The sequence below is a fragment of the Mesorhizobium sp. KR9-304 genome, from assembly GCF_040049215.1.
GTDB lineage: Bacteria > Pseudomonadota > Alphaproteobacteria > Rhizobiales > Rhizobiaceae > Mesorhizobium_K.
Map to the genome: position 1 here is coordinate 2,275,634 of NZ_JBDZDN010000001.1, position 57,671 is coordinate 2,333,304.

Annotated in this window: 46 protein-coding genes and 1 tRNA gene (1 of these 47 cut by a window edge); 26 read left to right on the forward strand and 21 right to left on the reverse strand. The window is 59.0% G+C overall.

Annotated features, from left to right (window positions below; translation table 11 throughout):
* Window positions 1–149: 149 nt before the first annotated feature.
* From ABLE71_RS10900 to ABLE71_RS10920, 5 genes are all read left to right on the forward strand, one after another.
* Entirely contained in the window at window positions 150–1,013 is an 864-nt protein-coding gene (locus ABLE71_RS10900) for a hypothetical protein (protein WP_348783358.1), read from the forward strand.
* Between the two features lie 314 nt (window positions 1,014–1,327).
* Entirely contained in the window at window positions 1,328–3,118 is a 1,791-nt protein-coding gene (locus ABLE71_RS10905; RefSeq protein WP_348783359.1) for an amidohydrolase family protein, read from the forward strand.
* A 358-nt stretch (window positions 3,119–3,476) separates the two neighbouring features.
* Window positions 3,477–3,665: a hypothetical protein gene (locus ABLE71_RS10910; protein WP_348783360.1), complete on the forward strand. Its 189-nt coding sequence runs from the start codon at window positions 3,477–3,479 to the stop codon at window positions 3,663–3,665.
* 165 nt (window positions 3,666–3,830) lie between these two features.
* Window positions 3,831–4,229: a hypothetical protein gene (locus tag ABLE71_RS10915; RefSeq protein ID WP_348783361.1), complete on the forward strand. Its 399-nt coding sequence runs from the start codon at window positions 3,831–3,833 to the stop codon at window positions 4,227–4,229.
* 229 nt (window positions 4,230–4,458) lie between these two features.
* On the forward strand, window positions 4,459–4,731 hold the full coding sequence (locus tag ABLE71_RS10920) for a hypothetical protein (protein WP_348783362.1): 273 nt from the start codon (window positions 4,459–4,461) through the stop codon (window positions 4,729–4,731).
* A gap of 115 nt (window positions 4,732–4,846) precedes the next feature.
* Here the strand turns inward: ABLE71_RS10920 and ABLE71_RS10925 are convergent, their stop codons facing one another.
* The 6 genes from ABLE71_RS10925 to ABLE71_RS10950 form a co-directional block, all read right to left on the reverse strand.
* A complete protein-coding gene (locus ABLE71_RS10925; RefSeq protein ID WP_348783363.1) occupies window positions 4,847–5,548 on the reverse strand; it encodes an HAD-IIIA family hydrolase in 702 nt (233 codons plus the stop codon).
* A 184-nt stretch (window positions 5,549–5,732) separates the two neighbouring features.
* A complete protein-coding gene (locus tag ABLE71_RS10930; protein ID WP_348783364.1) occupies window positions 5,733–6,929 on the reverse strand; it encodes an AGE family epimerase/isomerase in 1,197 nt (398 codons plus the stop codon).
* A 49-nt stretch (window positions 6,930–6,978) separates the two neighbouring features.
* The gene (locus ABLE71_RS10935; protein ID WP_348783365.1) at window positions 6,979–7,128 is read right to left on the reverse strand and encodes a DUF5989 family protein; all 150 of its coding nucleotides are present in this window, start codon (window positions 7,126–7,128) and stop codon (window positions 6,979–6,981) included.
* 77 nt (window positions 7,129–7,205) lie between these two features.
* Window positions 7,206–8,171, reverse strand: coding sequence for a hypothetical protein (locus ABLE71_RS10940; protein ID WP_348783366.1), 966 nt, complete (start codon window positions 8,169–8,171; stop codon window positions 7,206–7,208).
* 144 nt (window positions 8,172–8,315) lie between these two features.
* Window positions 8,316–8,828 (reverse strand): invasion associated locus B family protein, encoded by a 513-nt coding sequence (locus ABLE71_RS10945; protein ID WP_348783367.1) that lies wholly within the window; start codon window positions 8,826–8,828, stop codon window positions 8,316–8,318.
* A 145-nt stretch (window positions 8,829–8,973) separates the two neighbouring features.
* Window positions 8,974–9,822 carry a glycosyltransferase family A protein gene (locus tag ABLE71_RS10950; RefSeq protein ID WP_348783368.1) on the reverse strand — a complete coding sequence of 283 codons (849 nt, stop codon included), beginning with the start codon at window positions 9,820–9,822 and terminating at the stop codon, window positions 8,974–8,976.
* A 104-nt stretch (window positions 9,823–9,926) separates the two neighbouring features.
* Between ABLE71_RS10950 and ABLE71_RS10955 the strand changes: the two genes are divergently transcribed.
* The 6 genes from ABLE71_RS10955 to ABLE71_RS10980 all read left to right on the forward strand — a co-directional run bounded on the left by ABLE71_RS10955 (window position 9,927) and on the right by ABLE71_RS10980 (window position 22,161).
* Entirely contained in the window at window positions 9,927–11,327 is a 1,401-nt protein-coding gene (locus ABLE71_RS10955; RefSeq protein WP_348783369.1) for a hypothetical protein, read from the forward strand.
* Between the two features lie 69 nt (window positions 11,328–11,396).
* On the forward strand, window positions 11,397–13,226 hold the full coding sequence (locus tag ABLE71_RS10960) for a carbamoyltransferase (protein WP_348783370.1): 1,830 nt from the start codon (window positions 11,397–11,399) through the stop codon (window positions 13,224–13,226).
* Complete coding sequence (locus ABLE71_RS10965; protein ID WP_348783371.1) at window positions 13,223–13,603, forward strand: SxtJ family membrane protein; 381 nt, start codon at window positions 13,223–13,225, stop codon at window positions 13,601–13,603. The genes ABLE71_RS10960 and ABLE71_RS10965 overlap by 4 nt, the downstream gene beginning before the upstream one ends.
* 776 nt (window positions 13,604–14,379) lie before the next feature.
* Window positions 14,380–18,006: an autotransporter domain-containing protein gene (locus tag ABLE71_RS10970; protein WP_348783372.1), complete on the forward strand. Its 3,627-nt coding sequence runs from the start codon at window positions 14,380–14,382 to the stop codon at window positions 18,004–18,006.
* Between the two features lie 228 nt (window positions 18,007–18,234).
* On the forward strand, window positions 18,235–20,037 hold the full coding sequence (locus tag ABLE71_RS10975) for a hypothetical protein (protein ID WP_348783373.1): 1,803 nt from the start codon (window positions 18,235–18,237) through the stop codon (window positions 20,035–20,037).
* A 24-nt stretch (window positions 20,038–20,061) separates the two neighbouring features.
* Window positions 20,062–22,161 (forward strand): tetratricopeptide repeat protein, encoded by a 2,100-nt coding sequence (locus tag ABLE71_RS10980; RefSeq protein ID WP_348783374.1) that lies wholly within the window; start codon window positions 20,062–20,064, stop codon window positions 22,159–22,161.
* Window positions 22,162–22,214: 53 nt separating this feature from the next.
* Here the strand turns inward: ABLE71_RS10980 and ABLE71_RS10985 are convergent, their stop codons facing one another.
* Window positions 22,215–24,530 (reverse strand): iron-containing redox enzyme family protein, encoded by a 2,316-nt coding sequence (locus tag ABLE71_RS10985; protein ID WP_348783375.1) that lies wholly within the window; start codon window positions 24,528–24,530, stop codon window positions 22,215–22,217.
* Between the two features lie 219 nt (window positions 24,531–24,749).
* Window positions 24,750–25,880: an SGNH/GDSL hydrolase family protein gene (locus ABLE71_RS10990; RefSeq protein WP_348783376.1), complete on the reverse strand. Its 1,131-nt coding sequence runs from the start codon at window positions 25,878–25,880 to the stop codon at window positions 24,750–24,752.
* 276 nt (window positions 25,881–26,156) lie between these two features.
* Between ABLE71_RS10990 and rfaE2 the strand changes: the two genes are divergently transcribed.
* Genes rfaE2 through ABLE71_RS11005 form a run of 3 tightly spaced genes read left to right on the forward strand, consistent with a single transcriptional unit; the run spans window position 26,157 to window position 30,538 of the window.
* Window positions 26,157–27,656, forward strand: coding sequence for a D-glycero-beta-D-manno-heptose 1-phosphate adenylyltransferase (rfaE2, locus tag ABLE71_RS10995; RefSeq protein ID WP_348783377.1), 1,500 nt, complete (start codon window positions 26,157–26,159; stop codon window positions 27,654–27,656).
* Complete coding sequence (gene rfaD, locus ABLE71_RS11000) at window positions 27,653–28,576, forward strand: ADP-glyceromanno-heptose 6-epimerase (RefSeq protein WP_348783378.1); 924 nt, start codon at window positions 27,653–27,655, stop codon at window positions 28,574–28,576. Before rfaE2 ends, rfaD begins: the two co-directional genes overlap by 4 nt.
* A gap of 39 nt (window positions 28,577–28,615) precedes the next feature.
* The gene (locus ABLE71_RS11005) at window positions 28,616–30,538 is read left to right on the forward strand and encodes a tetratricopeptide repeat protein (protein ID WP_348783379.1); all 1,923 of its coding nucleotides are present in this window, start codon (window positions 28,616–28,618) and stop codon (window positions 30,536–30,538) included.
* Between the two features lie 12 nt (window positions 30,539–30,550).
* Here the strand turns inward: ABLE71_RS11005 and ABLE71_RS11010 are convergent, their stop codons facing one another.
* The 3 genes from ABLE71_RS11010 to ABLE71_RS11020 all read right to left on the reverse strand — a co-directional run bounded on the left by ABLE71_RS11010 (window position 30,551) and on the right by ABLE71_RS11020 (window position 36,198).
* Window positions 30,551–31,453, reverse strand: coding sequence for a prolyl oligopeptidase family serine peptidase (locus tag ABLE71_RS11010; RefSeq protein ID WP_348783380.1), 903 nt, complete (start codon window positions 31,451–31,453; stop codon window positions 30,551–30,553).
* 427 nt (window positions 31,454–31,880) lie between these two features.
* Window positions 31,881–34,796 carry a FecR family protein gene (locus ABLE71_RS11015; protein ID WP_348783381.1) on the reverse strand — a complete coding sequence of 972 codons (2,916 nt, stop codon included), beginning with the start codon at window positions 34,794–34,796 and terminating at the stop codon, window positions 31,881–31,883.
* A 25-nt stretch (window positions 34,797–34,821) separates the two neighbouring features.
* Window positions 34,822–36,198: a tetratricopeptide repeat protein gene (locus tag ABLE71_RS11020; RefSeq protein ID WP_348783382.1), complete on the reverse strand. Its 1,377-nt coding sequence runs from the start codon at window positions 36,196–36,198 to the stop codon at window positions 34,822–34,824.
* Window positions 36,199–36,687: 489 nt separating this feature from the next.
* On the opposite strand from ABLE71_RS11020, the gene ABLE71_RS11025 reads away from it, so the two are divergent.
* Genes ABLE71_RS11025 through ABLE71_RS11035 form a run of 3 tightly spaced genes read left to right on the forward strand, consistent with a single transcriptional unit; the run spans window position 36,688 to window position 39,258 of the window.
* The gene (locus ABLE71_RS11025; RefSeq protein ID WP_348783383.1) at window positions 36,688–37,101 is read left to right on the forward strand and encodes a DUF3489 domain-containing protein; all 414 of its coding nucleotides are present in this window, start codon (window positions 36,688–36,690) and stop codon (window positions 37,099–37,101) included.
* A 40-nt stretch (window positions 37,102–37,141) separates the two neighbouring features.
* Window positions 37,142–37,579: a DUF2924 domain-containing protein gene (locus ABLE71_RS11030; protein WP_348783384.1), complete on the forward strand. Its 438-nt coding sequence runs from the start codon at window positions 37,142–37,144 to the stop codon at window positions 37,577–37,579.
* Window positions 37,576–39,258, forward strand: coding sequence for a recombinase family protein (locus tag ABLE71_RS11035; protein ID WP_348783385.1), 1,683 nt, complete (start codon window positions 37,576–37,578; stop codon window positions 39,256–39,258). Before ABLE71_RS11030 ends, ABLE71_RS11035 begins: the two co-directional genes overlap by 4 nt.
* A gap of 220 nt (window positions 39,259–39,478) precedes the next feature.
* Here ABLE71_RS11035 and ABLE71_RS11040 read toward each other — a convergent pair.
* Together ABLE71_RS11040 and ABLE71_RS11045 are read right to left on the reverse strand one after the other, a co-directional pair.
* Window positions 39,479–39,555: transfer RNA gene (locus ABLE71_RS11040), tRNA-Arg, on the reverse strand.
* A 120-nt stretch (window positions 39,556–39,675) separates the two neighbouring features.
* Complete coding sequence (locus ABLE71_RS11045) at window positions 39,676–40,839, reverse strand: M20 aminoacylase family protein (protein ID WP_348783386.1); 1,164 nt, start codon at window positions 40,837–40,839, stop codon at window positions 39,676–39,678.
* 195 nt (window positions 40,840–41,034) lie between these two features.
* Between ABLE71_RS11045 and ABLE71_RS11050 the strand changes: the two genes are divergently transcribed.
* Complete coding sequence (locus ABLE71_RS11050; RefSeq protein ID WP_348783387.1) at window positions 41,035–42,342, forward strand: D-alanyl-D-alanine carboxypeptidase family protein; 1,308 nt, start codon at window positions 41,035–41,037, stop codon at window positions 42,340–42,342.
* Window positions 42,339–43,442, forward strand: coding sequence for a GTP-binding protein (locus ABLE71_RS11055; protein ID WP_348783388.1), 1,104 nt, complete (start codon window positions 42,339–42,341; stop codon window positions 43,440–43,442). The genes ABLE71_RS11050 and ABLE71_RS11055 overlap by 4 nt, the downstream gene beginning before the upstream one ends.
* Window positions 43,443–43,653: 211 nt before the next feature.
* Here the strand turns inward: ABLE71_RS11055 and ABLE71_RS11060 are convergent, their stop codons facing one another.
* From ABLE71_RS11060 to ABLE71_RS11080, 5 genes are all read right to left on the reverse strand, one after another.
* Window positions 43,654–43,884, reverse strand: coding sequence for a sulfurtransferase TusA family protein (locus ABLE71_RS11060; RefSeq protein WP_348783389.1), 231 nt, complete (start codon window positions 43,882–43,884; stop codon window positions 43,654–43,656).
* Window positions 43,885–43,953: 69 nt separating this feature from the next.
* Complete coding sequence (locus ABLE71_RS11065; RefSeq protein ID WP_348783390.1) at window positions 43,954–45,243, reverse strand: murein L,D-transpeptidase family protein; 1,290 nt, start codon at window positions 45,241–45,243, stop codon at window positions 43,954–43,956.
* 220 nt (window positions 45,244–45,463) lie between these two features.
* A complete protein-coding gene (locus tag ABLE71_RS11070) occupies window positions 45,464–46,414 on the reverse strand; it encodes an acetyl-CoA carboxylase carboxyltransferase subunit alpha (protein ID WP_348783391.1) in 951 nt (316 codons plus the stop codon).
* Window positions 46,415–46,502: 88 nt separating this feature from the next.
* Window positions 46,503–47,426 carry a site-specific tyrosine recombinase XerD gene (locus tag ABLE71_RS11075; RefSeq protein WP_348783392.1) on the reverse strand — a complete coding sequence of 308 codons (924 nt, stop codon included), beginning with the start codon at window positions 47,424–47,426 and terminating at the stop codon, window positions 46,503–46,505.
* The gene (locus ABLE71_RS11080) at window positions 47,423–47,575 is read right to left on the reverse strand and encodes a histidine kinase (protein WP_348783393.1); all 153 of its coding nucleotides are present in this window, start codon (window positions 47,573–47,575) and stop codon (window positions 47,423–47,425) included. The genes ABLE71_RS11075 and ABLE71_RS11080 overlap by 4 nt, the downstream gene beginning before the upstream one ends.
* Before the next feature lie 127 nt (window positions 47,576–47,702).
* Between ABLE71_RS11080 and ABLE71_RS11085 the strand changes: the two genes are divergently transcribed.
* From ABLE71_RS11085 to ABLE71_RS11095, 3 genes are read left to right on the forward strand one after another with little or no spacing between them, the layout of a single operon-like run.
* Complete coding sequence (locus tag ABLE71_RS11085) at window positions 47,703–48,317, forward strand: shikimate kinase (protein WP_348783394.1); 615 nt, start codon at window positions 47,703–47,705, stop codon at window positions 48,315–48,317.
* Complete coding sequence (gene aroB, locus ABLE71_RS11090; RefSeq protein WP_348783395.1) at window positions 48,314–49,426, forward strand: 3-dehydroquinate synthase; 1,113 nt, start codon at window positions 48,314–48,316, stop codon at window positions 49,424–49,426. The genes ABLE71_RS11085 and aroB overlap by 4 nt, the downstream gene beginning before the upstream one ends.
* On the forward strand, window positions 49,423–50,313 hold the full coding sequence (locus ABLE71_RS11095; protein ID WP_348783396.1) for a transporter associated domain-containing protein: 891 nt from the start codon (window positions 49,423–49,425) through the stop codon (window positions 50,311–50,313). Before aroB ends, ABLE71_RS11095 begins: the two co-directional genes overlap by 4 nt.
* 12 nt (window positions 50,314–50,325) lie before the next feature.
* Here the strand turns inward: ABLE71_RS11095 and ABLE71_RS11100 are convergent, their stop codons facing one another.
* Window positions 50,326–50,628: a BolA family protein gene (locus ABLE71_RS11100; RefSeq protein WP_348783397.1), complete on the reverse strand. Its 303-nt coding sequence runs from the start codon at window positions 50,626–50,628 to the stop codon at window positions 50,326–50,328.
* A 157-nt stretch (window positions 50,629–50,785) separates the two neighbouring features.
* Between ABLE71_RS11100 and ABLE71_RS11105 the strand changes: the two genes are divergently transcribed.
* The 4 genes from ABLE71_RS11105 to ABLE71_RS11120 all read left to right on the forward strand — a co-directional run bounded on the left by ABLE71_RS11105 (window position 50,786) and on the right by ABLE71_RS11120 (window position 55,431).
* The gene (locus tag ABLE71_RS11105; protein WP_348783398.1) at window positions 50,786–51,403 is read left to right on the forward strand and encodes a J domain-containing protein; all 618 of its coding nucleotides are present in this window, start codon (window positions 50,786–50,788) and stop codon (window positions 51,401–51,403) included.
* A 75-nt stretch (window positions 51,404–51,478) separates the two neighbouring features.
* On the forward strand, window positions 51,479–52,465 hold the full coding sequence (gene cobS, locus ABLE71_RS11110; RefSeq protein ID WP_348783399.1) for a cobaltochelatase subunit CobS: 987 nt from the start codon (window positions 51,479–51,481) through the stop codon (window positions 52,463–52,465).
* Window positions 52,466–52,477: 12 nt separating this feature from the next.
* Entirely contained in the window at window positions 52,478–54,376 is a 1,899-nt protein-coding gene (gene cobT, locus ABLE71_RS11115) for a cobaltochelatase subunit CobT (protein WP_348783400.1), read from the forward strand.
* The gene (locus tag ABLE71_RS11120) at window positions 54,373–55,431 is read left to right on the forward strand and encodes an esterase-like activity of phytase family protein (RefSeq protein ID WP_348783401.1); all 1,059 of its coding nucleotides are present in this window, start codon (window positions 54,373–54,375) and stop codon (window positions 55,429–55,431) included. Before cobT ends, ABLE71_RS11120 begins: the two co-directional genes overlap by 4 nt.
* Window positions 55,432–55,447: 16 nt before the next feature.
* On the opposite strand, the gene ABLE71_RS11125 is transcribed toward ABLE71_RS11120, so the two are convergent.
* Entirely contained in the window at window positions 55,448–56,665 is a 1,218-nt protein-coding gene (locus ABLE71_RS11125; protein WP_348783402.1) for a serine hydrolase, read from the reverse strand.
* 155 nt (window positions 56,666–56,820) lie between these two features.
* A protein-coding gene (locus ABLE71_RS11130; protein ID WP_348783403.1) for an EAL domain-containing protein crosses the window boundary here: on the reverse strand, window positions 56,821–57,671 show its end. 1,270 nt of this gene lie beyond the right edge of the window; 851 of the gene's 2,121 nt are visible here — the last part of the coding sequence; its start codon lies beyond the right edge, outside the window; its stop codon occupies window positions 56,821–56,823.

Below are 57,671 nucleotides of genomic sequence, written 5' to 3' on the forward strand. Positions count from 1 at the left end.
CGGATAGAAAGATGACAGAATTTTTGTCGCCGATCAAGCGTCAGTCTATTGCCACCGCGAGGATTGCGTAAGAGTATGCTGAAGACGGCAAGGTGCGATTTAGCTGAAGACGGCGGTCCTCCTTGATGCCAATCCTTCGGGAGGGGAATATGCCTGTAGGGGTGCAGTCTTTTACGACGCCGGCCGGCAATGTTGTGCCAGCACAAAATGGCAACAAGTATAATGGTCCGTTTGTCAACAAGGCCACTTTCACCCATGGCAGTGGCGAAACCTGCTCGCCCCTCGAATACCGACAATATGTCAAGGGTACTTTCAAAGTGGCAGGCGCCGCGATTGCACATAGTCTTTGCGGCAGCGATTTCCTCAGTCCAACAACGTTCAAGGAAGATGGCTGCGGCCCCGGCCCAACAGTGGATCCTTGCACCGCTTACGGGCATCGGGGGTGTCCCACCAACCCAAAGGACAAATATATCCCCAACCAGGCTGCGGGATGCAATTTCTACATGGAAGACGAGCCTGGCTTCACCAATATAAGCAGTGGAACCAGCTACGAGATCGATCTGAGCTTCAAGGGCCAGATCATCAACACGACAACCGGCGCGGTGGTGGAGACTCGCAACTGGACAGTAAAGGGTCAGACGATTGCCGCGTTTGGCCCTATAGAGGCGATGGCAATGGTTGGACTGCGAGCCTCTGACACAGTTCAAGGGGTATATGTGGGCCGCTCCCAGACGACCGGCCTGCCTGAAGTTTATGTGATTATTTCACGCGGGATTGGCGAGCCTCCACTCGACGCGGCCGCGATATCCGTCACCCTCCCTAACGCGCAAGGGGTAATGCCGCTGGCCGGTCCTGCAACGGTGCACGAGATAACTATGCGCGGCCGCAGCACAGCGACTGTTGTCTTTCCCCTGGCGGCAGAGGTCGCGCTGCCGGCTGAGGCACGCATCAAGGTGCCGGGCGGCACGCTGCGCTTTGACGTCCAGCCTGCGAGTGTCGTAGATGTGGAATAGGTTCAGTAGTTAGGAGACTTTGCCACAGTTCGGTTTCGTTCGTCTGCCCACAGAGCGGCGCTGGTAACAGTAGCGATGAGGTGAGCCGAGAGTTAAAAGGCGTGAGGGATGATTCCGCGTATAGATACAAACCGCTCATACCGGGAAAAACATTTCTAAATATCGCTTCGAGCAGCAAGGTCAAATCGTTGAAGACTATGTGCTTCTCAGAGAAACAAATTCTCCTGAGGCGGCCGTTTATCGTAGGCTAATTTCTCAGGCGTTCGATATTGACGCAACCGTGTTAAAGCTATGGGCACTGGCGGAGTAGTTTTGTGACTATCCTAAGCAAGCGAGATTTCCTGCAATATGCGGGTGCCACGGCGGCAACCATTTCAGTTGGAGGCTGTGCGCTGTTTCGCCGTCCGCTGGACGGTCGCTGTTTTGGGGGCCCTGATATAACCAATCCTAGGGCTCACCTTGCCATTGATGTGCACGTGCACGTGTTTAATGCGACGGACCTACCTGTTGCTGCGTATTTGGAACGGGTGTTAGGTCGTGATCCGAAATTTAAACGAGCTGTGCAGGCCCTCTCTCCTATTATCGAACGGATCGGCTGGTGGGTCGCGCCATCGGCGGGCGATGAGCTTCGCAGACTTAACCTGGCGGAAAGCACCATACGGGCCTGTCGGGCGGATGAATCCGTACGTCAGATTCCGTCAGATAAGCTAACGGCTCAAATTGCAAATGATCGACAGGAAGCTTACCGCAAAGGCAGGCAGGAGGTTGTTAACGCCCTTTATGCCGCTCCGGAGTATGGGGACGCCATCCGCCGCTATCGGCAGCGGGGAAAAAGCAACAGCTCCGAAAGAGATGCAGTCGCGTCGGTCATTCTGCAACTGCCAGAGAGCGTTGAAGAATACCGATCCAGTTTGAAAAGACCACTTATTAGCCGAAGGGAGATAGGAGTACGAGGAGCAATCACGTTCATAATGCAATGCTTTCAGTATCGGTACGTCAACGTCTTCGATTATCTGGACGGTTTTGCCAGAAATGCGGATCGGTCAATTGATTTGATGGTTTGCCACATGGTGGACTTTGACTGGCCAATTGCGGATGGCAGAGCGACGCTAACGCCATTAAAGGCGCAACAGGATGTCATGGCGCGTATTTCCATTCTCGCCGGTGGCCGTGTTCATTGCTATGCTGCATACGACCCCTTTAGGCAGGTCGCACATGATCTAGGGCTGTATCAGGGGGAGTCTCCCTTGGATCTTGTTAGAGATGCTGTCGAGCGTAGAGGGTGTATCGGGGTGAAGCTTTATCCGCCAATGGGTTTTGCGCCCTTAGGCAATGGTTCCATAAAACCTCAATTCTGGGAGCGGCGGTGGCTTCCAGCTGGACTCAAGGTCGCTGACCTTGGAACGCGGTTGGATAAATCTCTAATTGAGCTGTATCGATGGTGCGTCGCTGAAGACGTACCGATCATGGCGCATACTAGCGTGTCGCTAGGCCCAACGGACGAGTTTGAGTGGCTTGCCACGGCTCAGTATTGGGAAAATGTATTCAACTGGCAGAATACGTCCGATCAAAAGGAATTTGAGGGCCTGCGGGTCAATTTCGGCCATTTTGGCGACACCGACGTGGTTGACGGCGGGCCCCTCGAGAGAGCCGAAGCCTACATGAAGTTGATGAAGGAAGGAGATCGGCCAGGCCATAACGCTTTTGCGGACTCCGCATTCTTTGCGGAGGCGCTTTCCGACCCAATGGCGGTTCGCAGGCGCCTAAAAGCTCTCCTATCAACAAGGGCGAGTGGGGAGAATGCACCGCTTGCTGATAGGCTGATGTACGGTAGCGATTGGGAGATGCTGACCTATCTAGAAGATCCGTACTTCGAGTATTTGAACAAGTTTGTCGAGATTTTCGACGACTTGAACTCGAACTCCGACATTTCGAAAGGCGGCCGTCTGGCGGACAATTTTTTTGGGGAAAATGCGGCGAGGTACATGGGTCTGCGGCGCGGTGAACCCGCGAGACGTCGATTGGACAAATTCTATTCGAACAACCGCGTCAGCACGCCGCTGTGGATCCACAAACTCGACGGAGTTGTTGTAGCATCGCAGTAGCTGCACGCCTGTGGGCACCGAAGTCGAAAAGCGCTGTGCAAAGTGTTATTGCCAAGGTCCTTTACAAGACGCGTTCCACTGAACCGAGCCCTGCCAATTGTTAACCGTAACGTTGCCAAAGTCGCCTTCCACAATTTGCGTGTAGCCCCCTGACAGCGCCTCAGCGGAAAATGCACCGGGCAACCGTGTCGGGTTTGCGAAGCTTGCGGCAATCCCTCTCAAAAGCGCTTCCGTGTCGGATTGCGGATCCACAAACAGGCACCCAAGGATGTTAAGTTTGCTACCGAGAAAATCTACAGGTATTGCATAGCATGTCGTCATCAACTATCGAACCGGCGAGGTGGAAATCAAGGGGCCGATGACCAAGGAAGAGAAGGTCAAGTACGAAATGTATACGAAGGCAAAAGTTGAGTTCCAAGCCGAACTCGACGAGCTTGAACAGCTGCTGCGGGATGAGCCCGACTACGAGTATCGTAAACAGGTACTCGCGGACATCGAACACAACAAGAAGCTGCTCGAGATCGTGAGGAGGGTTATCCCGGATTGAGCAGCCAATGGCCGGAGGATGGAAGTTCAGCAGGTCAAGGCGCTATATGAGGTTGTTCGCACGCTCGCCGACGTTCTCGGCGTGGTCGCGCCGAGGGAGCGCACGGATCAGCCGTTCAACGGTTGCAACGTGTAATAAAGGCGGCTCTCCAGCAGCGAGCTTTGATTGAAGCGACAGTTCAAGAAGGCGAGTCGGGCAATCCTCTTGGCAGGCCCCGCGGCTCGCCGCTCGATCTTTCGTTGTCCGAACAGCCTACCCTTGGCGCCGCCAGACGAATCGCAAAAGAAGAAGATCAAAATCCGCGAAGGCGACACCGTCAAGGAAGTACCGGCATACGAGGCATTGGTGGACGCTATCTTCACTTATGGCATGAAGGGGAACGCTCGATACGGTGGGATGGCCCTCGATATAATCCGCACCGCCGAGCAGGCCCATGCGCGCCAGGCTCGAGCGCAGAACGAATATTGGCGCGATTACCAATCCGTAGCTCGAGACGCCATCGCTGAACTGAGGGCGAAAGGCGAGGCGGAGCCCGAGATTCTGCCGCCCCCGACGACATCGTGATCGATTGGGACAACGGACCTCGTTTCCTTGGGCCGGTCGATCAAGATGAGCTGAAAAAGTTCCTGGAAACGCAACGCCTCTGCGATGTGCTCTTGATGCAAGATGTTCTCGATCAGCGATCGGTCCCGCGGCTTGATCGCTCACCACTAAACGAGGCGGGAGGCGCACTCTGTTTGCCATGGCTCTCGACAATACCCTCCCACCAAGACTTCGGTTGAGCAATGCGGACATGTTTTCCAAGCACCGGCACTTCGACAGGATGACAAAGCGCGAGCTTCTGAAATCCCCCTATCGCGAATGGAGCAAGCTCGGCCGCAATGTGGCGCGAAGGTTTGTGTTCTGCGATCTGAGCAGAGCCAAAAAACACATGGAATTCCTGGCGGACATCGTAGGGTACGCTTCATCACGTGTCCTCGACGTGGAGGCGATTGCGCAAGGCGTTTTTAATGCAGACGCGCGTTCTTTCTTTGGACAGCACGGCATTACGATCGACGGGTTCTAAGTCATCGGCACCTCCATCCGTGAGCTTGACCGGGATGGTGAATGGCAGCGCCAACAAGGTGAAGAAGCCGGCGCTCAAAGAGGAGCGTCATGAAGTCCATTCTCGCAACGGTAGTTCAAATGTTTATTGGCCAGTTTTCTTCGCAAAGTAATTTCATAGCCGTGAGAATATTATCGGTAATATTGACACGTATATCTTGGGCTTCGAAATTTAGTGATATTTGCGCTTCCGATTCGCCCAATCCGGTACGCACCAAAACACCCCGCTCGATGCCGGCATTCGCAGCCGCTTCGATGTCGGACCATCGATCACCTACCAGGATCGATTTTCGCAGATTGAGACCGGCTTTCTTGGCTACGGCCGAAATCATCCCGGGGTTTGGTTTACGCCAGGGATGAGACGCCATCGAGAAAGGCGGCGGGGCATCTCGATGATACGCGCAGGCGGCAACGAAATCGACGTGGCAGCGGAAAATGTGGAGCTGCCTATAGAGCTCGGTTTGAACATCCGCAAAGTCTTTCCAAGTGTAGTGGCCGCGCCCTATACCCGACTGGTTGGTCACAATAACTATCGGAACACCCAAGCTGTTACCCAACTCGATAGCGCTGGCTGCTCCCTCAATCAGCCGAACTTGCTCGGGACGTCCCAGATAACCCGTATCCTCCAGAACCACGCCGTCGCGGTCAAGGAACAGCCCGGGCAAGCCGGTCCACGTGCGGCGCGTCAGGTCCTCCATCCAGAGGCCGACCCCGTCGCAAATACGCGCGTCGAGCTCGGGGTCAGGACCTTTGATCTGGTCGGAATGGTCTGAGGTCATCTGGCCCGATACAAGAAGCGAAGACGAAGGAAGCCTTCGAGCTTTCGAGCCTTCGCGACACGGTTGCAGGCCAGATGGATCACAAACGGCCGCGACCGGCGGCGGCGAGCCGCTCGCTCAATGGAGCCCCATCGATCTTCGCGTCTCTCTCTGCATCTCTTTGCCGTTTCAGGGGCCATTCCAATCACATTAATGGGGCCTGACCCTGGCTTTTTCTGACTGTATTAAACACACGGTCGGCTTCAGCTATTCCAAGAACTAGATGGTACAAAGTGCTCGCCGGCACGAAATCGATCTTAAGAGACCCATCAGGGCTGAAGTGATCGAGCCAGCCAGCAGCAAAAGGTTTTCCGAGAAAACGGCTTTCCAAAACAAGAACCAGCCGATCGACCAATTCGCGCATCGATCCCCGACCGGCCTCATGCTCGGCTGCAGCAGCCTTGATACCCTCGGCATGTGGCCAGACGCGATGTTCTCTATTGAATATGGTTGCGTCGTCTTGAACTTCGGCAGCAATCAAACCGTCGGCGAATCCCATAGCAAGCGCAGTACCGAGAAGCGCATCCGCGTATTTATCGACTCCATGTCCAGTATGGTGCCCGTACCTGCGCAGCAACCACACCCACTCGAAATGGTGCCCCGGTTCGAAGAGGTGTCCTCGATGGTCGGGTGCAGGCCGCCAATCCTCATCAAAGTGTTCAACCAATATCGCAGTGTGAGGCTGGAAAAACCGTGTGGTGAATAGCCTGAAGATTTCAGTCGCCCGCGCTAGGTATTGGTCGTTTCCCGTCACTTCGAACCAAGCGAGCGCCGCTTCGAACATATGCATATGAGGATTCTGGCGCCTGGTGCCGGCCTGGACGTCAATGCCGGAGGCAGATGAAGAGAGACGGCGGTCCAGAAAATCAAACGTCTGATCGGCAACGTCGCGATAACGCTGGGCGGCGCTAAGGCGGTATGCCCAGGCCAGTCCGTAGAGCGCAAACGCCTGAGTGTAAGCGTCGCGCCTAGCATCCACAACGGCGCCGTCGCAACTCACCGAGAAGACCCAGCCCGGTTCGTTGTCCGAGGCCCAATGCAGCCTGATCATGTTGTCGGCTGCGACTATCGCGAGTTCCGCTCCCTCGGGGAGCCAGCCCAACAAAGCCGCATGGGCGAACGCATAGATTTGGCGCCCCTGGACCATCGTCCGACGCGGCGCGGCCAGAATCGGGGCGCCCGTGAAATCAAGCCGTTCATGAAACGCATTGGCTCGGCGATCGAAGCCGGCCTCTGCCCAAAAGGGCAGAGCCGTGTCGACACACCAGAACCTGATACGATCAAACGACCATGTCGTACCGAGGTCGTCTCCGGACTTGAGGTCTATTACAGGCGCCTCCATCAGCCGAGCGCTGTCACCGTCAGTCTCGTCAACGCTTGCGTGATGTCGACTAGAAAATTGCATATATCAGAGGAGCAACCGCGGATCCTTGAGCCAGGACCAGCAGGCCGCCCAGCGCCAGCGTAACGAGCACCACCGGCAACATCCAAAGCTTCTTATTCTCGACCATAAATGAGAGCAGTTCCCGCAAGACCGTCATTTGGATCGCGTCCTATCTGTATTGCCGTTAATTCCCATAAAAACCCGGCGAATTGCAATAGACGGCAAACCGTCAAGCTAGGTTAGAACCTGTCGCAGGATCTCGGCGGTACGTTCGGAAACGTGGGGAAGTTTGTCAATCAACCTGCCTGGTTCGAATGACGGCAGTAGCCGTCTCTGCTCACCACGTAGCGCAACCAATGCCTTCGTCAGCTCTCTATTATAATCTGAGGGGATTCGACGCGTCACGTCATTTTGGGTCTGCCGGCAGTCCGAAAGATCTGCCGGCAGGGCACTACGTCGGAGTTCATGCTCGATTGTCCGACGAGCGGCGGTGTTTGTGCCGATCAGGTCAATGTCCAACAGAATGTCGCTGGCAATGCATGCCTGAACGCTGGAGGCAATCCAGATAGTTATGTAGGCGGTAAAGCAGTCAATGTCGCGGAACGCGGCTTGCTTGCCGCGGTTCCAATTGCTGACAAGTTCATTAAATCCGGATACGTGAGAAAAGGACCCAGGGCGACGCTTTTCAATGCAATAAGCCGTGAGGAGCGTACGGTTCTTGAAATAGGGGTGTTTGCCGAACGAGACCCACTGATCCCAAGGGTTTCGAATTTGCGCGACGTGTAACCCCGAAAAATTTGCTTTGATCCAGAGGGATCTCATCTGGCTTCTACAAAAGCACAAAGCGGGTCTGTGCCCTGAGGCGGCCGCGCCGGATATCAGGCCAGATAGGTAGTTCCGGAGGGGGATGTCTTTCTCATCCGCATCGAGCAAATACCGTTCATACGAAATGCTTCTGTCAAATTGCAGTCGGTCGGAGGCGATCAGGTCACGATATTCATAGAAGTAGTGCTTACCGACGGTTGGATGGTTGTCGCCGTCGAAAGCACGCGCCGCGGCGGTGTCGAGCCTCTGTGGTGTCCAGAGCGGGAGTTCTTCGTTCAGCGGTTCGTAGTAGGCGACAAAGCGACTATCATCCCGGAACTTCGCCCATAGCCATGTGCTGCCTGATCTGAACCACGAATGTACGAAAACCGTCATGGCTCAGACTTCAACGCGGATAGGCGGCCGTCAGAGTCGAGAGTATGCACAGCCATGATCTAGTCTTTGTCCGATCCGATCGCATCTCCGTTCCTCCGGCCCCGAGCCGCAGATTGCCAATGGCGTCGGAGACCAAAGCAAAGCTTATTGCCTCGCTTGCGCCACGCTGGACCAAGCCGCCTTGAATCCGGACAGGTCGAACTGCAATTGCACAGTTTTGCCGTCTATCCCTTGCCAGGTGGTGTGGAGCGCCTGCCCGGATAGCATAGTTTTCAACAATGAGGCGGAAACTTCGAAAGTTGAACGACAGCCTTGGCGGCTGCAATGGTCAAATCGCAGAAGAGTCTCGGGGTTTCCATCGACGCGCACCGATAGCCCCGCGCTCAGCTTGGTGTTGAGGGGAATGGTGATGGTTCCTGCGGGCTGACGGTCGGGACCTGGAATGCCAAACGATGCAACCATTATGACCTCACGCCCAACCGTGACATTCTGCTGTACAATGCACTGTTCAGCTTCGCTGCCAGCGGGGCCTTGGCACTGTCTGGTCCACGGAGCTGCCAGCGCCGAGTTAGTCAGTGCGGCAAGAACCCCTATCGCGATGGCGCCGATTTGCGCGATCGCCGCCGCCCGCCTTCTATCCCCCATTTCGCTCTGCATAATACCTCCGTGTGTTGCCCCGTCCGGATCTTGGTTCGATCCGCGATCCCACTAATTGTTCGACTTTAGCATTCCCGGCCAAGAACGGCCAATCCGTCTTGCGCATTGCCTCGCCGACACAAACCTGGCGCCAAATTCGGCGCAACTAGGACCAAGTGACCTTGGTCGTGATCGTTTGCTCGATCCTGTAATTACTGCCCGGAGCGTCCCTTGAAACGACCAGCAGATCGACTTGCGCCGACTTTGACCCTGCCGTTTGGTCGGCAGCGGTGGTCGACAGTCTGTACAGCTTCTCGCGCTCTTGAAGCGTCAATTCCTTTGCGAACTGCCGCATCAACGCATTCTTCGATACCCTGTACAAAGTTCCTATCAGGTGACTTCTGGATATGTTCATCCGATGAAATCTTGTTCTTTCATCGTCGGAATGCTGTATCCCCTCCTTGACCAGATGTTCGGGGAGCAAAACGGTCCGGTGCCCGTGGAACTGGAGCCGATCGTAGAGGTCGAGGTCCCCGCCTGCCCCCCAGCCCTCCAGCATATGATCATAGCCTCCCAAGTCGACGAATGTTGCTCGCGGCACCACCAAAAGGCCGGCAAAACGATTCGAGGACTGGCCTGGCTTGTCGTCCCGGTGCAGATTCAGTTCGGTGGCGTCGGCCATTCTGCCGAAAGCTCCCGGCCCAATGTGCGCGATAACCCAGTCGGCAAACTCATTTGACAGGATTACGTCGGCGTCAACGAACGCAATCAGCTCGGATTGCGCCAGCGTAGCTCCGATGTTGCGGGCTTCCCAATTGTTGAAGTATTTCCTGTTGTCGACTCTTATCACTTTTGCACCTGGATATTGCCTGGAAACATAATCGCAGGTCCGCTCCGGACAATCATAGTCGACAACAATCACGTCTGAGTTCTTCTGACTCAAGAACGAAGGCAGGCTCTGCTTCAAATGGGTTAGCCGGTTTTTACAGACAGTAATGATCGCAAGGCGAGACATGCATTCCATCTCAGATCGCTGGCTCGAATTCGCGTCCAGACGCATGATCGACCGTGCGATCCGACGAGTCGAATAAGGGGAGTTTAGCGCACAACCGAGCGGTCATGAAGTCTTCCAAATATCAGTCGCCAACGCGAAATCGCAATCAGCTTTTCCACCGCCAACCGCAAGCCCGCCGCGGTGGAGTAGCGTCCGCAGCGACATCACGGATCCACGGCACCGTCATCCTGGGCGAAACGGTACGGGGCAAAATGCCGCCAGATGCCCGCTGCCATGTCACCAACTTGGGCGTTGACTTGCCCGCGCCCCCCGGCCATGAGTGCAGCATGCGGAAGGGCCTTCTTCTCAAATCCGGGGTGGTGCTGGGAGCTACGTTGCTTGCGCTCGCGCTCGCAGAACTCGCCGTAAGATTTGCGACCATTTACCCGAATACGTTGGCATCGAACCGGGTCCCCGATGAGAATGTCGGGTTTCGCGCTTCTCAGAAAATCCCCCAGATCGATTCCTTTGGTTATCGAAATCCGCCGAACACGGGCCGCGCATTCATCGCTATCGGCGACTCACAGACATTCGGCTTCGGCGTCAGTTCGGAGGAGTCCTGGCCGGCCCGACTGGGCCAAATGACCGGTAAGACCGTCTACAATTTTGGGATGGGCGGGTATGGCCTGTTGAGCTATCACGCGGTCCTGAACCTTAGTCGGGACTCCGAGACCCGGGCCGCGATTGTTGCCCTTTATCCGGTGAACGATTTCGAGCTGTTTTATGCATCGGATGCGGATTGCCTGATCCTGGAGAATCCGAGTCCGTTCTGGCTGGAGCAGAGGCGCAGCCTCGGTTTGCAGTGGCCGGCCTATCCGGTTGGATGCCTGCACAACGATTACGACGTCCAGGCCGGGCTCTATGACAGGCTGACGCAACGCGTCGCGTTGCTGGCGCTTGCGGATGACGTCGCAACGAGGCTCACAGTTCTTCTGGGAGGTACGCCGAAGGGCAAGTTTCCCAGTTGGAGCAGCCAGGGCGACGTGCTGAAATTTCCAGACAGCAAAGATGTCATAAGTCTGAACAGGCTCGAGAAGCATAGTCGCAGCGTCGATTTGCAAGTTCCGGAGGTGGCGGCGATGTGGAGGGATCTTCCCATTCTCCTATCGTCCTGGAAAGGGCTCTCCAAAGAAGGCGTCAACGTCGGGATCACGGTCATTCCGTCGCGTGAGCGGGTGCTATTCGAATATTACAGTAGGCAAAACAGGCTTCCGGAACTTGATTCGAGATTTGTGACGCACGTGCAAAAGCAGGTGTCGTTAGAACAGGAAATCAGGCGAGTCCTTGAGGAGGCGGGGATTTCCTTTGTTTTCGCGCTGGAAGATGTATACCAGGCCTACGTTTACGGGTTGAAGAACAATATCCCAACTTATCCGCCTTTCGAGGAGGGCCATCCTCTAAAGCTGGGCTATGCAGCGTATGCTGCCGCGGGGCGAAGGCTTCTCGTCAAGATGGGTATCCAGTAGCAGCGCATTTAGTCGATAGCACGAAGAGTGAAACTCGAGGGGAGTTCCGAAAAGGGCGGGGACGTGTGAGTGGCTGACACGATAATACTCGGCATTTCTGCGTATTTCCACGACAGCGCGGCTGCGCTGATCCGCAACGGCGAAATTGTAGCTGCTGCTTCTGAGGAGCGATTCTCACGCGAGAAGGGAGACAGCGCGTTTCCATCGCAATCGGTAGCTTACTGCCTCAAAGAAGCTGGCATAGCTATCGACGATCTGTTTGCGATTGGCTTCTACGATAAGCCCGTTTTGAAGTTCGACAGAATTCTGTCCACCTATTTGTCGATTGCCCCGCGAGGCTTTACCCAGTTTCGCAAATCGGGGCCGATCTGGCTCGCGGAAAAGCTTTGGATCGAGACCAACATCCGCAAGGAACTCGGCGGGTACAAGGGGTCGATGTACTTTTCGGAACACCATGAATCCCACGCCGCGAGTGCGTTCTATCCGTCGCCCTTCCAGGAAGCCGCGATACTGACGATCGATGGCGTGGGTGAGTGGGCGACGTCTTCTCAAGCACTGGGCCGCGGCGCTGAGATCGAGATCATAAAGGAAATGCGGTGGCCCGATTCGCTCGGCCTTCTTTACTCGGCCTTTACGTACTACACGGGCTTCAAAGTGAATTCGGGTGAGTACAAGGTCATGGGGTTGGCGCCATACGGTACGCCACGGTTCGTGCAAACGATCTACGACAATCTGGTCGACCTGAAGGACGATGGCTCGTTTGCCCTTAACCAGGACTATTTCGACTACCTCGGAGGTCTGACGATGACTAACGAGAACTTCGACAGATTGTTCGGAGGGCCGCCGCGAGTCCCGGAATCGCAACTGACGCAAAAGGAAATGGATCTCGCCCGTTCAGTTCAAGACGTGTGCGAAGAAATCATGCTGCGTATGGCGCGGTCGCTGCATGCCGAGACCGGCCAGAAGAATCTCTGCCTGGCAGGCGGCGTCGCACTGAACTGTGTGGGCAACGGTCGGATCCTTCGGGAAGGACCGTTTGAAGATATCTGGATCCAGCCTGCTGCAGGGGACGCCGGCGGATCGCTCGGCGTCGCTCAGCTGATCTGGCATCGGGAATGCAAGGCGCCGCGCCAGGCCGACGGCCGCAAGGATTCAATGAAGGGTGCCTATCTGGGACCGTCTTTCACCGACGACGAAATAGAATCATATCTCAAGCGCGTGGGGGCAATCTACACGAAGGTGGAGCGCGATCACCTGTTGCGGGAAACCGCGAAGATGCTAGCCGAGGGGAAGATCGTCGGCTGGTTCAACGGTCGCATGGAATTCGGCCCCAGGGCCCTTGGTTCGCGATCTATCCTCGGCGATCCGCGAAATTCGACGATGCAAGCCGAGATGAACATCAAGATCAAGTTCAGAGAAGGTTTTCGCCCATTCGCCCCAAGCGTGCTGAGTGAACGCGCAGCCGACTACTTCGACCTCGACAGGGACTCGCCGTATATGCTGATCGTGGCGCCCGTTAAAGAAGAGCGACGGATCCCCAAGGCCCCGGAAACTGCGGAACTCTGGGGCATAGATCAACTCAATGTTGTGCGATCCGATATTCCTGCCGTGACGCATATCGACTATTCAGCGCGCGTGCAAACGGTCAGCAGAGACGCAAATCGGGATTATTACGACCTGATCTCCGAATTCGATCGGCTGACCGGCTGTCCGGTGCTTGTTAACACCTCCTTCAACGTCCGAGGTGAGCCGATCGTCTGCACTCCCCAGGAGGCTTATACATGCTTCATGCGGACCCATATCGATACGTTGGTCATAGGCCCCTTCTTACTCCACAAGGGAGAGCAAGAGAAATTTGTCGAAGCTGAGGATTGGCGGTGGCGGTACCAACTAGATTGAGCCCGAAGCAACAAGGGCGCAAGTTCGCATTTACTCTCGGCATTGCCTTGCTTGTTCTCGGCGGTCTCTCGTTCTGGCGTGGGCACGATGTCGTGCCCTTCGTGCTTCTCTTGCCGGGTGGGCTGCTTTTGCTCGCCGGACTGGTGGCGCCGGCGCATCTCGGCCCTATTGAGCGCCGTTGGATGGCGTTTGGTCATCTGCTTTCGCGTTTTGTGTCGCCTATCGTGTTGGCAATAATCTATTTTGGCGTCCTGACGCCCTTCGGTTTTGCCATGCGAATTTTTGGCAAGCGTCCATTGACGGAGCATCGCCAGGCAGCGACGACCTGGACCGTCCGAACGACGAAGCGCCAGAGCGATCTGAAACGTCAATATTAGGCGCGCGGGATTGCGTCGTCTGTGCGCTTCAAACATTCCCCGTGGCATTGCGAAAGCACACCCCTTGGTGCGTCAACGCAAATCGCTCGAAATTGGGTTGGTGCACTGTGGCTGGCGGGCCACACTCGCTGAAATTCTAAAAGCCCACGGCAAGGCCGGTTAAGGAATCCGCGTTGACCTTAGCCGCCCAAAAGGAGCGCGCCGCCTAACTGGGTGGCCGCTTCCTGCAGAGGTCTTCCTTGGCAAAGACAATGCCCTCTCGTCGCCAAGAACGCTCGTCAATTGACATCCGGCGCAGTAAATCCGCTATCGCTTCTTGAGTATAGAAGATCGCTCGGGGGATGCGCCTGTACTCTCCTAACGACTTGTTTTCTCGTTACAGTTTTGATGATCGCCCTATTTTGCGGCCGCCGTCGTCCGACGGTTTTTCGACCTCGGCCGGAGACTGGAACGAGTTTCCCGCAACATGCGTTGGGACTACCGATGGACGGAAGTTCGCGGCGACCCGCCGCCGGCGCAGCCCGTCCGAATGGCCACTGCGCAGTCAGTCGGCAAATGAGGTCCTCTGCCTCTCCCTTAACTTTTGTTCAAAGTCGTTCGCTGTATTTTCGATGCGACCCGCTAGACAAGGTTGTGGCGGCATGCGTATGAAAGTGACCTAGCGGAATCGTCATTCGTCCGCTTCGGGCCAATTTTTGTGGCCAGGGGAATTGCAGTGCATTCAGGACGTATTCTGGACTTGGCGCTTTTGGCGCCGCTGAAGGGGAAATAGCGGAATGAACTCTCAAAACAAATTCCGTAACCGGTTGCGCAAGGGCATTTCGATCCTGGCGCTGGTGGCAGCGTTCCCCCAAGCGGTCGGGGCCCAGAACATAGTCGTCAACCAGAACGAGACCGCGGGTCTCTCATTCGGCGACATAGACAGCTTCGACAATCCCGGCTTCAACGTTACGAATTTCGGCGGTGCCGTCGGCGTTGAGACCGACAACGTCTTTGGAGATTTCACGAACTCCGGCAAGATCGCGGCCGACACCTATGGCGTGCTCATCAACGGCAACGTCAGCGGCGATTTCACCAACGAGGCTGGCGGCAACATCACTGGCCAATACGGCGTCTTCGTCGATGGTGACGTCGACGGCAACTTTACAAACGCCGGCAAAATTTACGGCAACAACTATTATGGCGTGTTCATCAACGGCGATCTGAATGGCGACTTCACCAACACATCGACCGGCAACATTACAGGGAATTTCTATTACGGCGTCGGCATCTACGGGGAGCTGAACGGCAATTTCACCAACAATGGTAATATCACCGGCGAGTACTATGGCGTTTTCTTCGGCGATGACGTCACCGGCAACTTCACCAACACCGGGAACATCAGGGACACCGGTGACCTCTATGGCGTCTGGTTCGATGGCAATTTCACCGGCGACTTCAACAACAGCGGCAACATAACGAGCGGCAACTACGGCGTCCTCTTTGAAGAGAATGTGACCGGCAATTTCGACAACAGCGGAAATATCACCGGCGGATCCTATGGCGTATATGTCTATGGAAACATGGCCGGCGATTTCACCAACAGCGGCAAGATCGAGGGCACCGACTATTACGGCGTTTTCCTGTACGAAGGACTTAACGGTAACTTCACCAACACAGCGACGGGTAACATTACGGGCGGCTACTATGGCGTCGTGATCGACGACGACATGACAGGCAACTTCGTCAATGATGGCGTCATCAACGGCCACAACTATTACGGCGTCTACATCTACGGCAACCTCACCGGCAATTTCACCAACACCGGTGACATTACGGGCGGCTACTACGGCGTCCGTATCTACGGGAACATGACCGGCGACTTCGCCAACAGCGGCAGCATCACGGGTCACGGCTATTATGGCGTCTCGATCTACGAGAACCTGAATGGGAACTTCACCAACAACGCAGGCGGCGATATCAGAGGCGGCTACTACGGCGTTCACATCGGCGACAATCTGACCGGCGATTTCACCAACGGTGGTGATATCACTGGCGACACTTATTATGGCGTCTACGTCGGCGACAACATGACCGGTAATTTCGCCAACACGGGAAATATCACTGGCGATAACTATGGCGTTTACGTCTACGGCAACCTTACCGGCAATTTCACGAATAGTGGCAATATAACCGGTCGAGATTACTATGGTGTCTCGATTGGTGAAAATTTGGCCGGAGACTTTACGAATGAAGGCAATATTACCGGCGGTAGCTATGGCGTAATGATCTATGGCAATCTGGCCGGAAACTTTACAAATAGCGGTAACATAGACGGAGGTGATTTGTACGGCGTGTTCATCTACTACAACGTCACAGGAAACGTGACGAATAGTGGAAATATCACGTCCGCAAACTACGGCTTTTTCACTGACTATGACGTGTACGGAGACTTTACCAACACGGCTACAGGCAACATAACCGGTTCCTCGTACGGCGTTTTCATCAGCGGCAACGTCGGAGGCGATTTCACAAATGACGGTATAATCGGTGGTGGCGAATATGGCGTAGCTATCGTTGGTAACGTCGGCGGGGACTTTACTAACTCCGGCGACATAAACGGCGGAGCCTATGGCGTCTTCATTTACGACACGCTGAGCGGCAATTTCACCAACTCGGGTAACATCACCGCTTTTGGTGGATCCAGCTATGACGAATACGGCGTGTACATCGGTGGTGAGTTTGCTGCGAACTTCACCAACTCGGGCTCCATAAATACCGATGTCACCTATGGTGTCATGTTCGCGGACAACGTCACAGGAGATTTCACGAATTCGGGCGACATTACTGCACGCTCTTACGGCGTGTTTGTATATGGAAACATGAGTGGTGACTTCGCGAATTCGGGTGAAATATCCGCATCAGACAGTTCTTATGGCGTCGCCATATACGGCAATCTGACCGGCGACTTCATCAACATGGGCTTGATCGATGGAACCGACCCCGACGGGATCAACTCGTTTGCCAACAACTTCACCGGCAATCTGACGACCCCGGTCAACCAAGGTCTGAGAGTGGCCGGCACCGCCGATATCAGCGGCAAGACCGTAACTGCCTATGTCGACAAGTTCTACGCCGACGGCACGACCTGGACCGCGCTGACGGCCGGCACCCTGACATCGGACGGTGGCAGCCAGAGCGTCGTGGACACCTCGGCTCTGCTCGACGTGTCGGTTTTGACCCTCGACGCGACCGACCTTGTCCTGACCGTGGATGCCAACGACATCAACGATGTAGTGAGCTCCGGTTCGGTGCCTGGCCTTGGCCTTCTGCAGCTCGCAGCCAGCTTCATCGCGACGCTTGAGGGCGGCGGTTCACTGTCGCCTGCGGAGCAGCTCCTTGTGGACGCTCTCTATGAAGCGAGCACCGGAAAGGAAGTCGCCGGCGTGATCGCGGACTTCAGCCCGTCCGGAAACAGGGGAGCGCTGTCCGGCGCCTATGCGGCGAATCAGATGTTCGTGGATCAGCTCTCGCTGCGGTTGGGCGGCGGCGGAGGCACGGGCGGTTTTGGCGGCGGCGGCGCCGACTATGTCGAGCCGCTGGCTCCGGCGGCTGCCGGTTTCAAGAGAGCATGGCTGCAGGGCCTCGGCGGTGTGTCTGACGTTTCCAGCGACGGCGCCGTTGCCGGCTTCGACACCGATACATGGGGCCTGGCAGTCGGTGCGGAAATCGACAATGGAGCAGGGATGCTCCTTGGCGCTGCCTTCGCAGTCACCAGGACCGATTTCGACGGCGACTCCGCGTCGGGCAATGTCACCAGCTACATGCCCGCCATGTACGGTAAGTATCGGCCGGACATGCAAAAAGGCTTGTACTTCTCCGGTATTCTGTCCGGGCAGTGGAACGAGATCGATCAGGACCGCTTCAATTCGGCAGCCGACGAGACGCTCAGGGCCGACTACTCAGGTTCGCAGGTCATGTTGCGTGGCGAAGCTGGCTACGATTTCTACATGAACTCCGCGACGGTGACGCCGTTTGTTGCCGGTACCTTCGGCAACATACGTACCGACGGCTATGACGAGAGTGGTGGATTGAGCGCCTTGTCGGTGGAGGATGCGAGTGACGCGTATGGTCTTCTGGAAGTTGGCTCGCGATTTGGGATTACCAGCGGCTCTCTGGGCTTGGATGGTATCGTTGGGTGGCGCGAGGATTTTGGCAGTCTGGACACAAGTGTCGTAGCCAGCCTGCCTGCCAGCACCAGCTTCACGTCAGTCTACGAGCTTAATGTCAGCGGGCTGTTCGGAGGCGTCAGCGCTTCGTTTACGACCGCCAGCGACTTCGAGTTCAGGGCAGGTGTCAGTGGCATCATCGGCGATGACTATTCCAGCATCGGCGGTTCGGTCACGATCGGAAAGAAGTTCTGATCCCTGGCCTCTTGGGAAAAGCCCCAGCCTTTGGCTGGGGCTTTTTTGTTTGCGCTGGCCGGGTTTCATTATCTGCAGACTTCTGTCCCGCAGTTGCTGACGGGCACCTACTCCAGGACTGTTGGGGTCGAATGCATCGCGGTCGTTAAAGCCGGCTGTTTCAAGAGCATGCGGCAACAACGAGGGGCGGTGGAGTGTGGGATTAGCGTGACCTGAAGAGGCTCTTTCATGAAAGATTGGGGCGCTGCATTCAGCGAATTCGAGCAGCATGTTTGGCACGGGCAGAATTCCGCCGCCCTGTCCACGCTGCTAAAGATCCTGTCCTCGTTGTCCGGCAGCGGTGGACAGTTGCCAAAAGCGCGCGACCTTCAACTCAGCGGCGCGTTCTCCGACCTGTGGCGGGAGGAGGCTGCAACGAGACTTTCCGCGGCGATTGCGGAATTGCTTTCGCGCCCGGACTGCCAGTTCGACGCCAGAACATTTCAGCGCTTGGTGGTTCACCATCGCTGGCTCCATGTCATCTTTAATGCAAGTTCCTTCGGAAGCAGCGATTTCGTCCTGACGCGGCTCGCTATACAGCCCTCGAACGATTTTATCGCCAAGGCGTCCATGCACGGCCTGTTCAAGATGTGCCTGCTCTACGGCGCTGAATCTTCGATGCCTATGGACTTCAGCGCATTGTTTCGGCGCTCGCCTTGGCTCGCGTGCTCCCTGGCAATTGGCATCCTGTCCAATCGCCTGCTCGCGACACCCGCAGCACATGTAAAGAGGGAGGTGCTTCTACGCTGGATCACCGAAGCGCTCGACAAGCTGGATAGTCCGACTGGGTTACCCGTCGAAATATTTGTCGATTTGTGGATGCACTGCAGCTACGGCCTGGAACGGGACAAGCACGACCTGAAGCGCCCGCTCAACAGACTTATTCGCCGGCAGATGAAAGAGTCCGGTGTCCCCGAGTTGGAAATCGTGAACGGCGCGTCGCGGCCAACCGTCTTCGTCATGCTCGAGTGGTTCCACAAGCGCCACTCCATCATGCGCACCCATTCGATTTCGATGCGGGCCCTGCGCGAGAATTATCGGCTCGTCGGGTTCGGACCCAAAGGCATGGTCGATGCGGAGGGCAAGGCTGTATTCGACGAGTTCCACGAATACGGACAGTATTCGACAGACCTCGGTTTCATCAGGCCGATCCTGAAACAGGTCGCCGAACAAAGGCCGGTCGCGGTGTACTATCCTTCGGTCGGGATGGCGCTACACAGTCTCTATCTGGTCAATCTCCGCCTGGCTCCAACGCAGATCATTGCCCTTGGCCATCCTGCAACGACCCACTCCGACAAGATCGACTACGTGCTTGTCGAGGAAGACTATATTGGAGACGCCTCTCTTTTCAGCGAAAAGGTCGTTCCCGTGCCGAAGAACGCGTTGCCATATTTCCGGCCTTCTGTCCGCCTGCCTGACGCGGATCCGAAACTGCGCGGAAGCGTCAGGATCGCCGTGCCGGTCGCAGTCATGAAGCTCAATCCCCGTTTTCTCGAGGCGTGCCGTACGATTCAGAACGCTGCCCGGAACGAAGTGACGTTCCATTTCATGCTTGGAGGTGCGCCCGACCTGGTTCATTCTCACGCCAAAAAAGCCATAGGCCTGCAAGTTCCGGGAGCGGTCGTGCACAGAACCTCTGAATATCCACGCTACATGGCCAACATTGCCGCATGCGATATGTTCGCCAACCCATTTCCTTTCGGTAACACAAATGGAATCGTGGATACCGTATTTTGTGGGTTGCCTGGAATTTGCCTGACTGGCGACGAGGTACACTCCCACATTGACGAAGGAATGTTCCGTCGGATGGGCTTTCCCGACTGGACCATCGCGTCGACAGTCGAGGAATACATCGGTGCCGCACTGCGGCTGATCGACGAATCAGAACTCCGGCGAGAGTGGTCGGATCGCATCAGGCGAGAGCGGCCGGACGAGATACTCTACAAAGGCAATCCGTCGGCGTTCTCTGACGTATTCAAGACCCTCGTGTAGCGATCAGTTACGACGACACAACAAATGACAAATCCAAAGCTCGATGCGAAGTCAGCCACCCAGAAGTTCGGGGACAGGAGCACCGCGGCGGCGCTCGAAATCATCGATCTGATTGCGCGGGAGCGCTTTGACGACGCCGCAAGAATGTTCCAGGAGTCAGGGCTCCTTTCGTCGCTTTCGGATGCCAAGTCGGGCGGTGCAGCCGCCAGATCGATGCGGATTTCGCCAAACCAAATCTTGCTGTTGCAGGCCCTCGCCAGATATCGCTCGACCCAAGTCGGGGCGCCCGACCGTCTGCTAGCGACGGCTGAGCTGGAACTCCAGTCCGCTCGACCTGCCAAAGCGATTGACGCGTTGCGTGCCTTCCTCACGCTCGCACCGGGACACGTTGGGGGTTGGCTGAAGCTGGCCAGGTCGCTAAGGTCCGTCGGACGGACAAACGATGCAGTCGCCGCCCTGGAAAAAGCTTCCGCACTCGCCCCGACCATCGGCAAAGTGCATACGGAAGTCGGCCAGATCTATCTCGACCTGAATGAAACCGAACGGGCGATCCGGTCCTTTCGAACGGCCATCTCTTTTGACAAAAGGGATTTTGCAGCGCTTTTCAGCTTGGCGAATTGCCAGAAATCGCTCGGCAGACCTCAGGATTCAATCGCCACCTTCTCGCTCGCCCTCGAAGTCAATCCCACTCACGTTGAAGCGCTGAACAACCGGGGCGCAGCGCTACAGGTTGTCGATCGCGACGCCGAAGCGTTGCGTGATTTCGATGCCGCAATACGGTTGGATCGCAGGCATCTTTTTGCATGGATCAACAAGGGCGTCTCCCACTACAAACTCGCGCAGTTGGAGCAGAGCCTGGCCGCCTTTGAAACTGCGTTTGCGCTCAACCCTGCGATGTCCGAGATATTCCACAACTACGGACTGACGCTTATGAAACTTGAGCGTCACCAAGATGCTATCCCGTACTTTGAAACAGCGACACTACTTGCGCCAGAGAAGCAACAGGGGTTGCTTTCGAAAGGCAATGCGTTGCACGCGTTGCGCCGCTATTCCGAAGCCGTTGCAGTGTTCCGGCAGTCTATCGAGCGACATCCAAGCTCTACCGATGCTTACGTGAACATGGCCGGCTCCCTCCAGGAACTCGCCAGACATAGTGAGGCAATCGAAATTCTGGAAGAATCGCTAACGGTACGGCCCGGCTATTCGGAAGCGCTCTGGAACAAGGCCAACTCGATGCTTGCATTTGGCCCGTCTGAGGCGGCTTGGACCGCTTATGAGCATCGCCTTCATATATCTGTGGGCAAGCAACTTAGCGACTATGGCCTCCCGTTGCTGGGTAGTGAGCGTCCCCAGGGAAAGAGGCTGCTCGTTCAATGGGAACAGCGCTTTGGTGACGTGATCCAAATGTTGCGCTATGTGGACGGTTTGGCCCCGCTCTGCGACACCTATTGGCAAGTCGCTGAACCGCTGATCGAACTGGTCGAGGCCAGCTTTCCCGGTATCAAGATGTGCGGAGTTGGAGAGTGTCCGCCTGGCACCGATGCCCGCACTCCATACACAAGCTTGCCACTGACGATGCGAACCTATTCCAATGCTTCCATTCCGAACAAAGTCCCTTACCTGAGGCCTTCAAAGTCGGCGATTGCTAGGTGGAAGGGACGGTCGGAGCTACGCAAAAGGCGCGTGGGCATAACTTGGCGAGGCAACCCCAACCCACCGGGGCGCTCGGTGCCAATCGAAGACATCATTCCCCTCCTAGAACAGTTCGGCGATCAAATCTTATCGCTTCAAATGGATGTGACGACAGATGAAGCCCGGACGCTCGAGCGTTTCGCCGTCCCCGACATCGGTCGAGAACTCAAGACCTTTGATGAAAGTGCAGGCCTTCTCACTCACCTGGATTTGATTGTCTCGATCGATACGGCGGTTGCCCACCTTTCTGGCGCACTTGGCATCAAGACCTGGATATTGCTCAAATTTGGGTCTGACTGGCGCTGGCTGCTGGAGAGGAGCGATAGTCCCTGGTATCCGTCGGCTACGCTTTACAGGCAAAAAGCCGTCGGGGAATGGCAGGACGTTGTGGCGAGGGTTTCCAGCGATCTTGGTTCCCTACTCGATCGTTGAGCCAACACCGCCGGCCAGCGCGCCACTGAGGCCGATCTCATTCACCAGCTTCATCAAGTGGGAAAAATCAGCGGGACGAATCGCTCATCTGCGGCAAGGAACCTTCGCTTCATTCGGTGGCCAAACAATTTGATACGCCCGATCTGCGGCAATGTCAGTCTGACGCCGGACCAGACACGATGCCAAGTCTCATCGAGATGATGTGGACCGTTGCGCTCAGCCAGTTCGTCCAAATACCGCTTTATTGCGTTTACCGCCCAAGCCGAGTGACCAGCCGTAACATTGTCCGCTGCGTTGTGGACGTCCACGAACAATGTCGGGTACCGAAACTTCCGCAACGTGTCGCGAGCTTCCATGTAAGGCGCTCCCACGCCTGCCAGTTCGACGGCAAGGTTCAGGCCAAGAATCTCTGGCATGAAATGCCGCGGAAAGCATGAAATTGCGAGCCAGAGCGCAGGCACTTCGAACGACTCCGCATCGAGTCTATCCCACTCAATGAATTCCCGTGATGCAATCGACGGCGCGCTTATGCCCATCGCATGGAGAAGGTCGCGATAAATATTGGCGTGGTGTTCGAGTGCGTTCCCTTCGCCGATCTCCTCCACAAAAACATGGAAGAGCATCCGTCCCACGGTCGTGTGGATGATGGCGGGCGAGGCCATGCCTTGTAGCCAACCGCCGTCAATCAGAATGAGCGGAGCCAGTTGAACGGTTGCTTCGATGAAGGCATCCTTCGGGACCTCCGGACGCTCGGAAGGCTGACGATAGGAATCGACTTGGCTGCGGTGCTTTTCCTCCACCCAGCGATCGAGCGCGGCAGGGTCGTAGCGGCGCGACGGAATAGGGCGTTCGCCCTTCCAGATGGAAGCCATGGAGCGCTCGAGGCGATCGCGCGCAAACTGTTCGGCTACAGGCAGTATTTCCGGGTAGAACTCGACGTTCACCAGGTGATGGTAGAGTTCCCGTACGCTGCAATTCCCGAAAATTGCCTTGCTGCGCTGGCGAATATCGTTCGCCTGCCAAACGCGGCCTTCGACAGTCTTGGTTGCGCGAACCTCAGGTTTCATCTCCGGCTCTGAACCCGCGAGTTCGGCCTTGACGCCGCCGGCAGGCATATTCCGCCCCTCCCGCGGGGGGAGGCTGTTGATCCATTCCCGTATCGTCTGCTGTTCTAGTGGATTGAACACTCCCAACATCGGTCCGCCAAATCCCAACAAGCGATTGAGCAGCGGACTTTTGTCAGGCTGGCCTGGCCTCACCCATGGCGAATTGGCAAGCGCGTTTAGAAGTTTGGGCCCATCAAATTTTTCCGTGTTGAGGAAATCGTCAATCAGCCGGTCGCCGAGCGGTCGCTTGCCATGATAGCCCCGCGCGTGAGCCGCCTTTCGCCACATGAGATTGATCATCTCCTGGCGTGGGTCCGGCGGGCCCGATGGCGCCGATTGTGTAGTAGCCGAGAACCACTCCTCCCAAAGCCGGAATGCAGTTTCCGCCCCCGCCACCAATCTTGCCCAGACCTCGGCCTCCTGGGCTGGCTCCGTTTCCTCCATCAGCGCCTCGGCGGCACCAAAGGCCATATTCACGCCCCGCTGCAGATATTCAGGTTCGTTGAGGCCTCCGTCCAACTTAGGCAGATCGAACGCATTGCAAAAATCCGAGATCAGTTGCAGCCCAAACGATGGGATTCGCAGGAAATTCCAAGCCAGATTAGCCCCGATGATCTCGGGTGCTCGCGTTCTCGCGAATTGCGCAACCGAAAGCATGACAACTGGAAGTTGGAAACATTCGCTGGCGAACTCGCTCCTCTCGGAGAAGCTGCGAGTAGAGACGTCCTCTATCGTTCCTGCTATGCGGCTGAAGGCGGCTTTGTAATCGTTGACAAAATGTCGTCCTGGGTCGGCTACAAACGCACGGACTTGGTGCTGATAGAGCCCAGTGATTATCGCGCCGATTCTGGTGTGGGCGGTCGACACCCTTGCGCCCGTCTGGAGCCAGCACCCGTCCACCAAAGCCATGGGCATGTAATGCCGGTAGAAGTGCATGATCTGTCGACGACTTTGGTCGGATGGAAGACCTTCGATGCTGTAGGTAAAGTCCGTCCCGATCTCAGAAATCGACTTCGCCAAAGCAGTCACCTGCCCTTTCCAATCAACGTGATCGGCCGGCGCTTTATGAATTCCAAGCCGGTCCGCTCGTTGTTCGTCGAAGTTGCGGCTGACGATGTCGAAGGCCAACGGTAAAATTTCCGGGTGCTCCTCGACATTGACCAGGAGATAATATGCCTTCTGCAAAGTGATTTTTGTCAACTTAGGCGCGTTAGCAAGCGCGTCCTGATTAAATGAGTATTTCAAGGCGTCCTGCGCGTTCATTCGAAACTCCGATTGATCGGGTCGGCTTGCGAATGCACCGCGCGCCCTTTAACAGCACACGGGCATTTTCCTGCAATCCATATTCTCCCAGTTGCACAATGGCTGCAATTGTCATGGTAACGGCTGCAAGCGCATGCGGAATCGTGCGCGGCTCCCGATCGCATTGGATCCGACCGTGTTCGTCGCAGCGCTGGACATAAGTTCACGGTCTGGATTTGGCTAATTTGGCGGCGCCTGAGTCAGCGGGTCTTTGATGAGGTTGAACATGTACTCGGCAATGATCTTGTTGCCGGCTGAGTTGAGATGAACCCCATCCGGTTGATAGACGACCTCCGTGGCCCCCTCCAGGGCCTGGGTAGCATCATGGATATAATCGCGCGTATTCGTCAGGAAGAGTATCTCATTGTACAACTCGGTGACGCCAGAAATGAATTCGAGCCCGACAGATTGAGGATTGGGGCTGGCGTGCTTGCTCTGATAAAATGAGAAGGGCTGGATAACCGCGTAGAACTGTCCGCCCTGCGAGATTGTGGCTGCCTGCATGATTTCCATGTTCTTCTTGAACGTTTGGGCGCGCGTCCGTTTCGATCCTACCCCGAGCGAGTAGTCGATGGACCCCTTCATCGGGAGATACTGCCTGGCAAGAGTCATTGCGCTTGGCAGTATCCGAGGGATGTCCTGACCCGTTGCGACCTTTAGAATACTTTCCTGGTATGGGTGAACCATCAGGTGATTTGAAACGCTGTATCTCCAGCCGTCATTTACGCCACCGTATTCGATGACGATGTCGGGTTGGAACTCGAACCCATCTCGGATCAGCTTGAACAGATCCTGGCTGGTCGTGTAGCCGCCGATCCCCCCGTTGATCACGGTCGCTTGAATATTGTGTTCGTCGAGTATCTTCGCGAGTTGTTCGGGCCAACTGCCCGGGAATTTGACCCCGTCGGTGGTGGACCCGCCCAAGGCCAGTATGATCGGCTTCCTCAAACCGCGTTGCGCAGGGGACTCCAGCAAAAAGCCATCGATCCACCTATTGGTCTTTTGCACCTCCAGGAGTTTTTCTGAATTCTTGCCATACGTGAAAGCCAAATGTGGGTCTAACGTCCGATACGCCTCGCGGAACTGGTCACGTCCGAGAACGGTTTCGTCCTCACTTCTCAAAAACAGCGCAGATTGAATACCCTGGGATTTCAGTAGGAAGTAGGAGCCGACTTCCAAGACCGCGACCAGCGCCACCACGCTGACAAATACGCTGATGATCCAATAGACAAACTTGCGGGTTGAACTCAGTTGCCCAGGGGTTGCCGGTTCGGATTGTTTTGGCGATGGGCGAAATGAAGCAGAAGTCATCTCAAGCTATCCGGAGCAGGTTTCGATCTGAGAAGGGAGCGGGGCAGCCCCCTCATCGCTTGCGTACGCATGGGTGTCAGTCAAGCTGACGACGATGCGATACTAGCAAGAATGGACACATGGAAGTGAGGAGCATGCGGAATTTTGCGGCTATTCGCGCGATACGGCATAGGTTTGATGCGCTCAGCGGTTTATGGGCATCGGAAAGGTTGATATAAACGTGGGGCAGGGGCGGTGCAGTCCGAAATAAATCAGCATCGGTGGGTGATTTCCTAAGTGCTTCACAGATACTCAGAAAACCGGGATGTTCGGGAGATCGTCGAGACGGTCAAAGCCGCGATCGGCAGATATCGGCCCCGAATTGTCGTACATGGCGATATCATGTTGGACGAGTACCTGACGGGACAGGTGGAGCGTATATCGCCGGAAGCGCCGATACCGATCGTTGCGGGCACTTCCTATTTGTTTCGACTTGGCGGAGCGGCCAATGTTGCGGCAAATTTGGCCAGCCTGGGGGCTCAGGTCGAACTGGCCGGCATTGTCGGCGATGACGAAGCGGCGGACCGCCTCGAACAACTCCTTGAGGAGAGTTCGGTAGGCGCCCGAAACCTGATACGGGTGCCAGGACGGCAAACGACGAGAAAGCTGAGAGTGGTTGCCGGCGGTCAGCAGATTGTTCGGATCGATTTCGAGGATACGCATCCGCTTGCCGCAGAGATCGTCTCTCGGCAAATGGAATCCTCCAGCCTGCTAGTTGAAGGTGGGGATGCGCTCGTCATATCGGACTACAACAAGGGCGCATGCGGTGAGGCGCTTTTGTCTGAGCTTATTAGGTCCGCACGCGCCAAGGGGATTCCCATTCTCACCGACCCAAAGGGGCGAAGCTACCGCAAATATGCCGGGTCAACGGTCATCACTCCAAATCGCAAGGAGGCAGGCGAGGTACTGGGCGTTCATCTCGCGGATACGGGGGACCTTGCCAAGGCGGCTTTAGAGTTTCGTCGTTCGTTGGCGGTGGAGGCGTGCGTCATCACGCTGGGCGCCGATGGAATGTTTCTGTCCGATAAAGATGACGACAGAGAGATCCCTGCCTTCTCGCAGGATGTTGCCGATGTGACCGGTGCCGGCGATTGCGCCATAGCCGCGATGGCGTTGGCCCTCGCTTGCGGACTCCCACACACTTCCTCATGCGTGTTTGCCAATGCGGTGGCATCGATCTCCGTAACCAGGATCGGAAGCGTTGCTGTAAAGCTTGAGGAGGTCGTCAGCAAATACGCCAGCTCATCGAGTCATCGATATGCGTCGAAACTTATTCCGAGAGAATTCCTTGAGAGTAAGATTAGGGAAATGAGGCAAGCCGGCGAGACCGTTGTGTTTACGAATGGGTGCTTCGACGTATTCCACGCCGGCCATGTGTACAACTTACACCAATGTGCCCAATTAGGATCGGTTGTTGTCGTCGGACTGAACGGCGACAAGTCCGTCCGTGCGCTCAAGGGGCCGGGGCGCCCAATTAACTCTGTCGCGGATAGGGCGGAGGTTCTGATGGCTCTCGATGTGGTCGACGCTGTTGTGATTTTCGACGAAGAGAGACCGGAAGAGTTGATCAGAATTGTCCGCCCGGACGTGCTGGCCAAGGGCGCCGACTATCTGGATAAGGAAGTTGTTGGTCGCGAATTCGTGGAAAGTTACGGCGGGAGGGTCGAACTCATTGCGCTAAAGGAAGACGTTTCCACGACGGCCATTCTCGACAAACTTAAGAGGAACGGGGTGTGATCGTCGTTACTGGCGGCGCGGGCTTCATAGGGAGCAATATCGTTCATGGCCTAAATGCCGCAGGCCGTGACGACATCGTCATCGTTGATTCGCTGAGGCACGCTCGGAAGCACCTCAATCTGACTAGCGCTCGTTTCGTCGACTATTTCGACAAGGATGAATTCCTTGATGCTTTGCCCGGTCTGGAGCCGCTTGAAGCGGTATTCCATCAAGGTGCCTGCGCTGTGACCACCGAACAGGACGGCCGTTACATGATGAGAACAAACTACACGTTCTCGCGGAACCTCCTGCACGCGTGCCTCAGAAGGAGAATTCCCTTTATCTATGCATCGTCAGCGGCTGTTTACGGTGTTGGAAACCAACCCTTCCGCGAAGCGGACAATGAGAAACCGTTAAATATATACGGCTTTTCGAAGTTGGCTTTCGACCAGCATGTCAGGGATATCCTGCCGCGGTCCGACAGCCCGGTGGTTGGCCTGCGCTATTTCAATGTCTACGGCCCGCGAGAAAGCCACAAGGGCGACATGGCGTCGGTCATCTACAAGATGTTCACGCAGCATCAGTCCGGTGAACCCGTGGCTCTCTTTCAAGGGAGCGAAAATTTTCTGCGAGACTTTATCCACGTAAGCGACGTGGTGAAAGTCAATCTTCATTTCCTCGAAACACGGAAGTCGGGAATCTACAACTGCGGAACAGGCCTGATCCGTTCCTTTCAAGAGCTCGGCGAATTGGTGGCGCGCAGGCTAGGAGGCGTCGGTATCAAGGCGATCCAGATGCCTCCCGGGCTTGAGAAGCAATATCAACGATACACGTGTTCCGACAACTCAACCTTGCGAGCGTCTGGATACGCCCTCGGCTTCGTTTCGCTGGACGAGGGAATTAGCTCCTACATCGACGTCCTGGAAGACAACCCGTCGTAGATTCCCCAAATGACTGATCGGCCCATTTCTGGGGTCAGCATGGACGCCATGACAAAAAAAACTGTTCTTGGTCAAGCGGATTCCAAGATATTGGCAAGGGCCGAGCAAGCACTTGTTCGACGAATGTACGGCGAGGTCGAAAGCGCGTGCAACGATGTTCTATCCCGAGATCCGCGCTCGTCTCGGGCACACTCGCTGCTCGGACTGAGCTTTCTGGAGCAAAAGAAGATCGAAGCCGCGATCCGCAGCTTCAAGAAAGCTCTTCGCATTTTTCCGGACGATGTCGTTTCGATCGTCGGTCTAGGCCAGGCCCATATGGAGCTCGGTCAACACGCTTTGGCGGAACAGGATCTCCGGGGTGCCCTCCGCGTGATGTCCAGCAACATCGCCGCCTTGAGGTTGCTGATCTTGAGCTTGATGAGCCAGGGTAAGTTTCAGGAAGCACTGGGTCTGCTGGATCAGGTCTTGTTTTCGGATCCGCTTGATGCCGACAGCTTCAACAAGCGAGGGTATGTGCTTCAGCAGTTCGACAGGCACGCCGACGCCATCGGAAATTTTTCACGAGCATTGCTGCTGCAGCCAAATTTTCCAGAGGCATTGAACAATCGAGGCAATTCACTCAAGGCGCTGGACAGGCATGAGGAAGCCATCTGGGACTACGATCAGGCCATACTGCAGCGACCCGATTACATTTTGCCGTATGGCAACAGGTCGCTTTCGCTGTTCCAACTTAAGAGATTCGATGAGGCCATTGAAAGTTGTGAACGGGCTCTTTCGCTAGACAAGAAATTCACCAATGCACTCATCAACAAAGGTCTGATCCTGCAAAAGGTGGGCCGGTTCGATGAATCGATCGACTTTTTCGAGCAAGCGTTGGGCATCGAGAGTGGCAACACGACCGCCATCAACAATCTTGCCTACTCCCTGCAGCAAGTGCAGCGGTTCGATGAAAGCCTCGCCTGCTATCAGAAAGTGACCATGCTGCGTCCGGACTACCCGGAAGCAATCTGGAACCGTGGGCTTCACAAACTCTTGCGCGGCGATATGCCCTCCGGATGGTCCGATATGGAGTGGCGCTGGCGGTGCAAAGAGTTCACCAAGCGGCCGGGGCAGGCCGGCATCCCGGAGTGGCGGGGAGAGAACCTCAATGGGTCTTCGATAGCGATCTTCACTGAACAGGGGTTCGGCGACCTTTTTCAGTTCTGCCGCTACTTGCCCAAACTCGCCGATGCAGGCGCCAGAGTTACCATCGTGGTTCCGACTTTGGTGCATAGACTGTTGTTGACACTTGATCCCCGTTTGAAGGTGGTTTCGCCGGGGAAATACCTGACCGGAATAGACTTCCAGTGTACCCTGCTGAGTCTGCCTGACAGGTTCCGCACGGACCTTTCGACAATTCCCGCCGAGGTGCCTTATCTGCGCGCCGAGGACGCTCTCGTCGCCGAGTGGCGGAAGATTTTATCAACGAAGGGTTTCAAGGTTGGCATTGCATGGCAAGGCAATCCATCGGGATTTGTCGACCTCGGACGATCGATCCCCCTTCGCGAGTTGGTCCCCCTCTCGGAAATCGAAGGCGTTCAGCTAATCAGTCTGCAATTTCAGCACGGGCTGGAGCAGATTCAGGCTCTTGCGAAGCCTGGCGCGCTCCGCGTCCTGCCAGGTTTCAACGAGAGGGCCGATGGCTTCATCGATACTGCGGCGGTGATGAAGTGTCTTGACCTTGTCATAACGACGGACACTGCACCGGCCCATTTGGCGGGAGCCCTCAACGTCCCCGTCTGGGTCCTGCTCAAGTCAGTCCCCGACTGGCGATGGCTTCTCGATCGATCCGACAGTCCCTGGTATCCTAGTATGCGTCTCTTCCGGCAGAAAGAACGGGGAGACTGGCGCGGCGTTGTGGAAGAGGTCATGACGTCGCTTGCGGCAGAAGTCGCCGAAAAGTCGCCAACCGATCTCGAGTAAAGAATGCGGATGTCAGCCCCTTGCGTCCAGGAATTGCTGCACGGCAGGCTTCCAAGCCTCGCTTCTGATCACGAAGTGACCCTCATTGCCTGTCGAGGGCAGGAGCCAATATTCCGCATTGCCGCCTGCCATTTTGAACGCGTTCGCCATTGCCCCTGAAAGTGACGGTGGGAAATACGTGTCGTTCTCGGCATAGAGCCACAGCGTCGGTATGTTGGTGGTGCTACCGAAGCGACTGGCCGTGGCGACGAGCCGCTCAGGCGCGCAGTTATTGTTGGGGCGGTTGAGATGCCGACCGCCGCGGCCGCCGGAGAAATTGATTACGCCTATAACGCCTGCCGGGCGGCGCGCAGCATAGGCCAAGCTGCCCCACGCGCCCGCCGAATGTCCTGCCACGATTGTTCCCTGCGGCGAGATGAACGGCTGTTTTCTCATGTAGTCCAAAACGGCTGCTATGCTGTCTGCGGTGCGTTGTCCCGCCCGCTCAAAGTTTGCACTATCACAGCCGTCTTGATCCTCGATATATTTTCCGCCACTCCCGTGTCCTGGTCGCTCAGGAAATGCGACGACATATCCGCGTCTCAGGAACCAGTCGGTAAGCTCCGCATATTCTGAAGGCTTGACTCTTTTCCGCTGTGCAGGGTCTTGTGCTGATCCGTGGTTAATGATGGCCAGCCGAAAGGGTCCATCGCCGGTGGGCTTGTAGACGCGGGTCTTCATTTCAAAACCCGGTTCGGTGGATGGTATCAGCCACATTTCCCCTTTGGTCTCGTTTGGTGACGAGATGGCCGCGAGATCTTGGTTGACGTTTAAGGCTGCTTTGTCAGCTGCGTTGCAGCCCGCAAAAAAAATGAAGACCAAGGATACGGCGACGATGCCCGGACAAACTCGCTGAGGCAATCTAAAGCTAGTCATGCAGACGCCATCTCAACCATGCATACACTTAATACGGTTGCTGCTGACCGCGCTACGCGAATATCGAGCGCTCTTGATTCTCTACAATCGCCGGCTGCCGTTGACCGGGTTGGCGGAGTCTGGCTTGGGCAAGGCGATAAGAAAGAGCAGTTTGCCTGTTTTATCGGGTTGATCATTCGGAGCGGGCGTCTGATGCCAAGGGCTGTTTCGTCCAACACTACCGCCCTGCCGCAACGGTTCGTGTAGCACCCAACAAAAAGGCGGTGGTGTCCCGGATTTCCTCAGTATCGTTTCACAAGGGATGTTATGCGACTGTAGTGGAAGGGCCGCTTTGCGCTCGTAGCAGTCATTCCTACAGTCCCAGTCGATCCCCAAAAAGCGGACATCGCCAATCCATAGAATGCTAGCAGTCTTGCCAGAAGCAGGTTCAGTCGATGTTGACGAAGCTTGCTGCCGCAGTGCCGACAGCATTTACGCTAGCACCAGTGAAATCGAAGTTGCCGATGACACCGGCAGCCACGTTGGGGGCTCCGACTGCTGCGGCCGGGTTGTTGACGAAGGCGCCGCTGAAACTGCCGGAAAGCGTGTCGTACGGATCAAGATCGGTGTACACATTGTCACCGCTCAGAGCACCGCCGATTAGCGCCGACTGGAGCGTATCGGTTTCGCCTATGCTGCCCGATAGATAGACATTGTTGTCGAAATTGTTGATGTTGACGCCACCGCTGCGGCTGCTGAAGTTGTAGCTAACATTGAGATCGCCGGTCGCGATGTACTGCGCTGTACCGTTGACGGTCTCGCGCGCCACGTTGCCAATGACGGTACCGGAATAATAGACGGTAGCTCCGAACGGTACCTGGGTCGTGCCTGCGACCAGCGTTTCGATCTCGGTTTCGGTGCTTACATCGCCCGCCACCCAAGTGCCCATATGGACATAATCCACGCGATCTTCCGTTATTTCGTCGGAGGCCCCGGCAGCGACCTCCACGCGCGTTCCCCACCAGCCCCAGTCGATGAAATCGCAACTCTCGCAACCTTCGAGATGCTGGTAGCCGTCGATCGGATTAGCTCGGCCGGACACGAGGTAGGTTCCTGGCGTGAATTGGCCGGTATGGGCGACGTCGTCGCCGCCATCAGTGCGGATTCTCGTTTTCTCGGGATCGTTGTCCTTTTGTGCCCCGAAAACGTCGTCGTCGACGAAAGCACTGCCACCACCCAAACTGCCGCTCCTGCCGAAACCGATCAGGAAAGAGTCAGCCACAATGTCCTGGTTCAGCACATCGAACAGTTCGGCCACGCCCCGCACGGTGTTGGTCTCGCTGTCGAGATGCAGCGTGATGTTCGGTCCGGCCTCATCCGTCAGCACATAGGGGTTCGCATTGGCGTTCGACTCACCTATGCCGCTGATGAAGCCCGTCACGTCGCGGGTGGTGCGAGTCGGCTGGCCAGGCTGGCCGTATTCCGTAAGCGGCGTTTCCGCGACCAGGCTCGCCACATGGTGCGTACCGTACTGACCATCGAAGCTGCCGGTGTAAAGGTCACTGTCGAGCGGGACGTCGGAGTAATGGTCGGCCGGGCTCGGCGTCGCCCCGATGACGAAATGGTCGGCGTTCTCGCCAAAGAAATGATCGCCCGTTGCGCCGGCAATCGAGGCTGCGCCACCTCGCATGTTGACCGGGCCGACATAGGCACCGGTCCTATAGGTTCCCCGCCGACCGCCATCGATCTGGAGATTGCCGTCGTCGTCCTCTCCAACACCCGCCGTGTACAGGAACGCAGCGCTCCTCTGCGCATCGCCTTCGCCGCTGATATGAACCCAGGACTGGTACGCGCGCATATCGTTGCCGCCATCGGTTTCGACGACGATCAGATTGGTCGAACTCAATGCGATTTGGGCCGGATCGCCGCCGGAACCGTCGGGATCATAGTATTCGTTGACGACACCATAAATGTCGTCCCTGAAGAACGGCACCGGTTCGATCGGGCCGATCGGATCTCCGGTCAGAGCATACTCGCGGATAACGACATTGCTGTCGGTGAATATGGCCTGAGGATTGGCTGTAGGTGTACCGTAGATGACATAGACGGGCTGAGTCGGATCGCCGCCGATGCCAAGCATATAGGCGACGAAGTCACCGCGCCCGGCATAGGCGTAGCCGCCGAGTTCCTGACCGAGATAGGTCGCGTCGCCGTCAATGAAAAGGGCGTCGAGTTCGGGGTAGATTTCGTCGCCCTCGACATCGCCCTCATCGGACGAGGTACCCGAAAAATCCGGCAGGTCGAGCGTTGTGCCGTCGCTGGTGGCCAGGCGATCGCCTTGAACGGTCAGTAGAAGATTCTGGTCGCTGTCCGGTGTCGAGCCTACCAGACCGCGCGGCCCGGCATCCGGAACCGTGCCACCGCCGTTGAGCGGATCAGTTACATATCCGCCTGCGGGCACAGTCAAAACCCGCGCGTTCACGGTCGGCTGCTCTTCTTCCTCCTCCTCGATGTCATTGTCGAGGTCGTCCTGAGTCTTGCCGTCTATGCCGGCGACCTCCTCGACCTGATCGGGCTCGGATGACTGCACCGGTTTGGCCGAGCCCGGGACGTCCATGGTAGGTGGCAGTCCGGAATTGGTTTCGGCGACTTGCTCGGCCTGCTCGTCACTCGGTGGCTCGCCGGTATTGCCGCCGTTCTGGCCCGGTTTGCTGGAGAGTTGCTTCTGTATGAGCCCCGTTTCGTCCTTGGTCGACTTGCGCACTGTCGTCGTTGTGCCGCCGCTCGGATCCTTGCTTATGACCGCCGTGTAGCCGGTCTCATAGACGATGCGCTTGGTGCCGTCGCCGTCGACGATAGTGAGACTCTTGCCTGCGACCAGCGATGCCTTGCATTCGCCGGCATCGCAGGAAAAATTGGCGACGCCGCCGCGGATGCCGATCGTGCCGACCGGCGTTTTGACGGTCGCGCCGCCATCCGTCTGGCTGGTGCGCGCGCCGACGAAGCGGAACACGCCTCTGGTCAGCGACGCTACTACCTTGGCGTCGCCGGTGTTCGGATCATAGACGAACTCGTCGATGGTGAGCTGGCTGTTCGGCCCGACGGTGAAGGTGGTGCCGTCGAGCAGCAATATCTGCACCAGACCCGCTTCATCGGTAGTGATTTCTTCGTTGAAGACGACGTTCGAACCGAGAGTGATCACGCGCGGCGCGGCTCCCGGCGGGCGACCCTTCGCATCGATGTTGACGGCGGCGGCGACGCCGACTTCCGCATTTGCTTGGAGCGCGCCTGAGAGCAGCGAGCCGAACGCTACCCCTCCGAGAAGGACGGCCTTGAGAAGCGAGCCGCTAGCGATCGTTTTCATCGTATCACTCGGTTCGAGACCATGCTCAAAAGCTCTTCGCTATGCTGAATGCGATCGAAAAATTGTCGTATTTGCGGGTGTCGTAGTTGCTATCGACGTAGCGGTATTCCAGCTCGGTGATTAGCGCGAGATCGGGCTTCACTGGGATGGTCAACCCGCCGCCAACAAAGGCTTCCCAGTCCCTCTCGGAAAAGTCGGCGATCATGGGATCTGGGGCGTCGTAGTTGCGGAACAGCGCGCCGGTGTTGACAGCGACGATCCATGCCGGCTTCGAACTGTCGATCGGTGAGGCGAAAGAATAGCGCGGGCCGACGGTGAAACCGCCTTCCAGGTAAGTCAGATAGTCGGCATCGGCCCAAGCTTGCAGCAGGTAGGCGTTGCCGTAGAGCACAGTGGTCGGCGAAAGAATGTACGTCGCGGTGCCGAAGGTCCTGAGCTCGTCACCGTCGCGCAGGCTGGCCGTCGGAGAGCTGTCGCTATCGTGATAGTCCTTGTGCCGATATTCCAGCGCGGCCATCAGATATGTTGCGGGATTCGGCCGGATGACGAAGCGAGTGCCGGCGCCGAGGCCCGCCGAATAGAAATCCTCGCCGAGGAGAACGCCAGAACCTATGCCGTAGATGCCGAGCGCGGCGTTGTCGATGCCGAAGCGGCCCATGTCGAAAGCTGGGCCGACGGTCAGCTCGGCCAGCGCGACGTCGAGCTCCTCCTGCTCGAACTGCTTCGACCCGTAGGTGATGAGGTCGACTTCGAGCGTATCGCCCTGCGATTCCAAATTGTGCGACCAGTGGAAGACGCCAGTGGCATAGACGTTGCCGTCCGGCGAGCCTAGAGCGTCCGCATCGAGCGTGAAGGGCAGCCCGTCGAGGATAATAACGGAATCCACCGGCGCGCGGTTTGCGTTGGTCTGGTAACGGATTCCGGCCCTGATCTGGCCGGCGAAGCGAGTCGGATCGGCGGCCGAATCGATACCAGCGAGATACTGCTCGACCTTCTGCCGGACTTCCAGCGGCACGTCCGGAGCGGCAATCGCCGCCTCGAAATAGCCGCGCGCCGTCTCGAATGCAGCGAGCCGGTAGTAGAGGACACCTAGTTCGAGCTGCAGCCTGGGCAGGCCGGGCGCGAAGATCAGCATGCGCTCCAGCGTGCTGATTGCCGCCTCTATGTCGCCGACCTGCGCCGAAAGCGCGGCATATTCGAAGGCTGCGTCGAGATTGTCTGGCTTCTCCAGCATCGCCTGGAAGAGCGCCTGGCGGCGCACCTGGATCTGCTGGGCGCTGGCGCCGGTGACCTGCGCCGGCACAACCCGCTTGGCCGGTACCGTCGAATTGGTTTGCGCGAGGGCATGGCTGGCCGCAAGCCCGGCAAGCACGAAGGCCGCAATACGAATTGCGTGAAGCACACACCCCCCGAAAGGCAAAAATTATTACTTGTTCCCTTGCGGTAACGCTAACAGCAAGGCACCGGATGAGTCAATTTCCCAAGCAGCTGATCGGATTGGCGAGAAACCTTGGCTCGAGTTGGATGCGGCCGGACCAATGCTTGGCCTGAGATGCCGAAAGCAAGATTGGCCCATTCTTGAAATGAAGATCAGACCGTGAATGGAACCTTGGTATCGAATGACACAGTTCGACCGGATACGAGCATACTCCCCGGCGCGGGTCAGTTGGAACGATCTTCACCTTGCATGCCATGCGTCACTTCAGGAGATAAATATGAAGAGAAAGCAATATCTTAAGCAGAATGGCCGTTGACTGCTGACCCCATACGAGCATTGGTCCTTGCGTGGCCGGCGAATGACTTTGCCGGCCGCGACTATCGGCCCGCCCTCGAGCGCGGGCTTGTCCCGGTACAGGGGCCGGATTGGCCGGGCCTGAACTGGAGACGAACGATGGCAAACAAACACAGCAACACCCAAGTAGCGGACAACGTTGTAGCCGTGGAGGAGAATGGCGCTCGGCAGGCCGTTCCGGCCAAGCCGCGCGGTGCCAGGACGTCGGCTATTCGAAAGCTGGAGCCGATCGAACGAAAGACGAACACCGCGACTGCGGCTCAGCACCGCAAGCCTGCTTCCAAAACCGTGACGTCAAAGAACACCAAGGCTGAGCTAATTGTGAAGAAGCTGCGCACGGCGAAGGGGGCCAGCCTCGAGATGTTGATCGCCGAGACCGGCTGGCAGGCACATTCGGTTCGCGGCTTCCTGTCGGCGGTCGTGAAGAAGAAAATGGCGCTCGATTTAGCGAGCGAGAGTGGCAAGGACGGTGTGCGCCGATACCGAATCGTCAGCGACGCACAGTCGGCGTGACGCCATGTCGAACAGGATGCCGGTTGATCAGGAGGTTGCCGTGCTCGGCGACCTCTCTCGCGAAGAACTCGCCGAACGATGGACAAAGGTCTATGGCCATGCGCCGCCGAAGGGCGCGCGGCGCGACTTTCTGCTGCGTGCTGCTGCTTGGCACATTCAGGCGAAGAGGCTCGGCGGCTTGTCGCCTGATGCGCGCAGGCTGCTACGCACGGCCGCTACCCAGGTGAAGAAGCGGCTCGGAGCGCAAGCGAGCGGAAGCATTTCGGTACCGGATGAATCGTTATCCGCGGGGGCCGCACCCCGCAAGCAACTCCCGCCCGGCACACGCCTGGTCCGTGACTGGAATGGACGTAGTCATGTCGTCGATGTGCTGGAGGAGGGTTTTGCCTTTGAGGGCAGGTTTCACAAGTCGCTGACGGCAATTGCTCATCAGATCACCGGCGCACACTGGTCTGGCCCGAGGTTCTTCGGACTATGAGCACACATCAGAAGAAGCTGCGCTGCGCAGTCTATACCCGCAAGTCGACCGAAGAGGGTCTCGACCAGGAGTTCAACTCACTGGATGCGCAGCGCGAGGCCTGTGTTGCGTACATATCATCGCAGGCCGGGATGGACTGGCGCCTGATAGCCGACCACTACGACGATGGCGGCATCTCGGGCGGGACGATGGAGCGGCCGGCTCTAAAGCGCCTCCTGCAGGATATCCGCGACAGAAAGGTCGATGTGGTCGTCGTCTACAAGATCGATCGCCTGACCCGCTCGCTGATGGACTTTTCAAAGATCGTCGAGGTGTTCGACGCCAACGACGTCTCCTTCGTCTCGGTTACACAACAGTTCAACACGACCACCTCGATGGGCCGACTGACGCTGAATGTGCTTTTGTCCTTCGCGCAATTCGAGCGCGAGGTCACGGCGGAACGCATCCGCGACAAGATTGCCGCCTCCCGGAAGAAAGGCATCTGGATGGGTGGCACGGTGCCGCTCGGCTACCTGGCCATCGACAAAAAGCTGGTGATCGACCCGAAAGCGGCGGACAGGGTCCGCATCATCTTCAGCCGCTATCTCGAACTGAAGTCGGTCCCCATCTTGCTCGATGAACTGAACGGCCAGAGCGGTGAAGACCAAGATTTATCAGCACCGTCCCGGCAAAGCCATCAGCCCTTCACGCGGGGCAAGCTCTATCACCTGCTGTCCAACGTCGTTTACATCGGCAAGGCCAGGCACAAGGACCGCATCTACGATGGTGAGCACGAGCCCATCATCGACGAAGAAAGGTTCGCTGCAGTGCAGGTTCTCCTGAAGGGCCAGGCCCCAAACCGGAGGAATGGCACCAACGTCCGGAACCGGCATCTGCTCACCGGCCTGCTGTTCGATGAAACAGGCGATCGTCTGAGCCCCGTCTTCACCGTCAAGGAAGGCAAGCGCTACCGCTACTACATCTCCAACCGGCTAGAGACTACGACCCGAAACGATCCTTCCGGTTGGCGCTTGCCGGCCGATGAGCTGGAACGCATGGTCCTGCATCAACTGGACGCGATGCTTCTGGACAAGGTCAGGCTGTCCGATTGGGCCGGTATGCTGACGCCTGCAACATCGGTTCGCACCGTGATCGCCAGGGCAGGGGCGGTCCGCGGTGCACTCCAGACCTCAGCGCCTGAGCAAGCGAAGTCATTGAGGTGCCTCATCCGCACCATCCACGTGAAGCCCGGTGAAATGGTCTTCGAGATCGATCCGCATGGGGTGATCGGCGAGGTAGACAGCGCGGGCTCCGATCAGGCCGAGCAACCCGAACAGGACCCAGTCACTATCTCAGTACCGATGACGCTGAGGCGCAGGGGTGCCGAGGCAAAGCTTGTTCTGGAAGGCCACTTGCCCAGCAGGAGACCTGATGATGGTCTCGTTGAAGCGGTGGCAAAGGCCCATATCATGCAAGGCATGCTGACCGACGGCTCGGGCAGAACGATCGCCGACGTGGCGACCGACGTCGGCGTCCATGTTGCCGACGTCAGCCGCATCCTTCCGCTCGCCTTCCTGGCCCCAAAGATCACCGAAGCCATCCTTCGCGGCCGGCAGCCTGTGGAACTCACGGCCCGCGATATGATGCGGGACGACCTGCCCCACCTCTGGACCGACCAGCTCCAACAACTCGGCATCTAAAGCGCGCTTAAACAGTCGTTCCACGGCATTTCACGACCATCGCCCCCGAAATCTATTGGACACGTTCTCCCGCCAAGAGAGACGATCTGGCGAATAGGCCGAAATCCCGGCGTCTCACCGCGTCTCTCTCCCAACAGTTTGCGCAAACCGGTCGCTAAACGCCTGAAAACTCGATGTCTTTCTAGCGTTGAGCGGGAGACCGCGAAATTGGCGGACTGAGTGGTGATCCCGACAGGAATCGAACCTGTGACCTACAGATTAGGAATCTGCCGCTCTATCCTACTGAGCTACGGGACCAACCGCGCAGACACATAGCCGTTTCCGCCGGTTTCGCCAACCGGTTCGGCGGAACTTTTGGTCGGAAGGACTGAAACCCGCCGCCAATGCTTGAACCTTGAACCGCGTCCCGATGACCGCTCAGGCGGCCAGCGCGGTTTCGGCGAGCCTTACCCAATAACTCACGCCGTGGGGGATCGCTTCGTCGTTGAAGTCGTAGGCCGGATGGTGGAGATTTGCCGTGTCGCCGTTGCCGATGAAGATGAAGGCGCCGGGCCGGGCCTCCAGCATGTAGGAAAAATCCTCGCCGCCCATCAGCGGCGCCATGGCGCGATGCACGCCCGACTCTCCCGCGACCACCGCGGCCATGTCGCCGGCGAACACGGCTTCCTCCGCATCGTTTACGGTGACTGGATAGTTGGGCTGATACCTGAAGGTCACCGTCGCGCCGGTCGCTTGACCGATGCCTTCGCAGATCGCCTGCATGCGGTCACGGGCGAGGGCCGCGACTTCTTTCTTCAGGGTACGGACCGTGCCGGCGAGGTCGACATGCTCCGGAATCACATTGTAAGCCTCGCCGCCGTGGAATTTGGTCACCGAGACGACGACTGATTCGGCGGGATCGACGGTTCGCGCCGCGATCGTCTGCAGGGCCGTGACGAGTTGGCTGGCAGCGACAATCGGATCGATCGAGCGGTGCGGCATGGCCGCATGTCCGCCGCGTCCCGTCACGCGGATGTTGAATTCAGCCGTTGCGGCCATGATCGCGCCTGGCCGGATGGCGAACTGACCGATCGGCAGGCCCGGCATGTTGTGCATGCCGAAGACCCGGGTTATGCCAAACCTCTCCATCATGCCTTCCTTGACCATTTCGTTGCCGCCGCCGCCGCCTTCCTCGGCCGGCTGGAAGATGACCGCCACCGAGCCTGCGAAGTTTCTGGTCTCGGCGAGGTACTTCGCCGCACCAAGCAGCATCGCCGTGTGGCCATCGTGGCCGCAGGCGTGCATCTTGCCGGGAATGGTGGACGCGTAGGGTCTGCCGGAGGTCTCGCTGATCGGCAGCGCGTCCATGTCGGCGCGAAGGCCGACCGTCGGTCCGGGACCCAGCCTGCCCTTGATGATGCCCACTATTCCCGTCCTGGCGATGCCCGTCACGACCTCGTCGCAGCCGAATTCCCGCAGCCGCGCGGCGACGAAATCGGCCGTTTGGTGGAGGTCGAAGCCGAGTTCCGGCGTCCGGTGAATGTGCCGGCGCCAGCCGGTGACTTCGTCCTGCATCTCGGCGGCTCGGTTCAGAATCGGCATTAATCTTCCCATTGTTTTGAAGCGGCGGATGGTTGCCCGCACCACGGCTTTTTGCCATCTTGGCGTCACATAGGCTAGATAGCACGAAACGAGCGGATCCGGTGCTGAGGGCGGGTCCTGCTCGTTTCGTCCATTTTCTGTACCGCGGCCCGGGATGAGCGGCTGCGGCCAAAGGCGGGTTCATCGATGCGGCGCATGCTTTCTCTCGCTATGGCAATTTGGGCGCTCGTTGCGCTTGCCACGGCTTCGAATGCCGGGCCGTCGCTGCTGTTCGACGCCAAGAGCGGGCAGGTGATCGAGAGCGAAGATCCGTTTGCGCGCTGGTATCCGGCATCGCTTACCAAGCTGATGACGACCTATGTCGCGTTCCGCGCCGTGCAGGCAGGCGAGGTCACGCTGCAATCGCCGGTCCGGGTTTCTCGCAACGCCGCCAATGAGCCGCCGAGCAAGATGGGCTATCCGGTTGGCACCATACTCACGCTCGACAATGCCCTCAAGATCATCATGGTGAAGTCGGCCAACGACATCGCCACGTCGATAGGCGAGAGTCTCGCCGGTTCGGAAGAGGCGTGGGCCGCGCGCATGAACGCCGAATCGAAACGCCTCGGCATGACCGGCTCGCATTGGGCCAACGCGCATGGCCTGCACGACGACGCCCAGTATACGACGGCCCGCGACCTCGGCCTGCTCGCTTCCGCATTGCGCAGCGAATTCCCGCAATATGCGAGCTATTTCTCGATCGAGGGTCTTTCCTTCGGCAAGCAGGTGATTCGGAGCCACAACGCCCTGATCGGCCGCTTCGAGGGGGCCGACGGCATGAAAACCGGCTACACCTGCCCTGCAGGCTACAACCTCGTCGCCTCGGCGACGCGTGATGGCCGCACGCTGATGGCGATCGTCATCGGCGCTACCTCGGTCAAGGCTCGCAACGAGGCGGCCGCCGGCCTGCTGGCGAAAGGTTTCTCGCAGCCCGTCGCGGGAGGATCTACCCTTGCGGCAATGCAGCCCTCGGGCGCCGGCATCAATCAGGCGACCAACATGCGCGAGGCGCTCTGCACCAAGGCCGGCAGCACCGCGTTGCGCAAGAAGGAACGCGAGATCGCGGCCCAGCGCAAGAAGGAGGGCAAGCCCGAGCCGGCCTCCTATCTCGCACAGCGCGATACGCCGAGGGAACTGATCCCGATCAGCATCGGCACGGCCACCGGCCCGGCGACACCCGCCGTCGCGGCGCTGCTGATCCAGGACGCTGCGGAAAAAGCCGCCAAGGCCGCCGAAGAGGCGAAGAAGCAGGCGGCGGTCGCTTCGGGCGAGGATCCGAGCATTCCGCTTCCGGCCTGGCGTCCGGACATGCCTGCGCCCGAGGGCTGGGAGCCTGTTGCAATCGGTGATTCAGCCACGCTGGAGACGGACACGGCCGAGACGGAAACGGCGGCTGAGGATGCGGCGGCTGAGGATGCGGCGACAGCCGGTCCCGATCCGGCGATCGTCACGCTCGATCAATGAACCCTCACCCGATACCGGTCTCGGTGCTGACCGGATTCCTCGGCGCCGGCAAGACGACGCTGCTCAACCGGCTGCTGAAGGACCCGGCGCTCGCCGATACGGCGGTCATCATCAACGAGTTCGGCGATGTGGCGATCGACCACCTGCTGGTCGAGAATTCGTCGGACGGCATCATCCAGCTTGCCGACGGCTGCCTCTGCTGCACCGTGCGCGGCGATCTCGTCGATACGCTCGCCGATCTCGTCGACCGGCTGCAGACCGGCCGCCTTGCTGCGCTGAAACGCGTGATCGTCGAGACGACCGGGCTTGCCGATCCGGCGCCCGTCCTGCAGTCGATCATGGGACATCCGGCGCTGGTGCAGGCCTACCGGCTCGACGGCGTCATCGCGCTGGTCGATGCGGTGAACGGCGACGCGACGCTGGACAATCATGTCGAGGCCGTTAAGCAGGTCGCCGTCGCCGATCGCATCGTGCTCGCCAAGACCGATCTGATCGCCGGTCCCGTCGCGGTGACCTCCTTGCGCAATCGCCTGCGCGGCATCAATCCGTCGGCGCCCATCATCGACGCGCGGGACCCCGAGGCTGGGTATGCCGCGCTGTTCGATTGCGGGCTCTATGATCCGTCGACCAAGACCGTCGACGTTCGCCGCTGGCTGGGTGAAGAAGCCGAGCATCCGCATCCGCATGAGCACGGACACGACCACCACGATCACGATCACCACCGCCATGACGCGCGTATAAAGACGTTCACGCTGGTCTACGACCGGCCGGTGCCGTTTTCGACGATCGAAATGTTCCTGGACCTTCTGCGCTCGGCGCATGGGGACAAGCTGCTGCGCATGAAGGGCGTTATCGAACTGGCGGAAGACCCGTCGCGGCCGCTGGTCGTGCACGGGGTCCAGACTCTGCTCCACCCCCCGGCTCGTCTCCCGGCCTGGCCGGACGACGTTCGCGGCACCCGGCTGGTGCTGATCACGCTGGATATGCCCGAAGACTATGTGCGGCGTATGTTCTCGGCCTTCACCAACACGCCGTCCATCGATACGCCCGACCGGGCGGCAGTGGAGCGCAATCCGCTCGCCATCGCCGGCATGCGTTGAAGTACAGCGTTGACAGGAGCCGACCCGCTTGCTGGGTGGCCGGCCAAGACAAAAGAAAAGCCGGCCTTTCGGCCGGCTTTAAATAACAACGACGGACCAATTAGGGGGGTCGGGGACAGCCCGTCGTCTGCCTAACAACCCGCCGCCGCCGCATAGGTTCCACCAGTTTCAAGGAAAAACGGCGGATTACGTCTTTTTCGCCAAACCGGGTTTACCCCCCCCGCTCTACCAAGAAACGATGGCCTTCGCCGGCGCTTTCCCGCTCGATCAGAATGTGACCTTCGTCGGAGCAGAAGGCCGGAATGTCGATCGATGCCAGCGGATCGGTGGTTTCGAGCCACAGCCGGGTACCCGGACGCATGCCGGCAAGCCGCTTTTTCGCCCGCAGCACGGGGAGGGGGCATTTCAGCCCCTTGAGATCGTAGACGCCGGGTTCCGCCACGCGAGCATTTCCAGGAAAAGTGGGATTCGGTTTTGCGTCCCGAATCGCCGCGAAGAACAGGGAGTCGGCTCAACTGCCGAAGATATTGACGATCCGCTTGCGCGCGCTGCTGAACAGGCCCGCCTTTTCGGTCGCAGGCGCCGCCTCGACAGGTACGGCGTCCGGCGCAACCGTCCCGGTCGCGACAACTGGCTGCGCGGCCGCCACCTTGGCTGCATCCGCGACCCGCTTTTTCTCCTCGGCCTTGGCAAGCGCGATCGCCTTCTTCTCGGCTTCGGCCTTGGCCTTTTCGGCGGCGGCGGCATCAAGTGCCGCCTGGCGCTTGCCCGCCGGAGAATCGATGCGGCCCATCTGTGCGGTCTGGCTGACGGTGCCGTCGGCGTTCAGCGACGGCGGCTCGATTGGAATACGCTCGCCGCGGGCGCGCTTCTTGGTCCATTCCGAGACGATGTTTGCCTCGTTCAGCCCAGCGATCGAGGGCCTGGGCGGCAGCTTATCGCCCTTTTTTGCAGCGATCGTGAAGGCTGCGTCATAACTCTTCTGGTAGGACTGGTAGGCGGTCGCGAGCGTGTCGGGCTGCGTCGAAGGCGGGCAAGCGGCGGTCGCGTTGAACGTCGCCGTTCCCTCGGGAATGCGGTTGAACACGTAGCGTTTTTCGCAGACGTCGACCTTCGGCGGCACCTTGGTGACCTCGAACTGGTCGTAGCCTTCCTTCAGCATCGTCCAGAACTCGAAGTTCGGGTCGTTCCGGTAGCGCGCCATGTTGGCGGCGGTCATGCGGAAGGGGAAGGCCTGGATCTGGAACTCGGTCTGGCCGCCACGGAAGGCGTCGCGGCCGAAAGCGTAGATTTCCTCGATCTGAGCGTCGGTTACCGCGTAGCAGCCGGACGACGAGCAGGCGCCGTGCACCATGAGGTGCTGGCCAGTGCGACCATTGGCGCGGTCATAGGCGTTCGGATAACCCATGTTGAAGGCGAGATGGTAGCTGGAGTTGGGATTCATCTGCGCCGGGCGCACCGTGTAGAAACCTTCCGGCGCCTGGCGGTCGCCCTCTATGTATTTTGGCCCCAGCTTGCCCGACCATTTGCAGATGTCGTAGCTCGCAATGATGTCGTAGCGGCCGTTGCCCTTCTGCTTCCAGATCTCGAGCTTGCCCTCTTCCTTGAAGATGCGGGCCATGACCGGCGACGTGCGCGTCATGCCTTTGGCTCTCATCTCGGCCATGATCTTTTGCGAGAGCTGTTTGTTCGCCCTGGCGCCGCTGCCACTGCTGGACAGCCCGTCCATATCCGAGCCCGTGCAGCCCGCGACGGCCATCGCGGCTATCAGCAATCCGGCGCGGAAAAATCTGGCTATCATCGGTCCCATGTCGTCTCTGGCTGCCGGCGCTCGTTGAACAGCCGATGGCAAATCGGCGGGCAGGGTAGGCCGGTTAACCTTGAAAATTGATTACCGCAAGAATTAACGTCTGTCCCAGACCCCGAGGCAATTCATAGCGCGGCAACGGCATTTTTGTGGCGGAATGCAGCCGAAACACCACAATTGCGGCCGTAAGAGCGACACGCCCGAGCCGACGCAGCTACAGCGAACGGCCCATTGCGAGATATTTCTCGCGGCGGTGTTCGCGGAAATCGACGTTCGATTGCGAGAACTCGCCGAGCGTCCTTGCGATCAGGTCGCCCGTCGCACTGATCACCGCGTCCGGCGCGCGGTGGGCGCCGCCGACCGGTTCGGGAACGATGCCATCGATGATCTTGAGGTCGAGCAGATCCTGCGCCGTAATCTTCATGTTGGTCGCGGCCTCCTTCGAGCGGGTGGTGTCCCGCCACAGGATCGACGCCGCGCCCTCGGGCGAGATCACCGAATAGATCGCGTGTTCCAGCATGTAGACGCGGTTGGCGGTGGCGATGGCGATGGCCCCGCCCGAGCCGCCTTCGCCTATGACCACCGAGATGGACGGGATTTTGAGCGCCAGACAGGCGGACGTGGAACGGGCGATCGCCTCGGCCTGGCCGCGCTCCTCCGCGCCGATGCCCGGATAGGCGCCCGCCGTGTCGACCAGCGAGATCATCGGCACCTTGAACCGGTCCGCCAGTTCCATGATACGCACCGCCTTGCGGTAGCCTTCGGGCCGAACCGAACCGAAATTATGCTTCAGCCGGCTTTTTGTGTCGGAGCCCTTCTCCTGGCCGAGCAACGCTACCGGCTCGCCGCGGAAGCGGGCGAAGCCGCCGACGATCGCCGCGTCGTCGCCAAAATTGCGGTCACCGGCAAGCGGGGTGAAGTCGGAAAACAACCCCTTGACGTAGTCGAGGCAGTGCGGCCGGTCCGGATGGCGCGCGACCTGCACTTTCTGCCATGGAGTCAAGGACCTATAGACTTCGCGCAGCGCCTCCTGGGAGCGCTTCTCGAGCCGCGCGACTTCGTCGGCGACGTCCACCGCTTCGCCGCTTTCGGAAAGCTTCTTCAACTCCAGGATTTTTCCTTCGAGATCCTGAACCGGCTTTTCGAAATCAAGATAGTTGTACATGCGTGAGCGAACCGATGCGTCGGAGCGGGAAACGCGCGGAACCAGCGAAAACGCGGTTCCAAGCCGTGAAATACCGCCTCACATAACGTTACGGCGTCGGGTCGGCAAGCGGATGGTGGTCGTTGACCAGCCGTACGAGCCTTTCCTCCAGCACATGCGTATAGATTTGAGTGGTCGATATATCGGCATGGCCGAGCAACTGCTGGACGGCGCGCAGATCGGCGCCGTTCTGCAGCAGATGGCTGGCGAAGGCGTGACGAAGCACGTGTGGCGAGACCTTCGCCGCAGCAATGCCCGCGCGCGCCGCCAGTGCCTTGAGGTCACGGGCAAAAACCTGCCTCGGCATGTGGCCGCTCTCGGAGGACGACGGGAAAAGATAGGGGCTGTCGGCCAGCGCCGGATTGCCTTCGCGTTCGGCAAGCCAGACGTGCATCGCCTCGCGAGCCTTGGGCGACAATGGCACCATGCGTTCCTTGTTTCCCTTGCCGCGCACGACGAAGAAGCGTTCGTCGCGCTGCGCCACCCTTACCGGAAGACTTACCAGTTCTGACACGCGCAACCCGGTCGCATAGAGCACTTCGACAAGCGCATGCATGCGTTTTGCCGCGACCGCGTCGCCATCCCTGCCTGCTTCGGCCGCTTCGAGCGACGCCCGGTCGAGCAGGCGGCCGGTTTCGGCTTCCGCCATGGTCTTTGGCAGCGACCGGTCCTTGCGCGGACTGTCCAGCGTGCCCGTCGGGTCGTCGGAACGCAGGTTTTCCGCATAAAGGAACTTGAAGAACTGCCTCAGCGCCGAAAGCTTTCGCGCCTGGGATGAGGCGGCGAAACCCCGCGCCGCCATGTCGCCGAGATAGGCGCGGATGTCGTCGCTTGCGGCGTTGGCAAGGCCGCCCCCGATCGCCGCGGAGGCGTCTTCCAGGTCGCGGCGATAGCTTGCCAGCGTGTTGTCGGCGGCGCCGCGCTCGACGCTCATCATTTCCAGGAAGGCTTCAATGCGCGTCGCGCTGTTCATCTGCTTGGTGGGTTGATTCTGTCGGATGGGATGCGCTCGCTCATCTCGCCCTTGTTCGGCTCGACGAGGATGACCAGCGCCAGCATTGCGCCGTAGCCGAGTGCTGCCAGAATGCAGAGAGTGATGACAAACCTGAATAGCGTCGGCATCGATTCCCGGGTCGCCCGCACCTGATTTTCGTCCCGCGCCCTTATGGGACGCGAATTCGGTCAAGACAAGGGCGCGCGGCTAATCGTTTGCTTGACGAAAACCGGCTTTTCATGTCGAAACGCTGCCATGACGGCAACCCCGACACTGGCTGCGGAGAACATGGCGGACCTGGTTGAAAGGCTAGGCACGCGCTCCGTCGTTTTCGTCGGCCTGATGGGTGCGGGAAAGACGGCGATCGGGCGCAGGGTGGCGGGCATGCTCGGCCTTCCCTTCACCGACAGCGACCATGAGATCGAAAGCGTTTCGCGCATGACCATCCCCGACCTGTTCGAACGCTACGGCGAGGCGGAATTCCGCGCGCTGGAACAGCGCGTCATCGTGCGGGTTCTGGAAAGCGGGCCGCAGGTTCTGTCGACCGGCGGCGGCGCCTTCATGAACGCGCAGACACGGGACGCCATAGCGGCGTGTGGGCTTTCCGTGTGGCTGAAGGCAGATGTCGACACGCTGCTCGACAGGGTCTCCAAGAAGCAGAACCGGCCCCTGCTGAAAAATGCCGATCCGCGCGGCGTGCTCGAAAAGCTGATGCTCGAACGCAATCCGGTCTATGCACTGGCCGACGTCACTGTTGCGACGCGCGATGAGCGCAAGGAGGTCATTGCCGGTGAAGTCCTCGAGGCCATCGGCCGTCACCTTGAGAGCCAGGCGTCGGGACCGAAAGCCTACGGCGAGACCGCGTCATGAGCATCGAGACCGTTGCGGTCAGGCTCGGCGACCGGACCTACGACATTTTGATTGGCGCAGGCCTCGTCGCGCGGGCCGGCGAGGAGATATCGAAGCGGCTGCCTGGCATCAGGACGGCCATCGTCACCGACGCGAATGTCGCCGGTTCGCACCTTGCGCCGCTGGTTGCCAGCCTCGACAGGAGCGGGATAGCCTCGACCGTCATCGCGTTGCCGCCCGGCGAGAAGACAAAAAGCTTCGACGCTCTTCAAGTTGTCGTCGATGGCATACTGGCGGCGCGGCTTGAGCGTGGCGACGCGGTGATCGCGCTCGGCGGCGGCGTCATCGGCGACCTAGCCGGCTTCGCAGCCGGCATCGTCCGGCGCGGCATGCGCTTCGTGCAGATGCCGACCTCGCTGCTTGCGCAGGTCGATTCCTCGGTCGGCGGCAAGACAGGCATCAACAGCGACCATGGCAAGAACCTTGTCGGCGTGTTCCACCAGCCGCAGCTCGTGTTGGCCGACACCGAGGTGCTCGACACGCTGCCGGCGCGGGAATTCACGGCGGGTTATGCCGAAATCGCCAAATACGGTCTCATCGACCGGCCGGACTTCTTCGCCTGGCTGGAGAAGAACTGGCAGGAGATATTCGCTGGCGGTCCGGCGCGCGTGCAAGCGATCGCCGAATCCTGCCGCGCCAAGGCCGACGTCGTCGCCCGCGACGAATACGAGACCGGCGACCGCGCCCTGCTCAATCTCGGCCACACCTTCGGCCATGCGCTCGAAGCCGCGACCGGCTACGACAGCCAGCGTCTCGTGCATGGCGAGGGCGTCGCCATCGGCATGGCGCTGGCGCATCGTTTCTCGTCCCGGCTCAATCTGTGCAGCATGGACGATGCGCTGCGGGTCGAAGCGCACCTTAGCGCCGTAGGGCTGCCCTGGCGCATGTCGGATATTCCCGGCGCCCTTCCCGATGCGGACCGGCTGCTTGCCTATATCGCGCAGGACAAAAAGGTGTCGCGCGGAGCGCTGACCTTCATCCTGACGCACGGCGTCGGGAAAGCCTTCATTGCCAGGGACGTTGCGTCCTCGGAGGTGCTGCTCTTCCTGAAGGAGAATTTGCCGGGATGACCGCGGTCGGCTGGATCGTCGCCGGCGTCCTGGCCGGGATTGTCCTCCTGGCCGTATTCGTGCTTGTCCTTCGCACCTGGCTGCTCACCGCCTTCGGATACGAACTCGTGCGGATAGCCGCCCCGCAGCGTCCGGTACATGAGGACCCGGACAGCGCGGCCGCCGGGGCCCGTGGCGAAAGCGGGGCAAGGCAGGACCGTTTAGGCTCGCTTGTCGATCTGCAGGAGCTCGAAGTTTCGGACGTGATGGTCCACCGCATCAACATGCGCTCCGTCAACGCCGACAACCCGCCCGAGGCGGTGGTGCGCGAGATCCTGCAAAGCCCGCACACCCGCATGCCGCTGTGGAAAGGCTCGACCGAAAACATCGTCGGCGTGCTCCACGCCAAGGATTTGCTGCGCGCGCTGAACGAGGTCGGCAACGACTTCTCCAGGATCGACGTGATGAAGATCGCCACAAAACCCTGGTTCGTGCCGGACACCACGTCGCTGCACGACCAACTCAACGCGTTTCTGCGCCGCAAGGCGCATTTCGCTCTGGTCGTGGACGAATATGGCGAGGTCGAGGGGCTGGTGACGCTTGAAGACATCATCGAGGAAATCGTCGGCGACATCGCCGACGAGCACGACGTCGACATGCAGGGCGTGAAGCAGGAGGCCGACGGCTCGGTGGTCGCCGACGGCAGCGTGCCGATCCGCGACCTCAATCGCGCGCTCGGCTGGTCGCTGCCCGACAATGAGGCCACGACCATCGCCGGCCTCGTCATTCACGAAACGCAGTCGATTCCCGAGGAACGCCAGGCGTTCACCTTCCACGGCAAGCGCTTCGTCGTCATGAAGCGCGACAAGAACCGCATCGCCAGGATCAGGATCAGGCCGGTGACGTGAATGCCTGCGGCGTCACCATCGCGTCTTTTCGCCCGGCGCGGCGGGTTCGATAGCCAGCGCATGCACGCTGCCCGTCAATTCGTGGGCGAGAGCCGAGTTGACTGCGCGGTGGCGCTCTATGCGGCTCATGCCGGCAAAGGCCGGCGACACCAGCCGCACCCGGAAATGGGTCTCGCCCTTGCCGTCGAATTCGGCATGGTGTCCGGATTCGACGTGATGGTGGCCGGCGTGAAGATGGCTTTCGTTGATCACGTCGAGCCGCTCGGGCGAAAATGCCTTCTTCAACTTGGTTTCGATGCTTTCCTGTATCGACATCGGCGTCTCCTCTACCCATATATGGGAGGCCATATATGCAGGCCGCCACAAAAGCGCCACCTCGGCACCCGACCCGGTGATTTGTCCCGGTAGGGACCGTTTCCACCAAATGTCAATTCTTGTATCGCGCCGCCGATGTGCTCATAACGGTCGCCAGATGAAGCCGTATCCGAAATATTTCGAAAAGATTCGCATCCGCCGGGACAAGGACGCGGACCTGAAGTCGCGCTCGCCGATATGCCAGTGGGACGGCTGCAAGGAGGCGGGTACCCACAAGGCGCCCGTTGGACGCATGAAGGAAGGCGAGTACTTCAAGTTCTGCCTCGATCACGTGCGCGAGTACAACAAGGGCTTCAACTATTTTTCGGGCGTTCCGGATTCCGAAATCGCGCGCTTCCAGAAGGAGGCCCTGACCGGTCATCGCCCAACTTGGACCATGGGCCTGAACGGCACCATGCGGTCCGCGCCCGACATGGCGCAGATGCGGTCAGGCCGCGCCGGCTATTACAATCGCATGCGCGATCCCTTCAATCTGTTCAACGGGCCGAAGGATCCGCGCCAGCCGCACGAGCGAAAGGCCAAGCCGCTTGAGGCCAAGGCGCTGGAAACGCTTGGCCTTGACGCAAAGGCGACTGGCAAGGATATCAAGGCGCGCTATAAAGAACTGGTGAAGCGCCACCATCCCGACGCGAATGGCGGCGACAGGGCTTCTGAGGACCGGTTCCGCGATGTGCTGCAGGCCTATCGCGTGCTCAAACAAGCTGGTTTGTGCTGAGCGCAGGGTCTGCTAAAGACGCCCCCGAACAAATGGGATTTTGCCGGCGCACGACGCGCCGCGCGTGAGGACGTTATGAACAAGGTCGACCGGGACATCGCCAACCTCCCTGACACGACGGTGTCGGTAAAGGAAAAATTCGGCTTCGAATCCAAAATGGTGGTGCCGGCCTATTCGGCGGCGACTGAGCACGTTCCCGACCTCGACCCGGACTATCTGTTCGACCCGCAGACGACGCTCGCCATCCTCGCCGGCTTCGCCTTCAACCGCCGCGTCATGGTCTCCGGATATCACGGAACCGGGAAGTCCACGCATATCGAGCAGGTCGCCGCGCGCCTCAACTGGCCCTGCGTGCGCGTCAACCTCGACAGCCATGTCAGCCGTATCGACCTCGTCGGTAAGGACGCGATCGTGGTCAAAGATGGCATGCAGGTTACTGAATTCCGCGACGGCATCCTGCCCTGGGCCTACCAGCACAATGTCGCACTCTGCTTCGACGAATACGACGCCGGCCGCCCGGACGTGATGTTCGTCATCCAGCGCGTGCTGGAATCGTCGGGCCGCCTGACGCTGCTCGACCAGAGCCGCGTCATCAGGCCGCACCCAGCCTTCCGCCTTTTCGCCACCGCCAACACCGTGGGCCTCGGCGACACGACCGGCCTCTATCACGGCACGCAGCAGATCAACCAGGCGCAGATGGATCGCTGGTCGATCGTCACCACGCTGAACTATCTGCCGCACGACAATGAAGTGAATATCGTGCTCGCCAAGGCCAAGCACTATCGCGACGCCAAGGGCAAGGAGATCGTCAACAAGATGGTGCGCATCGCCGACATGACACGGCAGGCCTTCATCAACGGTGACCTGTCGACCGTCATGAGCCCACGCACGGTCATCACCTGGGCCGAGAACGCCGAGATATTCGGCGATGTCGGGCTGGCGTTCAGGTTGACCTTCCTCAACAAATGCGACGAACTCGAACGCTCGATCGTCGCGGAGTTCTACCAGCGCGCCTTCGGCCAGGAACTGCCGGAGTCGGCCGCCAACGTGGTGCTCGGCTAGTCCGGAGATTCGATGGCCGGTCCCGGCGACAACACTCGAAGCAGATCGAAGACGGGTTCCGAAGCGGATAGCTTCAAGCGCGCCGTGACGGTCTGCATGCGCGCCATATCGGGCGACCATGACCTGGAAGTCGCCTTCGCCAAGGACAAGCCCGCGCTTGCCGGCAATCGTGCGCGGCTTCCTGAACTGCCGAAGAAACCCTCGCCGGCCGACATAGCCGTCACGCGTGGCCTCGGCGATTCCATGGCGCTGAGGCGGGCCTGCCACGATCTCGGTATCCACACCAAGTTCGCCCCTGAGGGCAAGCAGGCGCGCGCCGTCTACGATGCGGTCGAGCAGGCCCGCGTCGAGGCGATAGGCGCTCTGCGCATGACTGGCGTAGGCGACAATATCGGCTCCATGCTGGAAGACAAATACGCCAAGGCCAACCTCGCCGACGTTCGCGACCGCGCCGACGCGCCGATCGAGGAGGCGCTGGCGCTGATGGTGCGCGAGAAACTCACCGGCCGGGCAGCGCCGAAGAGCGGTGAGCGTGTCGTCGACCTCTGGCGCGAATGGGTCGAGGAAAAGGCCGGCGCCGATCTCGACCACCTGATCGGCAATGTCGACGACCAGCAGGCCTTTGCCCGGGTCGTGCGCGAGATGTTGGCCTCGATGGAGATGGCCGAGAACCTCGGCGATGAGGAGCAGTCGGACGAGACCGAGGACAGCGAGGACCCGCAGCCGCAGGGCGAGGAGCAGAGCGAGGAGGGCGGCGAGGACGATTCCGGCGCCGACCAGTCGCAGTCGGACGATCAGGACGCCTCGACCGACGAGGAGCAGGCCGGCGAGATGGACGCGGCGGACGCGACCTCCGACGAATTTTCCGACGACGACGATCCGGACGCCGAGACGCCTGGAGAAGCTAAGCGCAAGGACAATCCATTCGCCGATCTGCCGAACACCGTCGACTACAAGGTGTTCACGACCACCTTCGACGAGACGGTGGGCGCGGAAGAGCTTTGCGAGGAAGAAGAGCTCGACCGGCTCCGCGCCTTCCTCGACAAGCAACTCGCCAATCTGTCGGGCGTGGTCGGGCGGCTCGCCAACCGGCTGCAGCGCCGGCTGATGGCGCAGCAGAACCGCTCCTGGGACTTCGATCTCGAGGAGGGCTATCTCGACCCGGCCAGGCTGGTGCGCGTGGTCATCGACCCGATGCAGCCGCTTTCCTTCAAGCAGGAGCGCGACACCAAATTCCGCGATACCGTGGTCAGCCTTGTGCTCGACAATTCCGGCTCGATGCGGGGACGGCCGATCACGGTCGCCGCCACCTGCGCCGACATTCTCGCCCGCACGCTCGAACGCTGCGGCGTGTCGGTCGAGATTTTGGGCTTCACCACCCGCGCCTGGAAGGGCGGGCAGGCTCGCGAGAAATGGCTGAAGGACGGCAAGCCGCCGAATCCCGGCCGGCTGAACGACCTGCGCCACATCATCTACAAATCGGCCGACCAGCCCTGGCGGCGTGCCAGGCGCAATCTCGGCCTGATGATGCGCGAGGGCCTGCTCAAGGAAAACATCGACGGCGAGGCGCTGCTGTGGGCGCATCAGCGCCTGATCGGACGCCCCGAGCAGCGCAAGATCCTGATGATGATCTCCGACGGTGCGCCGGTCGACGACTCCACGCTTTCGGTCAATCCCGGCAACTATCTCGAACGCCACCTGCGCGCCGTCATCGAGCTCATCGAGACACGCTCGCCGGTCGAACTGCTCGCCATCGGCATCGGCCACGACGTGACGCGCTACTACCGTCGCGCCGTCACCATCGTCGATGCCGAGGAGCTTGCCGGAGCGATGACCGAACAGCTCGCTTCGCTGTTCGGCGAAGAAAGCGTGCGCGACAGCCGCCGCGGCGGTTTGCGTCGCGCCGGATGACGAGATTCTCGCACAGGACGCTTTTACTTGCGCTCGCGGTTGCGTTGGCAGTCGGCGGGTTCCTGTCCACTGCGTGGCAGCCGGCCGGGGCTGCGGTCGAAGGCGTCGAGCGGCTGGAAATTTCAGCCCGCCCGATCCGCCATTTCCGGATAGGCAGTACCGAGAGACGTTTCGGTCCGCTCGAATTCGTCGGCGGGCTGGAACTGACATCGACGTCGCGCGATCTCGGCGCGCTGTCGTCCTTCCGCTTCCTGACGCCGGGGGAGGATTTTATCGGCGTCGCCGACACAGGCTTCTGGTTCTTCGGCACGATCGCGCGCGACGCCGACGGCGTGCCTTCCGGCGTCGAGAACTTCCGCATGCAGCAGATGTTCGACCGCTCGGGAAAGGTCTCGAACCGCAAATGGGAGGTCGATGCCGAAGGTCTGGCCGTGAGGGACGGCGTGGCTACGGTTGGATTCGAGCGCGATCACCGCATTGCGCAATTCGGGATCGAGCCGGACGACATGAAGGCGGCGATCGGCGATCTCGATTTCCTGATCCCGCCGCGCGAGCTCAGGCAGAACCGCGGCTTCGAAACGGTCGCGCACGCCCATTCTCACGGGCAGCACGAAGGCGGACTGATCATCGTCTCGGAAAAAAGCCTCGACGGAGACGGCAACATCTTCGCGGCGATCATCGAAGGCCCCAACAAGGGCGTCTTTACGGTCAGGCGCAACGGTGAATTCGACATCACCGACGGCGCCTTCCTGCCGAACGGCGACCTGCTTCTGCTGGAACGAAGCTTCTCGATGGCATCCGGCGTGAAGATGAGGCTGAAGCGCATCTACGGCGAAAGCATCGCCAAAGGATCGGTCGCCGACGGCCCCGTGTTGTTTACGGCCGACATGGGCTATCAGATCGACAACATGGAAGGGCTGGACGTCTGGACCCGTGCGGACGGCGCGCAGATGGTCTCGCTCATCTCGGACGACAACCACTCGATCCTGCAGCGCAACCTCTATCTCGAATTCGTGCTGCACGACGAGGCCGAGCCCCAGCCGACGAAAAACTAGCCGCCGGCTGTCCAATCTAGCGCAGGGCTTTCATTAACGCATCGTGCATGGCGAAGCTCGCGCATTCCCGGCGGTCGCCGTCCTCCCAATGTCCCCAATCGCTGATCTGCACGATCAAGGCATCCTCATCCGGATAGATGTGAAGGAACTGTCCGGCGATTCCGACCGCGGTGAAATCCGTCCTTGGCCGCGGAAAGAGCCACCACTGGTAGCGGTAGTCTATCGGACAACCCGGATTGTGCGAATAATTGCCTGGCGGAATCGCGTCCGCGCCATCCGGACCATGAGAGATCGCCAGGTCGAACCAGGCGCTGGGGATCACCTGGCGGCCGTCCGGGCCGCGACCCTTGTTCAGCACGAGCAGACCGAAGCGAGCAAGGTCGCGGATCCGCATATATGAGCAGCATGCCCCGATCGGCGTGCCGGTGTAGTCCTCCTTCCAGCGGGCCCTGGCTTCCGCGCCAATCGCTTTCCACAGTCCCCACTCCAGGAAATCCGCCAGATTTTGGTCCCCAAGCATATCTTGCGCAACTGCTGCGTTGATGCTCGCATCGAGGGCCGAATAGTTGAATCCCCCGTTTAACCCCCGGCTGCCATACTTTTTGGCAAATTCCACGATGCTGACTTTCTGGCCTTCCTTGACGCGGCGATCAAATTTCGCCGAGTCCGTGAAACCGTCAAACCATCCTCCGTAGCTGTATTCGCTCCAACGCACGCCGGATCGCATGTTGAGGACGTGCGAGATCGGAACGCCGCTGTATCCGCCCGCCGAAACCCGCTTGCCGAGTTGTGGGAGGAAAGAGTCCACGGGCCGTCGGAGAATTTCTTCGAACTTGGCTCGCGTTCGCGCGCCGTGCTTGGTTGCGATGACGTGGCCCATTAGGGTTGACGTGATCGACTTCGTCACCGAGGCGAGACCATATTCCTTGCCGGGTCGATCAGCCCCACGTTCCGCGCAGGTTTCGGCTTTTTTGTCGTAAAGCTCGAACTTGATCTTGCCCGACTTGATGACCAGCAAGGCGCAAACGCGTACCTCTTGCATGAACTCTGTGAGCGAGCAGGAGCCTTTGGCGCAGGGTACTCGCACCTCTCCTTGGAATTCGGCACGGCCCAGGTGACTGGATTTTGCCGGAGGATCGATCTTGTTGGTGATGTCTGCTGCGTGGACGAAGTTCGCTAAGATCAGAACATTCACGGCAGACCACAGAGCCAATCGGCATTTAGCTTGGATCATCGCGCCCGCCCCCTACTGACCTGCGGGGTAGAGTATGACAATGTCACGTTATTGCGCCAGCCGGCCTTTCCGAAACTCCTACTATGAAAGGGAATGATCTCCGCCGTCCCGTCCGTCCCCGATACTTGGCGCTGAGCACCGATCTCCCAGGTTGTTCAAGACGCTATTGCCAGGTCTCCTGATCCGGCGGAGGAGTTCGCATGTTTCGAGATGAAGGCGAGTGCGTCTTTCGCCGGCATCGGCCGGGCGAAGAGATAGCCCTGGATTTCCCTAAAACCTTCGCGGCGCAGCCGCGCCAGTTGGTCCGGCGTCTCGACGCCCTCCGCCGTCGTCGTCAGGTTGAAGCCTGAGCCGAGACCGGTCACCGCCTTGACGATCGCCATCGAGCCCGGATCGGTGCCGATGCCGGAAACGAAGCTGCGGTCCATCTTGATCTTGTCGAAAGGGAAGGAGCGCAGGTAGCTCAGGGATGAATAGCCGGTGCCGAAATCGTCCATGGCGATGCGCACGCCGAGATCGCGTAATGCATGCAGAAGCTGCAGGTTCTGGCCGTTCTGGGCCAGCAGCACGGATTCGGTGATCTCAAGTTCGAGCCGGCTAGGATGCAGCCCGGCCTCGTCGAGCGCGGAGACGACCGTCGCCAGCAGCCCGACCTGCTTGAACTGGCAGGGCGACAGGTTGACGGCGATCTTGATCTCGCTCGGCCAGCCCGCAGCCGTGCGGCAGGCCTGCCGCAGCACCCATTCGCCGAGATTGCCGATCAGTCCGGTTTCCTCGGCAACCGGAATGAATTCGGCCGGGCCGAGGAGGCCGCGCTCAGGATGGCGCCAGCGCACGAGCGCCTCGAGACCCGAGATCCGGTCGTCGGCCAGCGACAGCACCGGCTGGTAGTGCAGTTCGAACTCCTCGGCGGCCAGCGCCTGGCGCAGCTCCAGCGTCAGGCCGTGGCGGCGCTCGGCGTTGAAGCGCATGGCGCTGTCATAGAAGCGGAAGGTGGAACGTCCGT

Excerpts from the sequence above, each read along its gene's own strand:
- ABLE71_RS11045 (WP_348783386.1), bottom strand. The coding sequence starts at position 40,839 with ATGCCGATTCTGAACCGAGCCGCCGAGATGCAGGACGAAGTCACCGGC.
- ABLE71_RS11010 (WP_348783380.1), bottom strand. The coding sequence starts at position 31,453 with ATGACTAGCTTTAGATTGCCTCAGCGAGTTTGTCCGGGCATCGTCGCC.
- ABLE71_RS10910 (WP_348783360.1), top strand. The coding sequence starts at position 3,477 with ATGACCAAGGAAGAGAAGGTCAAGTACGAAATGTATACGAAGGCAAAA.
- aroB (WP_348783395.1), top strand. The coding sequence starts at position 48,314 with ATGAGCATCGAGACCGTTGCGGTCAGGCTCGGCGACCGGACCTACGAC.
- ABLE71_RS11070 (WP_348783391.1), bottom strand. The coding sequence starts at position 46,414 with ATGTACAACTATCTTGATTTCGAAAAGCCGGTTCAGGATCTCGAAGGA.
- ABLE71_RS11055 (WP_348783388.1), top strand. The coding sequence starts at position 42,339 with ATGAACCCTCACCCGATACCGGTCTCGGTGCTGACCGGATTCCTCGGC.
- ABLE71_RS11085 (WP_348783394.1), top strand. The coding sequence starts at position 47,703 with ATGACGGCAACCCCGACACTGGCTGCGGAGAACATGGCGGACCTGGTT.
- ABLE71_RS10925 (WP_348783363.1), bottom strand. The coding sequence starts at position 5,548 with ATGACCTCAGACCATTCCGACCAGATCAAAGGTCCTGACCCCGAGCTC.
- ABLE71_RS11100 (WP_348783397.1), bottom strand. The coding sequence starts at position 50,628 with ATGTCGATACAGGAAAGCATCGAAACCAAGTTGAAGAAGGCATTTTCG.
- ABLE71_RS11025 (WP_348783383.1), top strand. The coding sequence starts at position 36,688 with ATGGCAAACAAACACAGCAACACCCAAGTAGCGGACAACGTTGTAGCC.
- ABLE71_RS10990 (WP_348783376.1), bottom strand. The coding sequence starts at position 25,880 with ATGACTTCTGCTTCATTTCGCCCATCGCCAAAACAATCCGAACCGGCA.
- ABLE71_RS11050 (WP_348783387.1), top strand. The coding sequence starts at position 41,035 with ATGCTTTCTCTCGCTATGGCAATTTGGGCGCTCGTTGCGCTTGCCACG.
- ABLE71_RS10920 (WP_348783362.1), top strand. The coding sequence starts at position 4,459 with ATGTTTTCCAAGCACCGGCACTTCGACAGGATGACAAAGCGCGAGCTT.
- ABLE71_RS11120 (WP_348783401.1), top strand. The coding sequence starts at position 54,373 with ATGACGAGATTCTCGCACAGGACGCTTTTACTTGCGCTCGCGGTTGCG.
- ABLE71_RS10975 (WP_348783373.1), top strand. The coding sequence starts at position 18,235 with ATGAAAGATTGGGGCGCTGCATTCAGCGAATTCGAGCAGCATGTTTGG.
- ABLE71_RS11005 (WP_348783379.1), top strand. The coding sequence starts at position 28,616 with ATGGACGCCATGACAAAAAAAACTGTTCTTGGTCAAGCGGATTCCAAG.
- ABLE71_RS10945 (WP_348783367.1), bottom strand. The coding sequence starts at position 8,828 with ATGCAGAGCGAAATGGGGGATAGAAGGCGGGCGGCGGCGATCGCGCAA.
- ABLE71_RS11015 (WP_348783381.1), bottom strand. The coding sequence starts at position 34,796 with ATGAAAACGATCGCTAGCGGCTCGCTTCTCAAGGCCGTCCTTCTCGGA.
- ABLE71_RS11035 (WP_348783385.1), top strand. The coding sequence starts at position 37,576 with ATGAGCACACATCAGAAGAAGCTGCGCTGCGCAGTCTATACCCGCAAG.
- ABLE71_RS11075 (WP_348783392.1), bottom strand. The coding sequence starts at position 47,426 with ATGAACAGCGCGACGCGCATTGAAGCCTTCCTGGAAATGATGAGCGTC.
- ABLE71_RS10955 (WP_348783369.1), top strand. The coding sequence starts at position 9,927 with ATGAAGTCTTCCAAATATCAGTCGCCAACGCGAAATCGCAATCAGCTT.
- cobS (WP_348783399.1), top strand. The coding sequence starts at position 51,479 with ATGAACAAGGTCGACCGGGACATCGCCAACCTCCCTGACACGACGGTG.
- ABLE71_RS10935 (WP_348783365.1), bottom strand. The coding sequence starts at position 7,128 with ATGACGGTCTTGCGGGAACTGCTCTCATTTATGGTCGAGAATAAGAAG.
- ABLE71_RS10950 (WP_348783368.1), bottom strand. The coding sequence starts at position 9,822 with ATGTCTCGCCTTGCGATCATTACTGTCTGTAAAAACCGGCTAACCCAT.
- ABLE71_RS10930 (WP_348783364.1), bottom strand. The coding sequence starts at position 6,929 with ATGGAGGCGCCTGTAATAGACCTCAAGTCCGGAGACGACCTCGGTACG.
- ABLE71_RS10900 (WP_348783358.1), top strand. The coding sequence starts at position 150 with ATGCCTGTAGGGGTGCAGTCTTTTACGACGCCGGCCGGCAATGTTGTG.
- ABLE71_RS10940 (WP_348783366.1), bottom strand. The coding sequence starts at position 8,171 with ATGACGGTTTTCGTACATTCGTGGTTCAGATCAGGCAGCACATGGCTA.
- ABLE71_RS11065 (WP_348783390.1), bottom strand. The coding sequence starts at position 45,243 with ATGATAGCCAGATTTTTCCGCGCCGGATTGCTGATAGCCGCGATGGCC.
- ABLE71_RS11125 (WP_348783402.1), bottom strand. The coding sequence starts at position 56,665 with ATGATCCAAGCTAAATGCCGATTGGCTCTGTGGTCTGCCGTGAATGTT.
- cobT (WP_348783400.1), top strand. The coding sequence starts at position 52,478 with ATGGCCGGTCCCGGCGACAACACTCGAAGCAGATCGAAGACGGGTTCC.
- ABLE71_RS11080 (WP_348783393.1), bottom strand. The coding sequence starts at position 47,575 with ATGCCGACGCTATTCAGGTTTGTCATCACTCTCTGCATTCTGGCAGCA.
- ABLE71_RS11105 (WP_348783398.1), top strand. The coding sequence starts at position 50,786 with ATGAAGCCGTATCCGAAATATTTCGAAAAGATTCGCATCCGCCGGGAC.
- ABLE71_RS10985 (WP_348783375.1), bottom strand. The coding sequence starts at position 24,530 with ATGAACGCGCAGGACGCCTTGAAATACTCATTTAATCAGGACGCGCTT.
- ABLE71_RS10980 (WP_348783374.1), top strand. The coding sequence starts at position 20,062 with ATGACAAATCCAAAGCTCGATGCGAAGTCAGCCACCCAGAAGTTCGGG.
- ABLE71_RS11095 (WP_348783396.1), top strand. The coding sequence starts at position 49,423 with ATGACCGCGGTCGGCTGGATCGTCGCCGGCGTCCTGGCCGGGATTGTC.
- ABLE71_RS10970 (WP_348783372.1), top strand. The coding sequence starts at position 14,380 with ATGAACTCTCAAAACAAATTCCGTAACCGGTTGCGCAAGGGCATTTCG.